This is a genomic window from Streptomyces sp. CS113 (assembly GCF_002188365.1).
GTDB lineage: Bacteria > Actinomycetota > Actinomycetes > Streptomycetales > Streptomycetaceae > Streptomyces > Streptomyces tendae.
This window is the reverse complement of sequence record NZ_KZ195574.1, coordinates 6050222-6105744: the sequence shown is the minus strand read 5'-3', so window position 1 is coordinate 6105744 and position 55523 is coordinate 6050222. Positions and strand designations below refer to the sequence as shown.

At 73.6% G+C, this 55523-nt stretch carries 54 protein-coding genes, 1 other RNA gene, 2 pseudogenes and 1 riboswitch (2 of these 58 running past the window's edge); of the genes and pseudogenes, 34 read left to right on the top strand and 23 right to left on the bottom strand.

The features are described 5' to 3' along the window. On the top strand, positions 1-24 hold the final stretch of the coding sequence (locus tag B9W62_RS40890) for a hypothetical protein (protein WP_256976603.1). Its footprint begins 456 nt before the window's first position; the window shows 24 of its 480 coding nt (coding positions 457-480); its start codon lies beyond the left edge, outside the window; it ends in the stop codon at positions 22-24. A 99-nt stretch (positions 25-123) separates the two neighbouring features. Here B9W62_RS40890 and B9W62_RS27340 read toward each other — a convergent pair. The 5 genes and pseudogenes from B9W62_RS27340 to B9W62_RS27315 form a co-directional block, all read right to left on the bottom strand. Continuing rightward, a pseudogene (locus B9W62_RS27340) lies at positions 124-630 on the bottom strand (transposase family protein); the annotation flags it as partial. Between the two features lie 306 nt (positions 631-936). Next, an RNA gene (rnpB, locus tag B9W62_RS27335) (RNase P RNA component class A) lies at positions 937-1338 on the bottom strand. 70 nt (positions 1339-1408) lie between these two features. After that, positions 1409-2173 (bottom strand): annotated as a pseudogene (locus tag B9W62_RS41245) (DMT family transporter); the annotation flags it as partial. A gap of 82 nt (positions 2174-2255) precedes the next feature. Beyond that, positions 2256-3092: an AraC family transcriptional regulator gene (locus tag B9W62_RS27320; RefSeq protein WP_087809643.1), complete on the bottom strand. Its 837-nt coding sequence runs from the start codon at positions 3090-3092 to the stop codon at positions 2256-2258. Positions 3093-3119: 27 nt separating this feature from the next. Continuing rightward, a complete protein-coding gene (locus B9W62_RS27315; protein WP_087809642.1) occupies positions 3120-3686 on the bottom strand; it encodes a Uma2 family endonuclease in 567 nt (188 codons plus the stop codon). Positions 3687-3874: 188 nt separating this feature from the next. Here B9W62_RS27315 and B9W62_RS27310 point away from each other — a divergent pair, with 188 nt between their 5' ends. The 4 genes from B9W62_RS27310 (at position 3875) to eda (ending at position 6818) form a co-directional block, all read left to right on the top strand. After that, entirely contained in the window at positions 3875-4636 is a 762-nt protein-coding gene (locus B9W62_RS27310; protein ID WP_087809641.1) for a MerR family transcriptional regulator, read from the top strand. Beyond that, entirely contained in the window at positions 4633-5265 is a 633-nt protein-coding gene (locus B9W62_RS27305; protein WP_087809640.1) for a hypothetical protein, read from the top strand. The genes B9W62_RS27310 and B9W62_RS27305 overlap by 4 nt, the downstream gene beginning before the upstream one ends. A gap of 35 nt (positions 5266-5300) precedes the next feature. Continuing rightward, positions 5301-6083: a peroxide stress protein YaaA gene (yaaA, locus tag B9W62_RS27300; RefSeq protein WP_087809639.1), complete on the top strand. Its 783-nt coding sequence runs from the start codon at positions 5301-5303 to the stop codon at positions 6081-6083. Positions 6084-6158: 75 nt separating this feature from the next. After that, positions 6159-6818 (top strand): bifunctional 4-hydroxy-2-oxoglutarate aldolase/2-dehydro-3-deoxy-phosphogluconate aldolase, encoded by a 660-nt coding sequence (gene eda, locus B9W62_RS27295; protein ID WP_087809638.1) that lies wholly within the window; start codon positions 6159-6161, stop codon positions 6816-6818. On the opposite strand, the gene B9W62_RS27290 is transcribed toward eda, so the two are convergent. Genes B9W62_RS27290 through B9W62_RS27280 form a run of 3 tightly spaced genes read right to left on the bottom strand, consistent with a single transcriptional unit; the run spans position 6793 to position 9829 of the window. Then, positions 6793-8190: a bifunctional RNase H/acid phosphatase gene (locus tag B9W62_RS27290; RefSeq protein WP_179235698.1), complete on the bottom strand. Its 1398-nt coding sequence runs from the start codon at positions 8188-8190 to the stop codon at positions 6793-6795. The two genes, eda and B9W62_RS27290, sit on opposite strands and share 26 nt — an antisense overlap. A gap of 32 nt (positions 8191-8222) precedes the next feature. Beyond that, on the bottom strand, positions 8223-8966 hold the full coding sequence (locus B9W62_RS27285) for a zinc ribbon domain-containing protein (RefSeq protein ID WP_179236126.1): 744 nt from the start codon (positions 8964-8966) through the stop codon (positions 8223-8225). Next, positions 8963-9829, bottom strand: coding sequence for a Nif3-like dinuclear metal center hexameric protein (locus B9W62_RS27280; protein ID WP_087809635.1), 867 nt, complete (start codon positions 9827-9829; stop codon positions 8963-8965). The genes B9W62_RS27285 and B9W62_RS27280 overlap by 4 nt, the downstream gene beginning before the upstream one ends. A gap of 208 nt (positions 9830-10037) precedes the next feature. Here B9W62_RS27280 and B9W62_RS27275 point away from each other — a divergent pair, with 208 nt between their 5' ends. Together B9W62_RS27275 and B9W62_RS27270 are read left to right on the top strand one after the other, a co-directional pair. Next, a complete protein-coding gene (locus B9W62_RS27275; protein ID WP_087809634.1) occupies positions 10038-11330 on the top strand; it encodes a hypothetical protein in 1293 nt (430 codons plus the stop codon). Between the two features lie 97 nt (positions 11331-11427). Next, the gene (locus B9W62_RS27270) at positions 11428-11595 is read left to right on the top strand and encodes a hypothetical protein (RefSeq protein ID WP_087809633.1); all 168 of its coding nucleotides are present in this window, start codon (positions 11428-11430) and stop codon (positions 11593-11595) included. A 104-nt stretch (positions 11596-11699) separates the two neighbouring features. Here B9W62_RS27270 and B9W62_RS27265 read toward each other — a convergent pair whose 3' ends face one another. After that, entirely contained in the window at positions 11700-12614 is a 915-nt protein-coding gene (locus B9W62_RS27265) for a MaoC/PaaZ C-terminal domain-containing protein (RefSeq protein WP_087809632.1), read from the bottom strand. 144 nt (positions 12615-12758) lie between these two features. Here B9W62_RS27265 and B9W62_RS27260 point away from each other — a divergent pair, with 144 nt between their 5' ends. The 4 genes from B9W62_RS27260 (at position 12759) to B9W62_RS27245 (ending at position 16473) form a co-directional block, all read left to right on the top strand. Continuing rightward, the gene (locus B9W62_RS27260) at positions 12759-13685 is read left to right on the top strand and encodes an ABC transporter ATP-binding protein (RefSeq protein WP_087809631.1); all 927 of its coding nucleotides are present in this window, start codon (positions 12759-12761) and stop codon (positions 13683-13685) included. Continuing rightward, entirely contained in the window at positions 13682-14398 is a 717-nt protein-coding gene (locus B9W62_RS27255; protein ID WP_087809630.1) for an ABC transporter permease, read from the top strand. The genes B9W62_RS27260 and B9W62_RS27255 overlap by 4 nt, the downstream gene beginning before the upstream one ends. A 37-nt stretch (positions 14399-14435) precedes the next feature. Next, positions 14436-15665 carry a sensor histidine kinase gene (locus B9W62_RS27250; protein WP_087809629.1) on the top strand — a complete coding sequence of 410 codons (1230 nt, stop codon included), beginning with the start codon at positions 14436-14438 and terminating at the stop codon, positions 15663-15665. A gap of 175 nt (positions 15666-15840) precedes the next feature. Continuing rightward, on the top strand, positions 15841-16473 hold the full coding sequence (locus B9W62_RS27245) for a response regulator transcription factor (RefSeq protein WP_087809628.1): 633 nt from the start codon (positions 15841-15843) through the stop codon (positions 16471-16473). A gap of 378 nt (positions 16474-16851) precedes the next feature. On the opposite strand, the gene B9W62_RS27240 is transcribed toward B9W62_RS27245, so the two are convergent. Then, on the bottom strand, positions 16852-18306 hold the full coding sequence (locus B9W62_RS27240; RefSeq protein WP_179235697.1) for an MFS transporter: 1455 nt from the start codon (positions 18304-18306) through the stop codon (positions 16852-16854). 280 nt (positions 18307-18586) lie between these two features. Here B9W62_RS27240 and B9W62_RS27235 point away from each other — a divergent pair, with 280 nt between their 5' ends. The 5 genes from B9W62_RS27235 (at position 18587) to B9W62_RS27215 (ending at position 23556) form a co-directional block, all read left to right on the top strand. Next, positions 18587-20344: an MFS transporter gene (locus tag B9W62_RS27235; protein WP_087809626.1), complete on the top strand. Its 1758-nt coding sequence runs from the start codon at positions 18587-18589 to the stop codon at positions 20342-20344. Between the two features lie 99 nt (positions 20345-20443). Next, entirely contained in the window at positions 20444-21124 is a 681-nt protein-coding gene (locus B9W62_RS27230) for a class I SAM-dependent methyltransferase (RefSeq protein ID WP_179235696.1), read from the top strand. Positions 21125-21134: 10 nt separating this feature from the next. Continuing rightward, positions 21135-22118 (top strand): N-acetylmuramoyl-L-alanine amidase, encoded by a 984-nt coding sequence (locus B9W62_RS27225; RefSeq protein WP_087809624.1) that lies wholly within the window; start codon positions 21135-21137, stop codon positions 22116-22118. Positions 22119-22276: 158 nt separating this feature from the next. Further along, complete coding sequence (locus B9W62_RS27220; protein ID WP_087809623.1) at positions 22277-23149, top strand: DUF5336 domain-containing protein; 873 nt, start codon at positions 22277-22279, stop codon at positions 23147-23149. A gap of 113 nt (positions 23150-23262) precedes the next feature. Continuing rightward, positions 23263-23556 (top strand): hypothetical protein, encoded by a 294-nt coding sequence (locus B9W62_RS27215; protein WP_087809622.1) that lies wholly within the window; start codon positions 23263-23265, stop codon positions 23554-23556. A gap of 19 nt (positions 23557-23575) precedes the next feature. Here B9W62_RS27215 and B9W62_RS27210 read toward each other — a convergent pair whose 3' ends face one another. From B9W62_RS27210 to B9W62_RS27200, 3 genes are read right to left on the bottom strand one after another with little or no spacing between them, the layout of a single operon-like run. Then, positions 23576-24673, bottom strand: coding sequence for a prenyltransferase/squalene oxidase repeat-containing protein (locus tag B9W62_RS27210; protein ID WP_087809621.1), 1098 nt, complete (start codon positions 24671-24673; stop codon positions 23576-23578). Further along, positions 24670-25404, bottom strand: a complete 735-nt coding sequence (locus B9W62_RS27205) for a class I SAM-dependent methyltransferase (RefSeq protein WP_087809620.1) — start codon at positions 25402-25404, stop codon at positions 24670-24672. The genes B9W62_RS27210 and B9W62_RS27205 overlap by 4 nt, the downstream gene beginning before the upstream one ends. Further along, on the bottom strand, positions 25398-26852 hold the full coding sequence (locus tag B9W62_RS27200) for a glycosyltransferase family 4 protein (RefSeq protein WP_087809619.1): 1455 nt from the start codon (positions 26850-26852) through the stop codon (positions 25398-25400). The genes B9W62_RS27205 and B9W62_RS27200 overlap by 7 nt, the downstream gene beginning before the upstream one ends. A gap of 178 nt (positions 26853-27030) precedes the next feature. Between B9W62_RS27200 and B9W62_RS27195 the strand changes: the two genes are divergently transcribed. Beyond that, positions 27031-27696: a TetR family transcriptional regulator gene (locus B9W62_RS27195; RefSeq protein WP_373433745.1), complete on the top strand. Its 666-nt coding sequence runs from the start codon at positions 27031-27033 to the stop codon at positions 27694-27696. Between the two features lie 172 nt (positions 27697-27868). Here B9W62_RS27195 and B9W62_RS27190 read toward each other — a convergent pair whose 3' ends face one another. Then, complete coding sequence (locus B9W62_RS27190; protein WP_087809618.1) at positions 27869-28540, bottom strand: phosphotransferase; 672 nt, start codon at positions 28538-28540, stop codon at positions 27869-27871. A 148-nt stretch (positions 28541-28688) separates the two neighbouring features. Next, positions 28689-28777, top strand: a riboswitch (cobalamin riboswitch). A gap of 129 nt (positions 28778-28906) precedes the next feature. Here B9W62_RS27190 and B9W62_RS27185 point away from each other — a divergent pair. Genes B9W62_RS27185 through B9W62_RS27165 form a run of 5 tightly spaced genes read left to right on the top strand, consistent with a single transcriptional unit; the run spans position 28907 to position 34577 of the window. Beyond that, on the top strand, positions 28907-30163 hold the full coding sequence (locus B9W62_RS27185; RefSeq protein WP_087809617.1) for a prenyltransferase/squalene oxidase repeat-containing protein: 1257 nt from the start codon (positions 28907-28909) through the stop codon (positions 30161-30163). Next, positions 30160-30825 carry an SCO2322 family protein gene (locus tag B9W62_RS27180; protein WP_087809616.1) on the top strand — a complete coding sequence of 222 codons (666 nt, stop codon included), beginning with the start codon at positions 30160-30162 and terminating at the stop codon, positions 30823-30825. Before B9W62_RS27185 ends, B9W62_RS27180 begins: the two co-directional genes overlap by 4 nt. Beyond that, positions 30812-32059: an energy-coupling factor transporter transmembrane component T gene (locus tag B9W62_RS27175; protein WP_373433706.1), complete on the top strand. Its 1248-nt coding sequence runs from the start codon at positions 30812-30814 to the stop codon at positions 32057-32059. Before B9W62_RS27180 ends, B9W62_RS27175 begins: the two co-directional genes overlap by 14 nt. After that, positions 32056-33744 carry an ABC transporter ATP-binding protein gene (locus B9W62_RS27170; RefSeq protein WP_087809614.1) on the top strand — a complete coding sequence of 563 codons (1689 nt, stop codon included), beginning with the start codon at positions 32056-32058 and terminating at the stop codon, positions 33742-33744. Before B9W62_RS27175 ends, B9W62_RS27170 begins: the two co-directional genes overlap by 4 nt. Next, positions 33741-34577, top strand: a complete 837-nt coding sequence (locus B9W62_RS27165; RefSeq protein ID WP_087809613.1) for an ECF transporter S component — start codon at positions 33741-33743, stop codon at positions 34575-34577. Before B9W62_RS27170 ends, B9W62_RS27165 begins: the two co-directional genes overlap by 4 nt. A 66-nt stretch (positions 34578-34643) precedes the next feature. Here B9W62_RS27165 and B9W62_RS27160 read toward each other — a convergent pair whose 3' ends face one another. Beyond that, a complete protein-coding gene (locus B9W62_RS27160) occupies positions 34644-35423 on the bottom strand; it encodes a calcium-binding protein (RefSeq protein WP_087809612.1) in 780 nt (259 codons plus the stop codon). Between the two features lie 458 nt (positions 35424-35881). On the opposite strand from B9W62_RS27160, the gene B9W62_RS27155 reads away from it, so the two are divergent. Next, a complete protein-coding gene (locus B9W62_RS27155) occupies positions 35882-36487 on the top strand; it encodes a lytic polysaccharide monooxygenase auxiliary activity family 9 protein (RefSeq protein ID WP_087809611.1) in 606 nt (201 codons plus the stop codon). A 151-nt stretch (positions 36488-36638) separates the two neighbouring features. On the opposite strand, the gene B9W62_RS27150 is transcribed toward B9W62_RS27155, so the two are convergent. Then, positions 36639-37631 carry a GlxA family transcriptional regulator gene (locus B9W62_RS27150; RefSeq protein ID WP_179235695.1) on the bottom strand — a complete coding sequence of 331 codons (993 nt, stop codon included), beginning with the start codon at positions 37629-37631 and terminating at the stop codon, positions 36639-36641. Between the two features lie 134 nt (positions 37632-37765). Between B9W62_RS27150 and B9W62_RS27145 the strand changes: the two genes are divergently transcribed. Further along, positions 37766-38356, top strand: coding sequence for a cysteine hydrolase family protein (locus tag B9W62_RS27145; protein WP_087809610.1), 591 nt, complete (start codon positions 37766-37768; stop codon positions 38354-38356). Between the two features lie 12 nt (positions 38357-38368). On the opposite strand, the gene B9W62_RS27140 is transcribed toward B9W62_RS27145, so the two are convergent. After that, on the bottom strand, positions 38369-39847 hold the full coding sequence (locus tag B9W62_RS27140; protein WP_087809609.1) for an MFS transporter: 1479 nt from the start codon (positions 39845-39847) through the stop codon (positions 38369-38371). Between the two features lie 103 nt (positions 39848-39950). Between B9W62_RS27140 and B9W62_RS27135 the strand changes: the two genes are divergently transcribed. Further along, entirely contained in the window at positions 39951-40781 is an 831-nt protein-coding gene (locus B9W62_RS27135) for a helix-turn-helix transcriptional regulator (RefSeq protein WP_087809608.1), read from the top strand. On the opposite strand, the gene B9W62_RS27130 is transcribed toward B9W62_RS27135, so the two are convergent. Next, a complete protein-coding gene (locus B9W62_RS27130; protein ID WP_087809607.1) occupies positions 40778-41209 on the bottom strand; it encodes an ATP-binding protein in 432 nt (143 codons plus the stop codon). The genes B9W62_RS27135 and B9W62_RS27130 overlap by 4 nt on opposite strands. Positions 41210-41303: 94 nt before the next feature. On the opposite strand from B9W62_RS27130, the gene B9W62_RS27125 reads away from it, so the two are divergent. The 3 genes from B9W62_RS27125 (at position 41304) to B9W62_RS27115 (ending at position 44060) form a co-directional block, all read left to right on the top strand. After that, entirely contained in the window at positions 41304-42152 is an 849-nt protein-coding gene (locus tag B9W62_RS27125) for a helix-turn-helix domain-containing protein (protein ID WP_087809606.1), read from the top strand. Next, entirely contained in the window at positions 42124-42309 is a 186-nt protein-coding gene (locus B9W62_RS27120) for a DUF397 domain-containing protein (protein WP_306426459.1), read from the top strand. The genes B9W62_RS27125 and B9W62_RS27120 overlap by 29 nt, the downstream gene beginning before the upstream one ends. A gap of 95 nt (positions 42310-42404) precedes the next feature. Beyond that, positions 42405-44060: a hypothetical protein gene (locus B9W62_RS27115; RefSeq protein ID WP_087809604.1), complete on the top strand. Its 1656-nt coding sequence runs from the start codon at positions 42405-42407 to the stop codon at positions 44058-44060. Here the strand turns inward: B9W62_RS27115 and B9W62_RS27110 are convergent. Next, positions 44014-46233 (bottom strand): bifunctional glycosyltransferase 87/phosphatase PAP2 family protein, encoded by a 2220-nt coding sequence (locus tag B9W62_RS27110; protein ID WP_087809603.1) that lies wholly within the window; start codon positions 46231-46233, stop codon positions 44014-44016. The two genes, B9W62_RS27115 and B9W62_RS27110, sit on opposite strands and share 47 nt — an antisense overlap. Positions 46234-46654: 421 nt before the next feature. Here B9W62_RS27110 and proP point away from each other — a divergent pair, with 421 nt between their 5' ends. From proP to B9W62_RS27095, 3 genes are all read left to right on the top strand, one after another. Next, positions 46655-48040 (top strand): glycine betaine/L-proline transporter ProP, encoded by a 1386-nt coding sequence (gene proP / locus B9W62_RS27105; protein WP_087809602.1) that lies wholly within the window; start codon positions 46655-46657, stop codon positions 48038-48040. Positions 48041-48179: 139 nt separating this feature from the next. Next, positions 48180-48725, top strand: a complete 546-nt coding sequence (locus B9W62_RS27100) for a GNAT family N-acetyltransferase (protein ID WP_179235694.1) — start codon at positions 48180-48182, stop codon at positions 48723-48725. Further along, positions 48722-49393, top strand: a complete 672-nt coding sequence (locus tag B9W62_RS27095) for an O-methyltransferase (RefSeq protein ID WP_087809601.1) — start codon at positions 48722-48724, stop codon at positions 49391-49393. The genes B9W62_RS27100 and B9W62_RS27095 overlap by 4 nt, the downstream gene beginning before the upstream one ends. A 44-nt stretch (positions 49394-49437) precedes the next feature. Here B9W62_RS27095 and B9W62_RS27090 read toward each other — a convergent pair whose 3' ends face one another. Beyond that, complete coding sequence (locus tag B9W62_RS27090) at positions 49438-49836, bottom strand: FHA domain-containing protein (protein ID WP_179235693.1); 399 nt, start codon at positions 49834-49836, stop codon at positions 49438-49440. Between the two features lie 88 nt (positions 49837-49924). Between B9W62_RS27090 and B9W62_RS27085 the strand changes: the two genes are divergently transcribed. Next, a complete protein-coding gene (locus tag B9W62_RS27085) occupies positions 49925-50332 on the top strand; it encodes a DnaJ family domain-containing protein (protein WP_087809599.1) in 408 nt (135 codons plus the stop codon). A gap of 10 nt (positions 50333-50342) precedes the next feature. Here B9W62_RS27085 and B9W62_RS27080 read toward each other — a convergent pair whose 3' ends face one another. Further along, on the bottom strand, positions 50343-50570 hold the full coding sequence (locus tag B9W62_RS27080) for a hypothetical protein (protein ID WP_373433705.1): 228 nt from the start codon (positions 50568-50570) through the stop codon (positions 50343-50345). 375 nt (positions 50571-50945) lie between these two features. Then, positions 50946-51623, bottom strand: coding sequence for a hypothetical protein (locus B9W62_RS27075; protein WP_087809598.1), 678 nt, complete (start codon positions 51621-51623; stop codon positions 50946-50948). Positions 51624-51786: 163 nt separating this feature from the next. Between B9W62_RS27075 and B9W62_RS27070 the strand changes: the two genes are divergently transcribed. Then, positions 51787-52287, top strand: a complete 501-nt coding sequence (locus B9W62_RS27070; protein ID WP_087812127.1) for a GNAT family N-acetyltransferase — start codon at positions 51787-51789, stop codon at positions 52285-52287. A gap of 32 nt (positions 52288-52319) precedes the next feature. Here B9W62_RS27070 and B9W62_RS27065 read toward each other — a convergent pair whose 3' ends face one another. Continuing rightward, positions 52320-54389, bottom strand: coding sequence for an MDR family MFS transporter (locus B9W62_RS27065; RefSeq protein ID WP_087812126.1), 2070 nt, complete (start codon positions 54387-54389; stop codon positions 52320-52322). A gap of 166 nt (positions 54390-54555) precedes the next feature. On the opposite strand from B9W62_RS27065, the gene B9W62_RS27060 reads away from it, so the two are divergent. Next, positions 54556-55523, top strand: the 5' portion of a protein-coding gene (locus tag B9W62_RS27060) for a peptidoglycan-binding domain-containing protein (protein ID WP_087809597.1). Its footprint extends 268 nt past the window's final position; the window shows 968 of its 1236 coding nt (coding positions 1-968); its start codon is at positions 54556-54558; its stop codon lies off the right edge, out of view.

The window sequence follows — 55523 nt, the reverse complement described above, 5'->3', positions numbered from 1 at the left end:
ACGAACCGCGAAGTCGCCCGCTGACCGATGATCTAGACGGGAGTCATGCGCTCGTGACCAGCCCGAGTACCCCGAAGCCCGCCCACACCAGCCCCATGACCAGGGACTTCACGATGCACACCACTCAATCAGGACGGTTGCGTAGCGGTGGCGGCGCTTGAGCGCGAAGTCGTCGACGCCCAGGACGCGCGGCACCCGCACCACGGGCAAGGGCAGGTGGGCCAGGAGCCTGAGCGCGGTCGAGCGGGATATCGCCACAGCCAGGACACGGGAGAGGCGGGCACCCGCCCGGCCCGCTAACTCCTTCACCACCTGGCCGAGCTGGTCGGCGAGGCGGCATGTGCGCCGCTGATAGCGTTCGATCAGGCCGGGGACCTGTTCACGGAACGTCTGGCGGTGGCACCCCAGGACCGGGCAGACCAGACGCCGGACCTGCACCGATACCACGACTCGCCTGCCGTCCGCCGGCACGTCCGCGATCGTACGTTGATGGATGCCATGCACCCGCCCCGTCGGCTGCCCGCACACCGGGCACTGCACCAACTCGTCCCGCGTCCGGGCCCGCACCCGGATGAACTCGCCCTCGTCCGTCACTTCGTCGACGACGAGCGAGGCGAGTCCCGAAAACACTACGTCCACAAGGTCGTTGACATCTTCCATGCACCGTCAACGACGGTCGTCACCCCTCGTTACCACCGATTACGGGACAGAGCCGAACGATTTACAGTCCCTCTCCGGCGGACGGAAGCTCAAGAAGGGGAGCAAACGCTTCACGCTCGGCAACGGACCGGAAATCAGGCACCTAACCAAAGGAGTACTGGCCGTACATGTCCACGTTGTCCCCGGGACCTGGGCTGCAATTCGAACCGAAACGACCCGGCCAGAGACATCCAGAGGCAGCCAATGCCTCCATATGCTGCAAAAACATGAAAAAGGCAGACGAGTCGGGACATACGCCGGGTTCTGTTCCGACGGGGCCTCGCGGTCCCGTCGGCGACGGCCATCCATCTAGGGCCGGCGTTGCCACCGGCCTCCAGCGGTCTACCCGCGGACTCGGGCGGGCAGCCCTCGATCGTCCGCGCAGGGGCACCGGGGTGCCCCCTCTTGACCTTGCTCCGGGTGGGGTTTACCTAGCTGCCCAGGTCGCCCTGGGCACTGGTGGTCTCTTACACCACCGTTTCACCCTTACCGGGGGCCGAAGCCTCCGGCGGTCTGCTTTCTGTGGCACTGTCCCGCGGGTCACCCCGGGTGGCCGTTAGCCATCACCCTGCCCTGTGGAGCCCGGACGTTCCTCGGGAAGTCCCGTGAGGGACTCCACGCGGCCGCCCGCCCGGCTCGTCTGCCGTGTCGACCATGGTACCCGGCGGACCTCCCGCCCCGGACCGGCGGCGGCCGTCGCGAGGACCGAGCCGGCCAGGATCAGGGTGAAGGCGACACCGATGCCGAGGGTCAGCTCCTCGTCCAGGAAGAGGGCGCCCGCGGCGACGGCGACCGCCGGGTTGACGTACGTGATGACGCCGGCGCGGACCGGGCCGGCCTCCTTGATCAGCTCCAGGAACACCACGAACGCGATCGCCGTGCAGACGACCCCGAGTCCGGCCAGGGCTGCCAGGGCCTCGCCGGAGGGGAGGCCGGCGGGCCGGGTCAGGAAGGCCGCGGGGGCGTAGACGACGGCGGCCAGGGTCAGGCAGGGGGTGATGAGCTGGAGGGTGGGGACGTCCTTGAGGTGGCGGGCGGCGATCAGTGGGGCGGTGGCGTAGCCGACGACCGTCACCAGCACCTCGGCCAGCGAGCGCGCGTCGCCGCCGGTGAGGTGCGGCACGGTGAGGACGGCGACGCCCCCGAGGCCGAGGCCGAGTCCGGTGACGCGGCGGGCGCCGACCCGTTCCTCGGCGCCGAAGAAGCGGGCCAGGAGCACCCCGACGATGGGCACGCCCGCGATCAGCAGCCCGGCGGTGGAGCTGGACAGGTGCCGTTCGGCGTCCGTCAGGGTCCACCAGGGGCCGATGATCTCGATCACGGCGAAGGCCAGCATCGGCTTCCAGTGGCGCCGTACGGTGCCGAAGAGGTCTCCCGTGCGCAGGGCGAAGGGGAGCAGGAGTGCCGCGCCGAGCGCGCAGCGCGCGAACACCACTCCGGACGGGGACACCTCGTCCACCGCCACCTTGATCATCAGGTAGGGGACGCCCCAGACCACTCCCATCAGGGAGAACAGGAACCAGCCGCGTGCAGTCATGCGGGGAGTCTCGGCCGCCTCACCCCGCGCGGTCTTGAACGCTGTTGCGGTACGCCGCCGGGGTGACCCCGAGGACCCGGCGGAACCAGCGGGTCAGGTGCGCCTGGTCGGCGAAGCCCACGAGCGCCGCCACCTCGGCGGGGCGCAGGCCCGCGTCCAGGAGCCCCCGCGCCCTGGCCACCCGGTGCTGGGCGAGCCAGGCGTACGGCGGCATCCCCGTCGACGTACGGAAGGCCCGCAGGAGTTGGTAGCGGGACAGGCCGAGGTCGGTGGCGAGGGCCGCCAGGGACGGCGGCGCGAGGAGTTCGTCGGCGAGGCGGTCGCGTACGACGCGGGCGACGCCGTCGGCGCCGGGGACCGTGTCGTCGGCCGCGCGGGCCGTGGAGTGGCGGCGGGCGAGGGCCGCGAGCAGCCAGGGCAGGCGGGACTCCGCCTCCAGGGGGTCGGGGCAGCGGGCCAGGTCCGTGTGCGCGGCGCGCAGGGCGGCGGCGAGTTCGGGATCGTCGAGGACAGGCTCACGGAAGTGCGGGAGGATGGTGTCCGTCCGGGTGCCGTCGGTGAGGAGGTCCGGGGCGGCGTACAGGGCTCGGTAGGAGTAGCCCTCAGGGGCGGCGGGGCCGCCGGTGTGCACCTCGCCCGGTTCCAGGACGACGATGGAGCCCGGCCCCGAGTGGATGTGACCGCCCCGGTAGGCGATGACCTCCAGGCCGCCGACGGTGACGCCGACCGTGTACTCGTCGTGGGCGTGCGGGGCGTAGACGTGCCGGTCGAAACGGGCGGTGAGGAGGTCGAGGGTCGGGCCGGCCGTCCCCAGCCGTGCCCTCGTCCAGCGTGCCTGCTCGCCGCGCGCGTCCATCGCCGACCACCCCCTGCCCCAACGGGATCAGAGGAAGTCGGTGGTGTCCAGGTCGAAGGAGAAGGGGGCGGGGAGGGTGAGCGGCTTTCCGAAGGCGACGGTGCAGTGCTGTCGGTAGTCGTCGTGGCCCGGGTCGCTGAACAGTGTGATCGACGACTCCTGACGGTCGACGAGCAGGTAGAACGGGATATCGCCGCGCGCATAGGCGTGGCGTTTGGTCTCGCGGTCGGCCTTGGGCTTGCTGGAGGTCACCTCGAGCACCAGTGAGACACCGTCGCCGGGCATCCAGGGCTCGGCTCCGCGATAGAGCCTGGAAACCGCGGGCGCGAAGGTGCCGTCAGGGATCACATGGTCTGCCAAGAGACCATCGGCGTTCTTCAGTTTGAGGCCCTTGTTGCCGGAGAACTGCATGTCGGTGACGGACCGCCGGTGCACCTGACTCACAATCAGCCCGATGTAATCCTCGTGGTCCCCGTCCGGCGGCGGTGTCACGACGATCTCCCCTTCGACCAGCTCCGCCCGGAACCCCTCCGGGGTGTCCAGGGCGAGAAACCACTCCAGCAGGAGGTCCCGCGTGATCGGTTCGTGTGCCATGGCAGTCATGTCACGCCCCTCCTTCGGTCGCTCGCCAGACTGGGGCATCGTCTGATCACCTGTCCGAGAGATCGGAAACCGTTCCCTCGATCGTGGCACAGGAGCGACGTCGCTGTCCGGAAGCCCGGTCCGCCGGCCGGGCACACCACGCTTGACCCTGTCGCAACGTCAACGTTTCTACTGGGGTCATGCGGATCGGAGAACTCGCCGACGCCGTCGGCGTCACCACGCGGACCGTGCGGCACTACCACCACCAGGGCCTGCTGCCCGAACCGGAACGGCTGGCCAACGGGTACCGGACGTACACCCTGCGGCACGTCGTCGTGCTGGCCCGGATCCGGCGGCTGACCGAGCTGGGGCTCGGGCTCGCGGAGGTGCGGGACGTGCTCGCGGACGAGGCCGGGAAGGATCTGGCCGAGGTGCTGGCGGAGCTGGACGCGGATCTCGCGCGGCAGGAGGCGGCGATCCGGGAGCGCCGGACGCGGCTGCGGGCGCTGCTGGAGACGGAGGGCGGGCTGCCGGCCGAGGGACCGGTGTCGGTGGAGCTGGCCGAGTTGTTCGCGGGCATGGGGGACGTGTCCGGTTCGCCGATGGCCCTGCGGGACCGGGAGATGCTGGCGTTCATGGAGGGCGCGGTGGGACCGGAGGAGCGGGAGGGGATGCTGGCCACGCTGCGCGGGGCGTTCGAGTCCCCGGAGGCGGTGGCGCGCGCCCACCAGGCGTACGCCCTGCTGGACGAGCTGGCGGACGCCGGTGCCGACGATCCCCGGGTGGCCGGGGCGGCGCGGGCGCTCGCCGACTGCATCCCCGCGGAACTGCTGCCCGCGGAGGGCGTCGACCTCGATACCGGGCACGGCGTCCTGCGCGCCATGTACGCCGACTTCGCGCCGGGGCAGGCGGAGGCGGTGCGGCGGGCGCTCGCCCTCGTGTCGCGGGAGCGGCGGTCATGACGCGCCAGGGTCCGGGCCCGGGCCCGTCCCTCGTCGCGCTCCCGCGCCTCCTGATCCGGCACGAGCTGCGCTTGCTGGCCAGTCTGTGGCTGTGGGCGGTCCGGCGGACCCACGGGGCGGTGGCCGGCGGGTCGGTCTTCGGCTACGCGCGGGGGCAGGGCGCGATGATGTCCGGGTTCGCCTTCGTGTGTGTCGTCGAGTCCGTGATGATGTCGCTGCTGCTGCGGGACTGGCCCACCGTGCACCACGTGGTGCTGGTCCTGGACGTGTACACGGTCGTGATCGTGATCGGGCTGCACGCCGCGTCCGTGGTCCGGCCGCACGTCGTGGACCCGGCCGCCGGGACGCTGCGGATCCGGCGGGCCGTCCACGTCGACGTACGGATACCGCTGGAGCGGATCGCCACCGTCCGGCGCGAGCTGCGCGCGACGCACGAGCGGGCCGACGGCGAACTCGATCTCGCCGTGGGGTCCCAGACCTCCGTCACCGTCGAACTGGCCGAGACCGTCGCCCACGTCTCCTTCTTCGGGCGGCGCCGCGAGGTCCGCGTCGTGCGCTGTCACGCCGACGACCCCGGTGCGTTCGTACGGGCCGTCGACCTGGCGCGGGAGGGGCACGCCGTACCCTGATCGGGAGCCTGGGGCTCGCGAGTGAAGGAGTACGTGTGCTTGTCCTGCTGCCGCCGTCCGAGGGGAAGGCCGCGTCCGGCCGGGGCACCCCGTTGAAGACCGGGTCGCTGTCCCTGCCGGGCCTCACCGCGGCCCGGGAGGCCGTCCTCGGCGAGCTGGTGGAGCTGTGTGCCGGCGACGAGGAGAAGGCGCGCGAGGTGCTCGGGCTGAGCGAGGGCCTGCGCGGCGAGGTCGCCAAGAACGTGGAGCTGATGACGGCGGGTGCGCGTCCGGCCGGGGAGATCTACACCGGGGTGCTGTACGACGCGCTGGACCTGGCCTCGCTGGACGCCGCCGCCAAACGGCGGGCGGGCAGGTCGCTGCTGGTCTTCTCGGGGCTGTGGGGTGCCGTGCGGGTGACCGACCGGATTCCCTCCTACCGGTGCTCGATGGGCGTGAAGCTGCCCGGACTCGGGGCGCTGGGCGCGCACTGGCGGGCGCCGATGGCCGAGGTGCTGCCGGAGGCGGCCGGGAACGGACTGGTGCTCGACCTGCGGTCGGCGGCGTACGCGGCGGCGTGGAAACCGAAGGGCGAGGTCGCCTCGCGGACGGCGACCGTGCGGGTGCTGCACGCGCCGACGCGGAAGGTGGTCAGCCACTTCAACAAGGCGACCAAGGGTCGGATCGTACGGAGTCTGCTGGCGTCCGGGACCGCGCCCGAGGGGCCGGCGGAGCTGGTGGAGGCACTGCGGGAGCTGGGGTACGAGGTGGAGGCGGCGGCGCCCGCGAAGGCCGGGCGGCCGTGGTCGCTGGACGTGCTGGTGGACGAGGTGCACTGATCCGTCCATCCCGCATCTGTTGCGCAGAATGCAACGGCGATTGCAGAGAGTGCGTTTCGGCGGCACGATGAGGGCATGAGTTCTCCGCTGCCCTCCTCCCCCGCCGCCTCGGTGCTGGATCTCGCGCCCGTCGTGCCCGTCGTGGTCGTCGACGATCTCGCCGACGCCGTGCCGCTCGCCAGGGCGCTCGTCGCCGGCGGGCTGCCCGCGATCGAGGTGACCCTGCGGACGCCGGTCGCCCTCGACGCGATCCGGGCCATCGCCGGTGAGGTGCCGGGTGCGGTGGTGGGCGCGGGCACGGTCGTCACGGCGGCGCAGGTGCGGGAGGTCGTGTCCGCCGGGGCGCGGTTCCTGGTCAGCCCGGGGTGGACGGACACGCTGCTGGAAGCGATGCGGGCGTCCGGGGTGCCGTTCCTGCCGGGGGTGTCGACCACGTCGGAGGTGGTGGCGCTGCTGGAGCGCGGGGTGCGGGAGATGAAGTTCTTCCCGGCCGAGGCCGCGGGCGGCACGGCCTATCTCAAGGCGCTCGCCGCGCCGCTGCCGCAGGCGCGCTTCTGCCCGACCGGCGGCATCTCCCCGGCCTCCGCGCCGGAGTACCTGGCACTGCCCAACGTCGGCTGTGTCGGGGGAAGTTGGATGCTGCCCAAGGACGCGGTGGCCGGCCGGGACTGGGGCCGCGTGGAGGCGCTGGCCCGCGAGGCGGCGGCGCTCAGCGCAGGTGGGACGTCTCGTTGAACAGGCGGACGCTCGCCCCGCCGTCCGCGTAGTACGCCACCGCCGACAGCGACGCCGCCGACAGTTCCATCCGGAACAGCGACTCGGGCGGGGCGCCCAGGGCGAGGCGCAGGAACGTCTTGATCGGCGTGACGTGGGAGACCAGCAGCACCGTGCGGCCCGCGTAGGCCGCGACGAGCTTGTCGCGGGTGGCGGCGATCCGGGTGGCGGTGGCCGCGAAGCTCTCGCCGCCGCCGGTCGGTTCCGCGTCCGGCGAGGCCAGCCAGGCGTCCAGGTCGGCGGGGTGGCGGTCGCGCACCTCGCCGAAGGTGAGCCCCTCCCAGGCGCCGAAGTCGGTCTCGCGCAGCCCCTCCTCGACCGTCACCTCCAGACCCAGGCGGGCGGCGACGATGCCGGCGGTCTCGCGGGTGCGGGCCAGGGGCGAGGCGACGATCGCCTCGATCGTGCCGCGCCGGGCGAGGCTCTCGGCGACCTTCTCGGCCTGCTCGCGGCCTACGGGCGACAGGGACGGATCGCTGCCGCCGCTCCCGGAGAAGCGCTTCTGCGGGGTGAGGGGCGTCTCCCCGTGCCGCAGGAGGACGAAGGTGGCGGGGGCGCCCATGTCGGCGGGCCCCCAGCCGGGCGAGGCCACGGCCTTCGCGGCCCGCACGTCGGCCTCGCCCGAGGTCTCGGCGGTGACACGGGTGCCGGGAGCGCCGGCGGCGGCACGCGTCCCCGCACCGGGCGACGCGGTTTCGGCGCCGGACCGGCCCGCCCGCGCGAGACGCTCGCTCGCCACCGCTCCGCCTCCTTCCGCGGCGGCCTCCCCACCGTCACCGCCGTCGGCACCGGCGGGTGCGACGCCCGACGCGGTCCCGTTCCGGCGGGAGCCGGCCGTACGAGCGGCGGGTGCGGCACGGTCGGCGGCCGCGTCCAGTTCCGCCGTCGACGCGGACGGCGACCACTGTTCGCCGCGCGCGCCCGCGTCCATCGCCTCGTTGGCCAGGCGGTCGGCGTGCTTGTTGTCGGCGCGGGGGATCCACTCGTACGTCACGCGGCCGGGCGGGAAGACGCGGGCCGCCTCGGCCGCCAGCGGCTTCATGTCGGGGTGCTTGATCTTCCAGCGGCCCGACATCTGCTCGACGACGAGCTTGGAGTCCATGCGGACGTGAACGGTGGCGTCCGGGTCCAGCTGCCGGGCCGCGCGCAGGCCGGCCAGCAGGCCCCGGTACTCGGCGACGTTGTTCGTGACGACCCCGAGGTACTCGGCGGCCTCCACCAGGGTCTCCCCCGTCGCCGCGTCCAGCACGGCCGCGCCGTAGCCCGCGGGCCCCGGGTTGCCCCGCGACCCGCCGTCGGCCTCGACGACGAACTCCCGCGCCGGACCGGTCACCGCGCCTCCCACCGTTCAGTCACCGACCGCCCCTACAGCCCGGAGTCGGCGGTGCGCACCAGGATGCGGCGGCAGTTCTCGCAGCGTACGACCGTGTCGGGCGCCGAGGAACGGATCTCGCTCAGCTCCGTGATGGCCAGCTCCTGGCGGCATCCCTGGCAGCTGCGCTGGTACAGCTTGGCCGCGCCGACGCCGCCCTGCTGCTCGCGCAGCTTGTCGTAGAGCTTCAGCAGGTCGTCGGGGACGGAACCCGCGACGACCTCGCGCTCCTTGGTCACCGAGGCCACCTCGCCGTCCAGCTCCTCGACGGCCGCGTCCCGGCGCGCGGTGGCGTCGTCGATCTTGCCCTGGACCGCGCCGACCCGCTCGGTCAGCTCGGCGACCCGCTCCTGCGCGGACTCGCGGCGCTCCATCACCTCCAGGACGACGTCCTCGAGGTCGCCCTGGCGCTTGGCGAGGGAGGCGATCTCGCGCTGGAGGTTCTCCAGGTCCTTCGGGGAGGTGACGGCGCCGGAGTCCAGGCGCTGCTGGTCGCGGCCGGCGCGCTGGCGCACCTGGTCCACGTCCTGCTCGGCCTTGGTCTGCTCGCGGGCGCAGTCGCTCTCCTCGGTCTGCGCGGCCACGAGCAGGTCGCGCAGCTGGGTGTGGTCCTTGGTCAGCGACTCGATCTCGGCGTGCTCGGGCAGGGACCGGCGCTTGTGCGCGAGCTGCTGGAGCCGCGTGTCGAAGCCCTGGACGTCGAGGAGTCGGATCTGGTCGGCGGGCGCGGCTTTCAGTTGGGGGCTCCCAGTGAGTCGGAGGTCGGAGTGGACGCCGCGTGGGCGGTCCAGGGGTCGGTGACCGTCTTGGAGACGTGGACCCTGAGGTCCCAGCCGTTGCGGTCGGAGATCTCGTCGAGCTGGGCCGCGCCCAGCTCGCACCAGGGCCACTCGGTGGCCCAGTGCGCCGCGTCGAGCAGCGCGAGGGGACTGTGGGCGCGGTCCGCGATGAACTCGGCGGCCGGGTGGTGGCGCAGGTCCGCGGTGAGGAAGGCGTCGACGCCGGCCGCCCGCACGTGGTCGAAGAGGCTGTCGCCGGAGCCGCCGCTGACGGCGACGGTGCGCACGGTCGCCTCCGGGTCGCCGGCGACGCGGATGCCCTGCGCCGTGGCGGGCAGCCGCTCGGCGGCGCGGGCGGCGAACTCGCGGACGGTCAGCGGGTGCGGCAGCTCGCACACCCGGCCCAGGCCGCGGCGCCCCGCGGGGTCGCCCGGGTCCGGCACCAGGGGCCGTACGACGTTCAGGTCGAGGGCGCCGGCCAGCGCGTCGGAGACGCCCGGGTCGGCGGTGTCGGCGTTGGTGTGGGCGACGTGCAGGGCGATGTCGTTCTTGATGAGCGTGTGCACGACGCGGCCCTTGAAGGTGGACGCCGCGACCGTCGTCGTCCCGCGCAGATACAGCGGGTGATGGGTGACGAGCAGGTCGGCGCCCAGCTTCACCGCCTCGTCGACGATCTCCTGGACGGGGTCCACCGCGAACAGGACCCGCGTGACCTCCTGGTCGGGCTCGCCCACGACGGTGCCGACCGCGTCCCAGGACTCGGCCCGCTCGGCGGGCCACAGGTTGTCCAGCGCGGCGATGACTTCTGACAGACGGGGCACGCGTGCAAGGCTACCTGGAGGTTCTGCGCCGTTGTACCCGCGGACGTACCCGCCGTCCGCCGCCGCGACCGGGCGGTCCGGCACAGCACACGCCGTGCCCTCCCCTCAGGCGAATCGTTCCTGTGACACACGTATGTGTGATGGGGACGGCTGCCGGCCCCCGCCCGTGCGTACGAAAACTAGCTTCGTCGCCGGAGGTGACCGAACGATGACGGCCTGTGCGATCGAGCCTTCGGCGGACCCCGGGAACGGCGGGGGCCCGCGGGCGGGCTGCACCATCACCGCGGAGGGTGCCTACGGCGCGCGTCTCGCCCGGAGCGGGGAGGGCGGCGACTCCTGGTACCCGGAGCGCTGGACCCTGGACGGCCCCGAGCCGTACGCGGTGCCGCTGCCGGGCAACCAGCCCGAGGAGCCCGGGACCGAGGTGCAGCCGATGGGCGACGGACGGGTCCTGGTCCACCGGGTCGCGGCCGGCCGGCACGTCTTCGCGCTGCTGTACCCGACCGGGCCCGGCACCGGCGAGCTGCCGCTCGGCGCGGTCGAGTGCCCGGCGGACGCCACCGGACTGCGGCTGCTGCCGCCGGTCCCGGGCGGCGAGCGGGCTTACGCCCTCGCGGCCGGTCCGCGCTCGACGGTGCTGTGGCAGGTCGCGGGCGGCGCCTTCGGGCCCGAGCGGGTGGCGGAGGTCCCCGGCCGCTGCTCGGGCGGGGTCTGGCTGGACCGCACCGGCCGGATGCTGGCGGTGGACCGGGAGACCGGCGGGCGCACCAAGGCGGTCGTGGTGGACCTGGAGCGGGGCGGCGAGGTGTCGCCGTTGCTGCAAATCGCCCCGGACAGCGACGACCGGCTCCTGCTGGCCGACCCGGACAGCGGGCTGGTGCTGATCCGCTCGGACGCGCCCTCCCCCGGGCGGGAGCGGCTCGGCTGGGGCGTGCTGGGCAGCACCCTGCCGGTGCGCTTCCCGGAGTGCCTGCGGCTGCCGGACTGCGTGGTGACGCCGTTCGCCGTCCAGCCGGGGCAGGTGCTGACTCCGGAGCGCTGTGCGGTGGCCCTGCGGGTGGACGGCGCGTTCGGCAGCTGGGTCGGCGTGTGGCGGCCCGCCGACCGGCAGGTGCGGCATCTCCCCGCGCCCGAGGGCTGGTTGACGGGCGCCGGGCTGTGGACCCCGGACGGGGAGCTGCGACTGCCCTGCTCCACCCCGCGGTCGCCGTGCGGCGTGGCCCGGCTGGCCGCACCCGACGTCCCCGGCACGGGCGGCGAGCGGTCCGGGGAGCCGGGCAGGCCGGATGGGCGGGGCGGGCCGGGCGGACGGGGTGGACCGGGTGGACCGGCAGATTCCGATGGACCGGAGGATTCAGCTCCGGAGGATTCGACCTCGGGTGCGCCCGGCGAACCCGGCGAACCCGGCGCCACGGACACGTCGGCGGCCGCTCCCGCCCCCGCTCAACCCCGCCCCGTACCGCTGCAACAGGCCCCGCTGGCACGGCTTGTAACGAAGTAGTGCCGGTTGGCGCGGCCGCCTGGATTCCGCCCGAGGTGTGCCGGTTAGACTCGCCCGGCTGTAGGAAAGATCATGTTGACGGGGTGAATTCCTTCCGATGAACGACGCCAGCACGACCCAGCCGATCCAGGCCGCCGGTGCCGACGTTTCCGAGTCCGACACCGGCCACGGCAAGCACCGCGGACCGGTCTCCAGCCAGGAAGGCGTGGCGACTCCCAAGGGCCGCCACCGCAAGCCGGCCGAGGAGACCGGGACGGCCGCCTGACGGTACGGACAAGCACCGCACAGGCACCGGCACCGGCACCGGCACGCGAAAAGCAAGCGGCTCCGGCCCCGTTCGTCGTATCCGGCGGACGGGGCCGCTGTCGTTCATTCGTACCGGACGACGGTGTCGGCGAGGACGGGCGCGTCGTCGCGCTCGACGGCACTCACCGCCACCCGGACCTCCCCGGCCTCCCCAACCTCCCCGGCCCCGCGGCTCTCCGCCCAGTGCCGCTCCGCCCCGGCCGGCCGCCACATCCGCACCCGCAGTGTCTCGCCCGGGTACACCACCCCGGCGAATCGCGTGCGGTAGGCGCGCACCCGGGTCACGTCGCCGTCCAGGAGCGTGTCCACGACCGTCTTGAGCGTGGTGCCGTAGGTGCACAGGCCGTGCAGGACGGGCCGTTCGAAGCCGGCGCGTGCGGCGAACTCCGGGTCGGCGTGCAGGGGGTTCCCGTCGCCGGACAGCCGGTAGAGCAGCGCCTGGTCCTCCCGTACGGCCCGTTCCACGACCCGGTCCGGCCGCTCGGCGGGCGGTGGCGAGGGGCGCCCGGACGGGCCCCGGTCACCGCCCCAGCCGCCCTCCCCGCGTACGTAGACCTCGGCCTCGTCGGTCCACAGCGGCCCGTCCGCGTCGGTGACCTCGGTGCGCAGCACGAGGACGGCCGCCGTGCCCTTGTCGTACGCGGCGACGACGCGTGCGGCGGCGGTGGCCCGGCCCCGCACCGGAACGGGCCGGTGCAGGCGCAGCCGCTGACCGCCGTGCAGGACGTGGGCGAGGTCGACGTCGACGCCGGGCACGGACAGCGTGCGGATCACGCCCGGGGCGCCGCCCCCGGCCACCGTCGCGAAGCTCGGCAGGACGTGCAGCCGGGACTCCAGGGTGTAGCGCAGCTCGCGCGGATCGGTGGCGGGCCGGCCCGCGCCGATGCCGAGGTGGTAGAGCTGGACGTCCTTGTGGTCCCAGGCGATCTCCCGGACCCGGGGTGCGGCGCCGAGTGCCCCGGCTGCGTCGATGGGCATGGCCCTGCTGCTCCTCCCGGTCACGACGACGGTCATGGACAGCCCCGACCGTACGGGACGCGGGCCGCCCGTGACATTTGTCCTCCCGATCTCCGGACAACCGCATCTGCCGCCCCGGCCCGCCGGCTCCGTAGCGTCACCGGTATGACACCGACACAGGGCGCCACCCCCGCCGTGGCCTTCGCCGGAGTGGCCAAGGCGTACGGCGACGTCCGCGCCGTCGACGGCGTGGACCTGCGCATCGAGCGCGGCGAGACGGTCGCGCTGCTCGGCCGCAACGGCGCGGGCAAGTCGACGACGATCGCGCTGCTGCTCGGCCTGTGCCCGCCCGACGCGGGCACCGTGGAACTGTTCGGCGGGCCTGCGGAGCATGCCGTGCGCGCGGGCCGGGTGGGCGCCATGCTCCAGGAGGTGCGGGCGGTGCCCCGGGTCACCGTGGGCGAGCTGGTCGCCTTCGTGGCCGGCCGTTATCCGGCGCCGATGCCGGTCGGGCAGGCCCTGGAGCTGGCCGGGATCGCGCAGTTGGCCGGGCGGCGCGTGGACCGGCTGTCCGGCGGGCAGACCCAGCGCGTGCGGTTCGCGCTCGCCCTGGCCGGCCGCCCCGACCTGCTGGTCCTGGACGAGCCGACGGCCGCCCTGGACGTGGAGGCCCGGCACGCCTTCTGGCAGTCGATGCGGGCGTACGCCCGGCGCGGCAGCACGGTCCTGTTCTCCACCCACTACCTGGAGGAGGCCGAGGCGCACGCCGACCGGATCCTGGTCGTCGACCGGGGGTGGATCGTCGCCGACGGCACCGGTGACGAGCTGCGCCGGGCGGCGGGCGGCAGCCGTGTCTCCTTCGACCTGGCCGGGCGGGCCACCGAGGACCTGACGCTGCTGCCCGGGGTGCGCTCGCTGGAGGTGCGCGGGGACCGCGCGGTGCTGCGCACCGAGGACTCCGACGCGACCGTGATCGCCCTCGCGCGGCTCGGCGCGATACGCGGCCTCGAGGTCGCCCCCGCGTCCCTGGACGACGCGTTCCTGGCCCTGACGGCGGCGGCACCGGTGCCGGAGAAGGAGAGTGTGCGATGAGGGACTACCTGATCCTGGAGACGCGCCGCACCCTGCGCGACCCCGGCTTCGTCGTCGGCGGTGTCGCCGTGCCGGTGCTGATGTACCTGCTGTTCACCAACCTCGGGGGCGACGCGGGCGACTGGAAGACGGGCGCGATGGTCGGCATGGCCGCGTACGGCGCGGTCGGCTCCGCCCTCAACACCGGCGGCGGGGTCGCCGAGGACCGTGCCATCGGCTGGCTGCGGCAGTTGCGGGTGACTCCGATGCGCCCGCACCAGGTGGTCGTGGGCCGTGCTCTGACCGCCTCGGTCACCGTGCTGCCCGCGATCACCGCCGTGCTCGCCGCGGGCGGCCTGGTCAACGGCGTACGGCTGGACGCCTGGCAGTGGGCGGCGCTGGCGCTGCTGCTGTGGCTGGGGTCGGTGCCCTTCACGCTGCTCGGGCTGGGCAACGGCTACCGGCTGACCGGGCAGACCACGGGCGTGGCGAACATGGTGGCCAACCTGGGGCTCGCGGTGCTCGGCGGGCTGTGGTTCCCGCTGGCGCTGTTCCCTCAGTGGCTGCGCGCGGTGTCGGCGTACACCCCGACCAACCGCTTCGCGCAGCTGGGCACCTCGCTCGCCACGGGGCACGCGCCGCCCGCGGGTGCCATTCTCGTCCTGACGGGCTGGCTGCTGGCCTTCGGCGCGTACGCCGTCCTGTCCTACCGCCGCGGCGCGGCGACCGACTGAGCGCCGCGGGCGCCGAAGGGGAAGGGAGCCGACACCCATGACCGGGACCCGAGGGCGGCTGCGCAGGATGTCGTGCCGCCTGGACGCGTGGCAGCTGGCACGGCAGTCGGATCCGGCCGACGCGGCCGGGGCGGGCGAGCGGTCGGAGCGGATGGGGCCGCCGCCCACCGGTTTCACGCTGCTGCCGTGGCTGCTGATGGGTCTGGGCAGCCTCGCGAACATCTTCCAGGGGAACGACTCCAACCCCTGGATCGGCGGCGCGGGTCTGTTCGTCTTCAACTCGCTCTACATCTACGTCGCCTTCCGCTCCTTCGACAAGGAGTTGCGCGAGTCGCCGTCCACCCGGCTGGCGCTGGCCGCCATGGCACTGGTGACCTGCGGTCTGGCGCTGGCGTACGGGGGCAGCTGGCTGCTGTTCTTCCCGCTGCTCGGCCTGGCCGCCGGGGCGGCGCTGCGCGGCCGGTGGCTGGGCCGGTGGGGCTGGTCGCTGGCGGTGGTGGCGGGCGTGGTGGCGGGCGTCAAGGACGGCTGGAACGGTCTGAACATCGCCTACGGCACCTTCCTTTCGACGATGGTGACGGCCGCGATCCTGAGCCTGTCCGACGCCGTACGGCAGTTGCGCGCCGCCCGGGAGGAACTGGCCACGCGGGCGGTGGCGGAGGAACGGCTGCGGTTCTCGCGGGATCTGCACGACCTGCTGGGGCACACCCTGTCGGTGATCGTGGTCAAGTCGGAAGCCGCCCGGCGGCTGGCGACCCGCGACCTGGACGCGGCGCTGACCCAGATCACGGACATCGAGTCGGTCGGCCGCCAGGCGCTGACCGAGGTCCGCGAGGCGGTCACCGGCTACCGGGAGGGCAGCCTCGGCACCGAACTGGACCGGGCGCGCTCCGCGCTGAGCGCGGCGGACGTGGACCCGGTGGTGCGGCGCTCAGGACCGCCGCTGCCGCCGCAGGCGGAGGCGCTGCTGGGGTGGGTGGTGCGGGAGGCGGTGACCAACGTCGTACGGCACAGCGGGGCGAGCCGGTGCGAGATCGCGGTCGCGGGCAGCGCGGACCGGGTCCGGCTGACGGTCACGGACAACGGTACGGGCGACGCCCTCTCCGCCCAGGGGCCGGGCACCGGTCTGACCGGGCTCAGGGAGCGCCTCGCCACGGCGGGCGGTTCGCTGACGGCGGGGGCACAGCCGCGCGGCGGGTTCTCGGTGACGGCGGAGCTGCCGGTGCCGGCGGAGGGGAAGCCGGTGGGCGCGGGCGTACCGAGGTAGCGGCCGCGGCGCGGTACGACGGCCCCGGCCCGCTCGGCCCCGGTTCCCTCTGCCCCGGCCTGCTGTGCCCGGCCCGCTCGGCCCCGGCCTCCTCCGCCCCGGCCTGCTTTGCCCGGCCCGCTCGGCCCCGCTCCGGTGGGCCGGGCTCCGGTGCCCCGCCCTCTACCCTTGCCCCGTGACCGACGAGACGCCCCGCGCCGACCCCGTCCGCGTCCTCCTCGCCGAGGACCAGGGCATGATGCGGGGCGCGCTGGCGCTGCTGCTCGGGCTGGAGGCGGACATCGAGGTGGTCGCGCAGGTGGCGGCCGGTGACGAGATCGTTCCCGCCGCGCTCGCGCACCGTCCCGACGTCGCCCTCCTCGACATCGAACTGCCCGGCCTGAGCGGCCTGGACGCCGCCGCCGAGCTGCGCGAGCGGACGCCGGACTGCCGGGTGCTGATCCTGACCACGTTCGGCCGTCCCGGGTACCTGCGGCGGGCCATGGAGGCGGGCGCCGCCGGTTTCCTGGTCAAGGACGGCCCGGTGGAGGAGCTGGCCGGTGCGATCCGCCGGGTGCTGGCCGGGGAGACGGTCGTCGACCCCGCGCTCGCCGCCGCCGCGCTCAGCGCGGGTCCGAGTCCCCTCACGGCGCGGGAGTGCGACGTCCTGCGGGCCTCGGCGGACGGCGCGACGGTCGCCGACATCGCCGGTGCGCTGCACCTGTCCGAGTCCACGGTCCGCAACTACCTGTCCGCGGCGATCGGCAAGACCGGCACCCGCAACCGAACGGAGGCGCTCCGCGCGGCGCGGGGGCAGGGGTGGCTCTGACTGGGCCCCGGGTGCGGCTGGTCGGCCCCCGGGGCGGGGGGCGGGTCGTCGGCCGCGGCCGGGGCGGTGTGTCGGCCGCGGGCCGGTGGGGGTTGCTCGCGCAGTTCCCCGCGCCCCTGAGGGGCATCCACACACTCGGCGACACGAGGCGCCCCGAACCGCCCCGGGCCGGGCGGGCGGTTCATCGGGCGCGGGCCCGAGGTGGTTGCTCGCGCAGTTCCTCCTCGCGCCCCTTTGGGGCGCTCCGGCGAACCCGGGAGAACGGGGATGACGCAAGCTGCTCGCGCCCCCGCGGCGGAGCCGCGCGCAGACACCGCCCCGCGCCCCTTTGGGGCGCTCCGGCGGATCCGGGGGAACGGGGCACCCTGCGGTCGGTGGTCAGTCCGTGCTGGTGGCCTTCTGTTCGGGCTTGGGGCCCTTTGCCGGGAGCCAGAGCCACATCAGCAGGGCCGCGGCGACCAGGACCGCCGCCGCCGTGCGGAAGACCAGGGCGTAGCCGTCCGTCAGGGCCGCCGGGCCCGCGTCCTCGCCCCCGGACCGGCTCGCTGCGATGGTCGACATCGCCGCGAGTCCCAGCGAACCGCCCATCGTCCGGGAGGTGTTGATCAGCCCGGAGACCAGTCCGGCGTCCCCGGGCGCCGCACCGGAGATGGCCAGCGAGGCCAGCGGGGTCGCCGCGATGCCCGCGCCCAGCATCATCAGTACGCCGGGGATCATGATCGCGGTCAGATAGCCGCCGTCGGCGGTCATCGTCGACTGCCAGCCGAAGCCGACCGCCGCGACGAGCGTGCCGAGCACGGCCACGTTGCGGGCCCCGAGCACCGGCAGGAACCGTGGGGCCGCCTTCGAGCCGAGGACCACCGCCAGGGAGCTGGGCACGAGGGCCACGCCCGCCTCCAGCGGGGAGTAGCCCAGCACGTTCTGCGCGTACAGGGTCATGAAGAACCACATCGAGAACATCGACGAGCCGGAGACCAGCATCGCCACGTTCGCCGACGCGACCGACCGCAGCCGCAGCAGCCCGAGCGGCATCAGCGGCGCTGCCGTCCGCGCCTCGACGAGGAGGAAGAGCACCAGCAGCGCGAGCCCTGCGAGCAGCGGCACCAGCGTCGCCGTCGCCGCCCACCCCTCGGACTCGGTCTGCGAGATGCCGTAGGCCAGCGTGGCGAGCCCGGTGGTCACCAGCAGGGCGCCCGGCAGATCGAGGCGGCGGCGCAGGCCGCCCCGGCTCTCGGTCAGCCAGAGCACGGCACCGGCCAGCACGACCGCGCCCACCGGCACGTTGATCAGCAGCACCCAGCGCCAGGACAGCCCGTCCACCAGGGCACCGCCGACCAGTCCGCCCGCCGCGCCGCCGCCCGCGCCCACCGCGGTCCAGGTCGCGATCGCGCGGGCCCGCGCCGCGCCCTCCGGCACCGCCGCGGTCAGCAGCGTCAGGGTCGAGGGGGCCAGTACCGCCGCGCCGAGGCCCTGCACGGCCCGGGCGACCAGCAGCTGCCAGCCCTCCTGCGCGAGGCCCCCGCCCAGCGAGGCCAGCGTGAACAGACCGAGCCCGACCAGGAACATCCGCTTGCGCCCGTACAGGTCGCCGGCGCGCCCGCCGAGCAGCATGAACCCGGCGAAGGCGATGGCGTAGGCGTTGACCACCCACTGGAGCCCCTGCGCGCTCAGCGCGAGGTCGGCCCGCATCGACGGCAGGGCGACGTTGACGACGGACACGTCGAGGACGACCAGGAACTGACCGGCGCAGGCGATCGCCACGACCAGCCAGGTCGGCGGGGTGCGGCGCGGCGATATTCGGGAGGCGGTGGACGTACCGCTGGCTTCCAGCATGAGCGTCATGGTCTCAACCCGCATGCGCCCCTTGCATCGGTATTTCGACCCGCGACCGGCCTAGGTCCCGCGACCTACTCGACACCCGACTCCCCCGGCCCACTCGCCACCTGCGTCCCGCGACCGGGTCGCCGTCTGGCCGTCACCCCAAGAGACGGTCAAGAATTCGTTAGCGACTCGAAGCAACGGAATAGTTGCCCCGGCGCACGAGGTTCAGTGTGCACGCATACTTCCCGATCACGCACCGCATCCGCCCACCTTGGCCTGGAGGCCCCACCCCATGTCCCACACGACGACCGACGAGCCCGCGCGGCGAGCGAGCGGGGCCACCGTCCCGGTGCTCGCGTTCGCGGGCATCGTCGTCGCGGTGATGCAGACCCTGCTGGTCCCGGTCATCAAGGACCTGCCCCGACTTCTGGACACCTCACCCAGCAACGCCAGCTGGGTCCTGACCTCCACGCTCCTGTCCGGAGCCGTGGCCACGCCGATCATGGGCCGGCTCGGCGACCTGTTCGGCAAGCGCCGCATGCTGATCGCCAGCCTGTCGGTGATGGTCGTCGGCGCGCTGCTCAGCGCGCTCACCGACGCCCTGATCCCGATGATCGTCGGCCGTACGCTCCAGGGCGTCGCGATGGGCGCGATACCCCTCGGCATCGGCCTGATGCGCGACATGCTGCCCCGGGAGCGGCTCGGCTCGGCGATGGCCCTGATGAGTTCCTCGATCGGCGTCGGCGGCGGCCTCGCGCTGCCCGCCGCGGCCCTGGTCGCCCAGAACACCGACTGGCACGCCCTGTACTACGGCGCCGCCGGCCTCGGGGTCGTCTCCATCGCCCTGACGCTGCTGGTCGTACCCGAGTCCCCGCTGCGCGCGAAGGGCTCGTTCGACCTGCCGGGCGCGTTCGGTCTGACCGCCGGTCTGATCCTCTTCCTGCTGCCGATCAGCAAGGGCAGCGACTGGGGCTGGTCCTCGCCCACCACGCTCGGCCTGTTCGCCGCCGCCGTGGTGGTCCTGCTCCTGTGGGGCCTGATGGAGCTGCGCGTCGCCGCCCCGCTGGTCGACCTGCGCACCACGGCCCGCCGCGAGGTGCTGCTCACCAACCTCGCCTCGATCATGGTCGGCGTCTCCTTCTTCGTCATCTCCCTCGTCCTGCCGCAGCTCCTCCAGCTGCCCTCCGAGACCGGCTACGGCCTCGGCCAGTCGATGGTCGTCGCGGGCCTGTGCGTGGCCCCGCTGGGCCTGACGATGATGTTCACCGCGCCGGTCTACGCCCGTCTGTCCGCCCGCTACGGCCCCCGCACCACCCTCATCATCGGCCTGGTGATCATCGGGATCGGTTACGCCGGCGGCCTCGGCCTGATGAGCGCCGCCTGGCAGACCGTGGTCACCTCGGTGCTGATCGGCGCGGGCATCGGCCTCGCCTACTCCTCCCTGCCCGCGCTGATCATCGGCGCGGTCCCGGCCTCGGAGACGGGCGCCGCCAACGGCCTCAACACCCTGATGCGGTCCATCGGCACGTCGGTGTCGAGCGCCGTCATCGGCATGGTGCTCGCCAACACGGCGAACGACGTGGGCGGTGTCGCCGTCCCCACCCTGCACGGCTTCCGGATCTCCTTCATGATCGCGGCCGGCGCCGTCGCCGTCGGCCTGGTGCTGGCCTTCTTCCTCCCGCGTCGCAGCCAGTCGGCGGTCTCGCAACTGCGGGCGAGCAGCGAGGAGGACGCGAACCTGGCCCGCGCCGAGCAGGCGCTCGCCGGGCCCGGGCAGCCGCCGCACGGCTTCCGGGGCCGGGTGCTGGCCGCCGACGGCGTCCCCGTCGCCCGCGCCAAGGTCACCCTGATCGACCGGCACGGACGGCAGGCGGGCGCGACGCTCTCCGGCGCCGACGGCAGCTACGCCCTCGCGGTGCCCGCCCGGGGCCCGTACGTCCTGGCCGCCCTCGCCGCGGGCCACGCGCCGCTCGCGCACGCGGCCACCCACGGCGGCGACCGCCCGGTCGACCTGGACCTGTCCCTGCCGGGCGAGACCGTCCCGGCCTGACCCTGCGCCGCCCCGGCCCCTACCCCCTGTCGCACCGCGCGGCGGGGGTACGGCAGCATGGGGCGCCGGCACACCCCGTACGACCAGCGAAAGGCCCCCATGACCGCGGCGCCCGGCTCCCTCCCCGCCCCCTCCCCCGACGTCCTGGCCGCCTTCGAGGCCGCGAAGGGGTTCATGCCGGAGCACGAGGGCCTCGCGCTGTACGCCGCCGCCGTGGAGGCGGGCGGACTCGGGCTGCCGCTGCTGGAGGTCGGCACGTACTGCGGGCGTTCCACCGTCCTGCTCGCCGACGCGGCCCGCCGGGCGGGGGTCACCGCGCTCACCGTCGACCACCACCGGGGCAGCGAGGAGCAGCAGCCGGGCTGGGAGTACCACGACCCGGAGACGGTCGACCCCGAGCTGGGCGTGATGGACACCCTGCCCGCCTTCCGCCGCACCCTGCACCGGGCCGGCCTGGAGGAGCACGTGGTCGCCCTCGTCGGACGCTCCCCCCAGGTCGCTGCGGTCTGGAACTCCCCCCTCGGCCTCGTCTTCGTCGACGGCGGCCACACCGACGAGCACGCGAACGCCGACTACGAGGGCTGGGCCCCGCACGTGGCCGACGGCGGCCTGCTGGTCATCCACGACGTCTTCCCGGACCCGGCCGACGAGTTCACCGGCCAGGCCCCGTACCGCGTCTACCTCAGGGCTCTCGCGTCCGGCGCCTTCACCGAGGTCTCCGCGACCGACTCGCTGCGCGTCCTGCGGCGAACCGGCACGGGGATCCGGGGGCGCGGTTAGAGTCGCTGACGTGTCGTACACAGGCCCGGACTTCGAACCTCCCCAGCCCCGCCGCTCCCCGCTGCGCCGCCCGCTGACCGTGGCGGTCGCCGCGCTGGTGCCCGGGGCGCTGCTCGGGTGGGGCGTGTACGCGGCGGTCGGCGGCCCGGACGACGGGGACGGGGGCGGCGCCGGCCGCGCGGGCGCCGTACCGACGTCGGCGGCGCCGTCCTCGAGCGGTCCCGCGTCCGGGGACGGCGACGGTGACGCCAAGAAGCCCGCGGGTTCCTCGCCCGCCCCCGCCTCCGGGGCACCGTCCGCCTCCCGGCCCTCCGCCTCCGGCCCCCTCGAGGGCAAGGTCGTCGTCATCGACCCGGGACACAACCCCGCCAACTTCCGGCACGCCACCGAGATCAACCGCAAGGTGGACGTCGGCACGCACTGGAAGGAGTGCGACACGACCGGCACGGCCACCAACGCGGGCTGGCCGGAGGCGAAGTTCACCCTCGACGTGGCCCACCGGCTGCGCGACCTGCTGGAGAAGCAGGGCGCGACCGTGAAACTGACGCAGGACGGCGACCGTGCGTTCGGCCCCTGCGTGGACGAGCGGGCCCGGATCGGCAACGAGGCGAAGGCGGACGCGGCGATCTCGATCCACGCCGACGGGTCGGGGGCCGGCAACCGCGGCTTCCACGTGATCATGCCGGGCGCGGTGCACGACGGCGCCGCCGACACCCGCGCGATCGTGGCGCCCTCCGCCGAACTGGGCAAGCGCGTGGCGGGCAGCTTCGTGCGCGTCACGGGTACCGCGCCCGCCAACTACCTCGGCGACGGCACCGGTCTGGTCACGCGCACGGACCTGGGCGGTCTCAATCTGTCAACGGTTCCCAAGGTGTTCGTCGAGTGCGGCAACATGCGCGACGGCACGGACGCGGCCCTGCTGACCAGCGGCAGTTGGCGGCAGAAGGCGGCGGAGGGGATGTCTGAGGGGATTGTGAGTTTCCTGCGCGGGTGACGCCCGGCGTCCCGATCCCTGCGGACAGCCCCGAGGTCCGGACGATAGTGTCGTCCGTACGATGAGGGGCCACCCCCGCGCTTCACACCGGAACCTTTCGGCGCCGTCGTGACAGCGACGCCTCTACCGACGACGAGACGACCTACGAAGGACCTGAAGTGAATATCCGCTCGCTCACTCGAGGCGACGGCGTGGTGATCGGAGCAGCGGTGTTGCTGTTGATCGCGTCGTTCCTCGACATCTACTCGATCGACGGTGCGCCGGACAGCGCCGAGATCCCCAGCCTGTGGGGCAGTGGCTCGGTCGTGCTCGGTGTCGTCCTGGCGGGCGTCATCGGCGCCGCGCTCGTCGTCGTGAACCGCGCCATGCCGCAGCCCAGGAAGGTGGCCGGTCTCGACCTCGGCCAGTTCGGCATCGCGTTCACGGTCTTCGCCGCGTGGTGCGCGCTCGGCAACATCTTCGACCCGGCGGGCGCCTTCGACAACGACGGGGGTCTGGACAACGTCGGGGCCGGCATCGGCCTGATCCTCGCTCTCGTCGCCACGCTGGTCATGGCCGCCGCGGCCGTGGCCACGCCGCTGCTCCCCGCCCTCAAGGGCACCCTGATCCCGGCCTCCCGCCCGGCCGCGCCGCAGCCCTACGGCGGCCAGCCCCAGGGTGGTTACGGCTACCCGGGCGCCCAGCAGCAGCCGTACGGCGGTCAGCCGGGCCAGCCCGGTCACCCGGGTCAGCCGGGTCAGCCCGGTCCGTCCTTCGGCGGTCAGCCGCAGCCGGGGCAGCCCCAGCCCGGTCAGCCGCAGGCGCCGCAGCAGGCCCAGGCGCAGCCGGCCGGGGACTTCGCCCCGTTCTGGTTCGCCGTGCCGGTGCCGCGGCCGCTGTTCGCGGAGGACGGCTCCCCGACGCCGATCGCCGAGCTGGCGCCGGGTACCTGGTACCTGGCCGTCGAGCAGCGCGGCGCCAACCTGGTCGCGCAGACCCAGGACGGCCGCCGCGGCGTCCTCCAGGACACCTCGGGCATCCAGCGCGGCTGATCCGCCCCGCTCACCCGTTCACCTCAACGGCCCCTCGCCCACCGGTACTTCCGGGCGAGGGGCCGTAGGGTTTCGGCAGGTTTCAAACACACTTCCGGGGCCAGACGGAAGGCATGTCCCCTCGAACGCGCAGTGGGTCCAACTCCGCCGGAACGGCCGTCGCGGTGATCGCGGACATCATGGCCTTCATCCTCGGACTGTGGATCCTGATGTACCTGTTGGACGCCAACCGGGCCAACGACCTGGTGCGGTTCGTCCATGACGCGGCCGACTGGCTGGCCGGCTGGTCGCACGACCTGTTCACGTTCGACGAGGCGTGGGCCCGGGTCGTCGCCGGCTACGGACTGGCCGCGGTCGTCTACCTGTTCGTCGGCCACGCGATCGCCAACCGCCTGCACCGGCACTGACCGGCGCCGGCCGCGGGGCTCACACGCAGCAGTCCGGGTCCAGTCCCCTGGGCAGCCGGTCGCCCGCGAAGACCTGGCAGGTGGCCTCGTGGCCGCCGAGCGCGGCGACGGCGAGCAGCAGCGAACCGGCCGTCCAGGTGGTCAGTTCGCGGGGCCAGATCGCGTCGTCCTCGAAGACGTACCCCGTCCAGTACAGGCCGCTGTCCGGATCCCGCAGGTGCTGGATGGACTGGAGGATCTCCAGGGCGTGGTCGGACTCGCCGACCGCCCAGAGGGCGAGCGCGAGTTCGGCCGACTCGCCGCCGGTCACCCACGGGTTGGGGACGACGCAGCGCACGCCGAGGTCCGGGACCACGAAGCGGTCCCAGCTCTCCTTGAGGCGGGACCTGGCCTCCGTGCCGGTCAGCGCGCCCCCGAGGACCGGGTAGTACCAGTCCATCGAGTAGCGGCCCTTGTCCAGGAACCGCTCCGGGTGGCGGCGGATGGCGTGCCGCAGCGCGCCCGCCGCCAACTCCCAATCCGGCTGCGGCTCTTCGCGCTGCTCGGCGACGGCGAGCGCGCAGCGCAGCGCGTGGTGGACGGAGGAACTGCCGGTCAGCAGCGCGTCCGTGGTGCCGGTGCCGTCGTCGCCCCGGCGCCAGCCGATCTGCCCGCCGGGCTGCTGGAGGCGCAGCACGAACTCGACGGCCGCGTGGACGACGGGCCACATCCGGTCCAGGAAGGTGTCGTCGCCGGTGGCGAGGTAGTGGTGCCAGACGCCGACGGCGACGTAGGCGACGAAGTTGGTCTCCCGGCCGCGGTCGGTGACGTCGGCGAAGTCCCCGTCGGCGTAGGCGGCGTACCAGGAGCCGTCCGGGTTCTGGTGCCGGGCCAGCCACGCGTAGGCCCGCTCGGCGGCCTCGTGCTCGTCGGCCGCGTCCAGGGCCATGGCCGCCTCGACGTGGTCCCACGGGTCGAGGTGGTGCCCGCGGAACCAGGGGATCGCGCCGTCCTCGCGCTGGACGGCGAGGATGCCGCGGACGGTCGCGGCGGCCTCGTCGGCGGTGAGCACACCGGGCAGGACGAGGTGTTCGGGCTGCGGGGTGCGGGGTGTGCCGGGGGTGCGGGGCGAGGTCACGCGGCGTCCACCGGCGGCAGGTGCGGCTTGGTCGCGTAGGCCACGAAGCTCTTGCCGATCAGCGGGTTCAGCGCCTGCTCGGCGACCCGGGTCGCCAGCGGCTTCTTCATGATGTCCCACACCAGCAGCTTGTGGTACGCCCGCACCGGCAGCGCCTTGTCGTTGTCGACGCCGAACGCGCACTTCAGCCACCAGTACGGCGAGTGCAGCGCGTGCGCGTGGTGGGTGCCGTACGGCTTGAGCCCGGCCTCGCGGATGCGGGCGAGCAGCTGGTCGGCCCGGTAGATGCGGATGTGGCCGCCCTCGACCTCGTGGTAGGCGTCGGAGAGGGTCCAGCAGACCTTCTCGGGGCCGTAGCGCGGCACGGTGATCGCGATGCGGCCGCCGGGCTTGAGGACGCGGACCATCTCGGCGAGGACGCCCTTGTCGTCGGGGATGTGCTCCATCACCTCGGAGATGATGACGACGTCGAAGGACTCGTCCGGGAAGGGCAGGGCGAGCGCGTCGCCCTCCATGGCGGTGGCGGTGGCTCCGGCCGGGGCCTCGCCGGCCTCCTCCATCGCCGCGAACCACGTGGCGACCTCTCGGATCTCCTCGGCGTTCCGGTCCAGCGCGACGACCCGCGCCCCGCGCCGGTAGCACTCGAACGCGTGCCGTCCGGCGCCGCAGCCGAGGTCCAGGACGCGGTCGCCCGGGGCGAGCGGGAACCGGGAGAAGTCGACGGTCAGCACGTGGCCCTGCTTTCGGGGTAGACGCCGGTGTCACCGGTGGTCGGGGTCGCGGTGGAGTCCTGGGTCGCGGGCACGGCCTTCTGCGTGGTCGCGGCGGCGGGTGCGGTGGCGGCGGGCGCGGTGGCGGTGGCGGCCCGGGGACGGTCGGCGATGGCCTCGCGGTAGCGGGCGACGGTGCCCTCGGCGGCGCGCGCCCAGGTGAAGTGCCGCAGCACGCGTTCGCGTCCGGCGGCGCCGAGGCGGGCCCGCAGTGCACGGTCGCCGAGCAGCCGGTTCAGCCCGGCGGCCAGCGCGTCGGCGTCGCCCGGCGGCACCGCGAGGCAGGTCTCCCCGTCGGGTCCGGCGACCTCGGGGACCGCCCCTCCGGTGGTGGCGAGCAGCGCCGTGCCGGCCGCCATGGCCTCGGCGGCGGGCAGCGAGAAGCCCTCGTACAGCGACGGCACGCAGGCGACCTCCGCCGACCGCACCAGGTCGACCAGTTCGGCGTCGGAGATGCCCTTGACGAACTCGACGGCGCCTTCGAGGCCGTACCGCTCGATCGCCTGGGCGACGGGCCCCTCGGCGGGCCGCTTGCCGACGACGACGAGGTGGGCCCTGGGGTGCTCGGTGCGCGCCTTCGCGAGCGCCTCGACGAGGAAGACCAGGCCCTTGAGCGGCACGTCGGCGCTGGACGTCGTCACGATCCGGCCCGGCACCCGGGGCACCGACGGGTCGGGCGAGAACAGGTCGGTGTCGGCGCCGATGTGGACGACGTGGATGCGGTCGTCCCGTACGCCGAGGTGGTCGACGATCTCCTGGCGGGAGGTGCCGGAGACGGTGAGCACGGAGGGCAGCCGGCGCGCGACGCGCTTCTGCATCCGGGTGAAGGCGTACCAACGCCGTACGGAGTAGCGGCGCCTGCGGCTGTCGGCGGCGTCCAGCTCCAGCTGCCGGTCGACGGTGATGGGGTGGTGGATGGTGGTGACGAGCGGGGCTCCCACATCGCCCAACAGCCCGTATCCGAGCGTCTGGTTGTCGTGCACGACGTCGAAGTCGCCGCGGCGGGCGCGCAGATGACGGCGGGCGCGCAGCGAGAAGGTGAGCGGCTCCGGGAAGCCGCCGGTCCACATGGTGCCGACCTCGAGCGCGTCGACCCAGTCGCGGTACTCGTCGCGCTTCGGGGTGCGGAAGGGGTCGGGCTGGCGGTAGAGGTCGAGGCTGGGCAGCTCGGTGAGGGACAACCGGTCCTCCCGGCCGTCGAGGACGTCGAGCACGGGGTAGGGCTGGGCGCCGATGACCTCGACGCGGTGGCCGAGGCGGGCCAGTTCGCGGGAGAGGTGGCGGACGTAGACGCCCTGGCCGCCGCAGAACGGGTTCCCCTTGTAGGTGAGGAGCGCGATGCGCAGGGGCGGCAAGCCGTCGGCGGCTGGCTCCGGACGGGGACCCGTCTGACTGGCCTCGGCGGTCACTCTGGGCCCCCTTCTCACTGCGCTGTCCCGCGACACTACGTCGGGAGGTTAATCTAGAACAAGTTTCAGACTTGATCGTCAGCGGCTTCGAATCTACCGGCAGGTAGCCGGGCTGTGACGAGTGGATCAGGTGATTCACGCCACGGGGGAGAAGGTGATCGAGGTGGACCGTCCGGCGGTGGAGTCCTCCGGTCCGGCGCACCGCTCCTCCGCACCGCCCCTGACCGAGCGGCAGCGGGAGCGCCGCCGCCGCATCCTGCGCGCGACGGCACAACTGGCCTGCCGGGGCGGCTTCGAGGCGGTGCAGATGCGGGAGGTCGCGGAGTCCTCGCAGGTCGCCCTCGGCACGCTGTACCGGTACTTCCCGTCCAAGGTGCACCTGCTGGTCGCGACCATGCACGACCAGCTGGAGCGGCTGCACGGCACCCTGCGCAAGAGCCCGCCCACCGGAGAGACGGCCGGGGACCGGGTGGCGCAGACCCTGATGCGGGCCTTCGGCGCCTTGCAGCGCGAGCCCCGGCTGGCCGAGGCGATGGCCCGCGCCCTGACCTTCGCCGACCGGAGCGTCTCCCCGGAGGTCGACCAGGTGTCGCGGCAGACGACGGCCATCGTCCTGGACGCGATGGGCGGCCTGGAGAACCCGACGCCCGAGCAGCTGTCGGCGGTCCGGGTCGTCGAGCACACCTGGCTCTCGACCCTGATCACCTGGCTCGCGGGGCGCGCCTCCCTCGCCCAGGTGCGGGTGGACATCGAGACGGTGTGCCGGCTGATCGATCTGACGGAGCCCGGACCGGGCGCGGAAGCCGGCGAGGAAGCCGGCGAGGAAGCCGGTGCGCACCGCTGAGGGCCGCCGGGCGCCGCTGCGGGGCATCGCGCATCGCTGAGGGGCGCGCCGCCGCGCAGCAGTGAGGGGCACCACGCACCGCTGAAGACCGCGACGCGCCTCGAAGAGCGCCACACACCCCAGGGGCCACCGGTCACCCCGGTGGGGGCGGACCAGCCCAGGCGGGGCCGGATCAGCCCAGGTGGGGCCGGATCAGCTCCTCGGCCGCGGGCAGCGCCGCCACCTCGTCCGGGCTCATGGTCGGATTGGCCGCCCGTCGCCGCAGCGCCTCGGCGAGGCCGTCCGGCGTCAGGGCGGACGGATCGGCGAGCAGCGCGGCCAGCATGACCGCGGCAGGCCCGGCCATCGGGCCGCCGACGGCCGCCACCTGGGCGAGGATCACCGCGGACGTGCCCCAGTCCAGACCGGGGTCGCCCTCCTCGGCGTTGGACCAGTCGATCACCCGGGGCCCGTCGGCCGTGAGGATCACGTTGTCCGGGTGCAGGTCCAGGTGGAGGACGCGCACGCCCGAGCCGGTGGAGCGGTGGGCGGGTACCCCGTGCAGCAGCCGCAGCAGCCCGGCGAGCAGGCCGCCCGCGTCCTGGGGTGTCAACGCCCCGTCCAGGCAGGCCCGCAGCATCGTCGGCCCGGACAGCCGTTCCATGACCAGCTCCGTACGCGGTGACCGGGTCGTCCCGGGCCGCACCCGTGGCACCGGGTAGCCGTGCGCCCGGACGTGTTCCATCACCGCGCCCTCGGCCACCGCGTCCCCGGCGCCCTCCCGGTCGCGCCGCAGCACCCACTCCGCGCCGGCCTCGTACACGTCGGCCGTGCGCCCCGCCCCGATCAGTCTCCCCGTCCGCATGCCCGGAACGTATCCCCCGGCCGCCCCTCCCGTCCGCCGCCCCTTCCTTCCGGCCGCTCCTTCCTTCCGGCCGCCCCTCCCGTCCGGCCGCCCCTCGGCCCGGCCCCGGCGGGCGGGTAAAGTGGCGGCGTCGTCATCACCCGTACGGGGGGAAGCCGGTGCAATTCCGGCGCTGACCCGCAACCGTGAGCCGCCCGCCCAGCCCCTCGGGGTCCGGGACGGTGAGCCGGACTGCCCCGCACGGATGTGACCGGCTCACGTGCCCGGCGCCCGCCGGTGCACGGGCACCGTCGAGGCATACGGGGCCGAGCCGCCGGGGGTGCCCCGTGCTGCCGGGCTCCGCACAGGGAAAGGCACCCGCCGCTCATGAACGTCCGCCGTCGCAGCAGCGCCGCGGCTCTGGCCGCCATAGCCGTGATCGGCGCCGCCGCCGCGCCCGCGGTCGCCGCCGATCCGTCGCCGTCCTCCTCCCCCTCCACGACCGCGCCGTCCGGGCTGTACGGGACCACCGACCCCCAGTACGACGGTGTCTGGCGCCAGTCCCTCGCGCTGCTCGCGCAGGACACCGCGGGCGTGATCCCGTCCTCGACGGCCGTGAAGTGGCTCACGGACCAGCAGTGCGCGAACGGCGCCTTCGCCCCCTTCCGCGCCGACCCGGCGGCGGCCTGCGACGCCAAGACCCCGGTCGACACCAACAACACGGCCGCCGCCGTCCAGGCGCTGTGGGCCGTCGGCGGGCACGGCGACGTGATCGAGAAGGCGCTCGGCTGGCTGAAGTCCGTACAGAACAAGGACGGCGGCTGGGGCTACAGCCCCGGCACTCCCAGCGACGCCAACTCCACCTCCGTCGTCATCGGCGCCCTGACCGCCACGGAGACGAACCCCGAGGACGTCGAGAAGGGCGGCAAGTCCCCGTACGACGCCCTGCTGACGTTCGCCCTGCCCTGCGCGAAGGACAAGGGCGCGGGGGCCTTCGCCTTCCAGCCCGACAAGGACGGCAAGCTGCTCGCCAACGCGGACGCGACCGCCGCCGGTGCCCTCGGCGCACTCGGCAAGGGCCTGGTCACCGAGGCCGGCGATAGGTCCGAGGCAGCCTCGTGCACCGACGCGGGCAAGCCCACCCGCGAGCGCGCCGCCGCCAACGCCGCCGCGTACCTCACCGACACGCTCGCCAAGGACGGCCACCTCGTTTCCGCCCTCGGCGGCTCGGCCGACCAGCCCGACTACGGCAACACCGCCGACGCCGTCGTCGCCCTCGCGGCACAGGGCGGCGCGGACCAGGCGGCCGAGCCGCTGGCCTGGCTGGAGAAGAACGCCGCGAAGTGGGCCGCGGAGAGCGGCCCGGCCGCCTACGCCCAGCTGATCTTCGCCGCCCACGCCACGGGCACCGACCCGCGCGCCTTCGGGGGCACGGACCTGGTCGCGAAGCTGAACGCGACGGGGCCGGCTCCGCAGGGGGTGGCGGCGAAGGACACCGCGTCCGCGAACGCGGACGAGAAGCCGGACGAGAAGAAGGACGACGACTCCCCCTTCGGCGTCTGGTGGTTCGTCGGCGTCTGCCTGGTCTTCGGCATCGGCATCGGCTTCCTGCTCAGCAACCGCAACAAGAAGCAGCAGCCGTGACCCGCCGCGTCGTCCTCTTCCTCCTGTCCGCGTTCCTGCTGATCGGGACCGCGGGCCAGGCACAGGCCGCCGGGTACCGGTACTGGTCGTTCTGGGACCGCGACGGCGGGACGTGGGTCTACGCCACGCAGGGCCCGTCCCTGGCCCGCCCCTCCGACGGCGACGTGCAGGGCTTCCGCTTCGCGGTGAGCGAGGACTCGGGCGACGCGGCCCAGCCGCGCGGCACGGCGGACTTCGCGTCGATCTGCGCGAAGACCCCGGCCGAGGAGGGCCGCAAGCGGGTGGCGCTGGTCCTCGACTTCGGTACGGCGTCCGACGCCCCGTCCGGCGAGACCCCGCCCGCTCCGCGCACCGCCTGCGCCCGGGTCTCCCCCGACGCGACGACGGCCGACGCCCTGGCCGCCGTCGCCGACCCCCTCCGCTACAACACCAACGCCCTGCTGTGCGCGATCGCGGGCTACCCGAAGACGGGCTGCGGCGAGCAGGTGTCGCAGCAGGAGGAGCGGCAGGAGAAGCAGGACTCCACAGCCGCCCCCGAGGAGGGCAGCACCTCGGACGACGGAGGCCCCTCGGTCGGCCTCTACGCGGGCATAGCGGTGGTGGCAGCCCTGGCCGGCGCGGCAACCTGGCAGGCAAGGCGGCGCAGGAATGCAACCCGCTAACCCTGCGGGTACTCCTGCCGCACAACCTGCGGGCAGTCGTGCCGCTCCCCCTGCGGGCAGTCGTGCCGCTGGGGCGGCACGGGTGGGCGCTGGGGGCACCCCCTCCGGGGGAGGCACCCCTTCAGCGCGGGCGAGCGTCCCCACCCCCCACCGGCGCCGCGAAAACGTACACCCCGGCGCCTGGTGGCTCTGGGCCCTATCCCTCGGCACCGCCGCCACCCGCACCACCAACCCCCTCCTCCTCGCCCTCCTCGTCACCGTCTCCGCCTACGTCGTCATCACCCGCCGCCCCCACGCCCCTTGGGCCCGGTCCTACGGCGCCTTCGTCAAACTCGCCCTCGCCGTCCTCCTCGTCCGCCTCCTGTTCACCACCGTCCTCGGCTCCCCCATCCCCGGCACCCACACCCTCCTCACGCTCCCCGAAATCCCCCTCCCGGACTGGGCGCAGGGCATCCGCCTCGGCGGCCGGGTCACCGCGGAGGGCCTCACCTTCGCGCTGTACGACGCGATGAAGCTGGCCACCCTCCTCATCTGCGTCGGCGCCGCGAACGCCCTCGCCAACCCCGCCCGCCTCCTCAAGTCCCTCCCCGGCGCCCTGTACGAGATGGGCGTCGCCGTCGTCGTCGCCCTCACCTTCGCGCCGAACCTCATCGCGGACGTCCAGCGCCTGCGCGCCGCCCGCCGCCTGCGCGGCCGCCCGGACAGCGGCATGCGGGGCCTGCTCCAGGTGGGCCTCCCCGTCCTGGAGGGCGCCCTGGAACGCTCCGTCGCCCTCGCCGCCGCCATGGACGCCCGCGGCTACGGCCGTACCGCCCGGGTTCCGCCCGCCGTGCGCCGTACCACCGCCGCCCTCACGCTGGGCGGACTGCTCGGCGTCTGCGCGGGGACGTACGGACTGCTGACCGCCGCGGGCGGCACGTACGGCGTCCCCGTGCTGCTGGCCGGTGGCGCCGCCGCGCTCGGAGGCCTGTGGCTCGGCGGCCGGCGCACGGTCCGCACCCGCTACCGCCCGGACCGCTGGGACGCCCGCGCCTGGCTGGTCACCGGCTCCGGCGTCGCGGTCGCCGCGCTCCTGTTCCTGGCCGCCGCCCGCGACCCGGCGGCGCTGCACCCGGGCGTGGTCCCGCTGGAGGCCCCGACCCTCCCCCTGTGGCCGGCGGCGGCCGTACTGGTCGGCCTGCTCCCCGCGTTCGTCACCCCCGCACCCGAGACCGCCGTGAAGGAGCCGTCGTGATCCGCTTCGAGGACGTGTCGGTCACGTACGACGGCGCGGCCGAACCCACCGTCCGGCACGTGGACTTCGAGGTCCCGGAGGGTGAACTGGTCCTGCTCGCCGGTCCCTCCGGCGTCGGCAAGTCCACCGTCCTCGGCGCGGTCGGCGGCCTCGTCCCGCACTTCACCGGCGGCACGCTGAGCGGCCGGGTCACGGTGGCCGGCCGCGACACCCGCACCCACAAGCCGCGCGAACTCGCCGACGTGGTGGGCACGGTCGGCCAGGACCCGCTGTCCCACTTCGTGACGGACACCGTCGAGGACGAACTGGCCTACGGCATGGAGTCCCTGGGTCTCGCCCCGGACGTGATGCGCCGCCGCGTCGAGGAGACCCTCGACCTGCTGGGCCTGTCCGACCTGCGCTCCCGCCCCATCGCCACGCTCTCCGGCGGCCAGCAGCAGCGGGTCGCCATCGGCTCGGTCCTCACCCCGCACCCGGACGTCCTGGTCCTGGACGAGCCGACCTCCGCCCTGGACCCGGCCGCGGCCGAGGAGGTCCTGGCGGTCCTCCAGCGTCTGGTCCACGACCTCGGTACGACGGTCCTGATGGCCGAGCACCGCCTGGAGCGGGTCATCCAGTACGCCGACCGGGTCGTCCTGCTCCCGGCCCCCGGCGAGGCACCGATCCTCGGCGCCCCGGCGGACGTGATGGCGGTGTCCCCGGTGTACCCGCCGGTGGTGGACCTGGGCAGGCTGGCAGGCTGGTCCCCGCTGCCGCTGACGATCCGGGACGCCCGCCGCCGGGCGGCTCCGCTGCGGGACCGCCTGGCCGACCGGGAGATCCCGGACCGCACGCCACCGGCCGCCACCTTGCCGGCACTCCCCGCGCTCCGGCCCGCCGTCTCCCGCTGGTGGCGGCGCGGCAAGCGGGCGGAGACGGCCGCCGCCTCCGTCCCGTACGCCGCCGAGGTCCGTTCGCTCGCCGTCCGCCGGGACCGCGTCCAGGCCCTGCGCCACGTCGACCTGACGGTGTCCGCCGGTGAGACGGTCGCCCTGATGGGCCGCAACGGCGCCGGGAAGTCGACCTTGCTCTCGGCACTCGTCGGCCTGGTCGAACCGTCGGCGGGCTCGGTCCGCGCCGGGGACGCCGTGCCGCACCGCACGGCGCCGCGCGACCTCGTACGGCGCGTCGGCCTGGTCCCGCAGGAGCCGCGCGACCTGCTGTACGCCGACACGGTCGCCGCCGAGTGCGCGGCCGCCGACCGGGACGCGGAGGCGGCCCCCGGCACCTGCCGGGCCCTGCTCACCGAGCTGCTCCCCGGCGTCACCGACGACACCCACCCCCGGGACCTCTCCGAGGGCCAGCGCCTCACCCTCGCCCTGTCCGTCGTCCTCACCGCCCGCCCTCCCCTGCTCCTCCTGGACGAGCCGACGCGGGGCCTGGACTACGCGGCGAAGGCCCGCCTGGCCCGCATCCTGCGCGACCTGGCCGCCGAGGGCCACGCGATCGTGCTGGCCACGCACGACGTGGAACTGGCCGCCGAGCTGGCCCACCGGGTCGTGCTGCTCGCCGAGGGCGAGGTGATCGCCGACGGCCCGGCGGCGGACGTGGTGGTGGCCTCCCCGTCCTACGCGCCGCAGGTCGCCAAGGTGCTGGCGCCGCGCAAGTGGCTGACCGTGGCCCAGGTTCGGGAGGCCCTGACATGACCGGCGGCTCCCCTCCCCAGCGCCAGGCCCGCGCCGTACGCCTCGGTCCCCGCTCGGTCGCCGCCCTCGTGCTGGTCAGCGCGGTGGGCGTGGCGGGCTTCGGGTGGCCCTTCCTGGCCCCGCCGGACGCCTCGCTGAACGCGCACGCGCAGGACGCCCCGTGGCTGTTCGCGGGTGTGCTGGTGCTGCTGGTGGCGGTGGTGGCGGCGACGATCTCGGAGTCGGGTCTCGGTCCGAAGGCGGTGGCGATGCTCGGCGTGCTGGCGGCGGCGGGCGCGGCGCTGCGCCCCATCGGCGCGGGGACGGCCGGCCTGGAGCCGATGTTCTTCCTCATGGTGCTCAGCGGCCGGGTCCTCGGCCCCGGCTTCGGCTTCGTCCTGGGCTCGGTCACCATGTTCGCGTCCGCGCTGCTCACGGGCGGGGTGGGGCCGTGGATGCCGTTCCAGATGCTGTCGATGGGCTGGTTCACGATGGGCGCGGGCCTGCTTCCGGGCCCCGACCGCCTGCGCGGCCGCGCGGAACTGCTGATGCTGGCCGGGTACGGCTTCCTGGCGGCCTTCGCGTACGGCACGGTGATGAACATGCAGGGCTGGCCCTTCCTGGACCCGGAAGGCTCGACCATCGGCCCCGACCCGGACGCCGGAGTCGCCGCCAACCTGGCCCGCTTCCTCGCCTACTGCCTGGCCACGTCCCTGGGCTGGGACGGCGGCCGCGCCGCCATGACGGTCGTCCTCACCCTGGCGCTCGGCACCCCGGTCCTGAAGGCACTGCGCCGGGCCACCCGCCGGGCGGCCTTCGAGACCCCGGTCACGTTCGAGCGGCCGACCGGCTGAGCCGCGCCACGTGACCGGGGCGTCACCACGCCAACCGCGCACGGCTGGACGGTGCGCCGGGTGCGCCTACGGGAGGACGATGTCGCGGCCCGGTCCGCCGTCGACGGTGTCCTTCCCGAGGCCGCCACCGACGAGGTCGTCGCCGCCCTCGCCGTGCACCATGTCGTCGCCGGGGCCGCCGAGGACGACGTCGCGGCCGTCCCCGCCCATGGCGTGGTCGTCGCCGGTGCCGCCGTACACGGCGTCGTCGCCGCCGTAGCCCTCGATCATGTCGTCGCCCGCGCCACCCCACATCCGCTGGTTCTCGCCGTCACCCATGAGGTGGTCCATGCCGTCGCCGCCGTGCAGCACGGCGGGCCCCATGACCATGTCGTTCCCGTCGCCGCCCCACACCGTGCGGGCCGTGTGGGCGTGCAGTTCGTCGTCGCCCGAGCCGCCGGTGACGGTGCCGACCCCGGGGGTGAAGGCGGCGACCGTGTCGTCGCCGTCACCGAGGTGGATGTCGATCCGGTCGGGACGGGGGGCGTCGGCGGGCAGTTCGCAGACGACGGCGGTGGTGTCCTCGGCCGAGGAGTACGCGCAGTGGTCGCCCGGTTGGAGCGGGACCACGTCGCGGAAGCCGATCCGCTGAATGCCGTCGCTGGTGTACATGAAGAAGACGTTGAGGTCGTTGGTGTGGCCCGCGGCGGCCGTGAAGACGATCGACTGGCTCTCCCAGTCGGCTCCGACGCGGGACTTCGCCTCGCCGGCGCTCGCGGCGCTCGCGGCGCTCGCCGGGCCGAGGGCGAGGCCGGCGGTGCACAGGGCCACGACGAACGCGCCGACAGCGGTTCGGTTTCGGTTCATGGAACCTCATCTCGATGGAGTGACGGTTGACCGAACGGCGTGCGTGGTGCTGGCGGGGACTCGGCCGTGACGGCGGTCTCCTCTGCCGGCCCGGATGCGCGGGACCGTGAACTGACGCGGCGTCATGGTAAGCCGCCGCCCCTCCGGATGCGATGGGTGGGACTCGACGGCACGGAGTGCTTCCGGAGTCGCCGGGAGGGGCCGGTGCCCGAGTCCGGGAGGGGCCGGTGCCCGAGTCCGGGAGGGCTCCGGCTCCCGCACCAGGACGGATTCCCCGACCGCCCCCACCCCCGTGATCAAGTTTGTCTGTTTCATTGACATTTCACTGAGGAGTCGTCACTTTGGGAGCGCTCCCATTACAGCCTTGCCTCTGGAAGGAGTCCCCCCACATGCGCACAACGAGTCCGTTAACCGGGCGTTCGCGGTCGGCCCTCCGCCGGCCTCTCCAGGCGCTCGTCATGCTGTTCGCCGTGGTCGTCGGCGCACTGGCCTGGTCCACCCCCGCCCAGGCCCACGGCACCATCGTCTCTCCCGCCACCCGCGCGTACCAGTGCTGGCAGACGTGGGGAAGCAACCACACGAACCCGGCCATGCAGACCCAGGACCCCATGTGCTGGCAGGCCTTCCAGGCCAACGCCGACACCATGTGGAACTGGATGAGCGCCCTCCGCGACGGCCTCGGCGGCCAGTTCCAGGCGAAGACCCCCGACGGGACGCTGTGCAGCAACAACCTGTCGAGGAACGCCAGTCTGAACAAGCCCGGCCAGTGGAAGACGACCAACGTCGGCAGCAACTTCTCGGTGCAGCTGTACGACCAGGCGTCCCATGGCGCCGACTACTTCAAGGTGTACGTGAGCAAGCAGGGCTTCGACCCCAAGACCCAGACCCTGGGCTGGGGCAACCTCGACTTCATCACGCAGACCGGCAGCTACGCCCCGGCACAGAACATCACCTTCCCCGTCCAGACCTCCGGGTACAGCGGACACCACGTGCTGTTCGTGATCTGGCAGGCCTCGCACCTGGACCAGGCGTACATGTGGTGCAGCGACGTGAACTTCGGCTGAGCCGAGGAGCGCAGCGCACGGCACCGGCCTTCGCCGGGCGCCGGTGAGCCGCCCGTCCGGCAGACCGAGCCCCGTCGGGGCAGGGGCCCCTCGGCCACCTGCCCCGAGGGGGCTCCGCGCTCGGCGTTCGTTCCGCGCCCGGGAACCCGCCTCAGGCGGGGAGGGTCCTGAACCGGCGCCGGTACTCGGTCGGTGTCGTGCCCAGCCTGCGGCGGAAGGCCCTGACCAGGGTGTCGACGGTGCCGAAACCGCAGGCGGAGGCGATGCGTTCCAGGGTCGCGTCGGTGGATTCGAGCTGCTGGCGCGCCACTTCCACGCGCGCCGACTCGACGTAGGCGTACGGGGTCGTGCCGAGTTCGGTCTTGAAGATGCGGGTGAGCTGCCGGTCGCTGACGTGGGCGTGGGCCGCGAGGTCGGCGACGGTGAGCGGTGCGGCGATGTGGCGCATGATGTGGTGGCGGAGGTCCTCGACGCGCCGGGTCGTGGAGACCTGCTCCAGCGGCACGCTGAACTGGCTCTGTCCGCTGGGCCGTTTCAGATACATCACCAGCTGCCGGGCCACCCGCAGTGCCACCGCCTCGCCGAGGTCGTCGGCGACGAGGGCGAGGGAGAGGTCGAGGCAGGAGCTGATGCCCGCGCCGGTCCACACGTCGCCCTCGCGGATGAAGATCGGGTCGGCGTCGACCTCGACCTCCGGGTGCTCGTCGGCGAGCTGCCGCGCGGTCGACCAGTGCGTGGTGGCCCGCTTGCCGTCGAGGAGCCCGGCGGCGGCGAGGACGTGCGCTCCGACGCAGACGGACGTGACCCGCCGGGTCCGCTCGGCGAGCCGCCGCACCCACTCCACCACGGCCGGATCGGTGAGCGCCCGGACCCGGCGCCGGCCGTCGACCTCGACCGCGCCGGGCACGATCAGGGTGTCGATGCCCCGCCCGGACAGGTCGTCGAAGGTGACGTCGGGGAGGACGCGGACACCGGCGGCGGTGGTGACCGGGGCCATGGCCCCGGCGGCGAGGACCACCTCGTAGCCCGCCGCGTCCTCCGTCTCGCGCCGCGCGAGGGAGAACACCTCCGGCGGCCCGGTGACGTCGAGCAGGTCGACGCCGTCGAAGAGCACGACGACGATCAGTCGTCCGACGGAGTTCACGGTCCCTCCCGCGGGTCATCCGGCCATGTCGGTATGTGCAGGTTAGACGACATTGCCGACATCGCCGCACGGGCCCTAGCGTCGTAGGAGCAGGCCGACGGCTGCCATCCGCACCCGAAAACTAGGGAGTCCCCATGCCCAGAACCACGTTGCGCCGCCTCAGCGGACTCGACGACACCCCCGCGAAGCTCGCCGACTCCACGCTGGTCCTCGTCGACTACCAGAACACCTACACGACCGGCGTGATGGAACTCGACGGCTGGCAGGACGCGCTCGACGCGGCGGCTCGGCTGCTGGCCCGCGCCCGCCGCGAGGGCGCCAAGGTCGTCCACGTCGTCCACGACGGCGGGGACGGCAGCCCGTACGACCTCGGGGCCGAGATCGGGCAGATCCACCCGAGCGTCGCCCCCATCGACGGCGAACCCGTCGTCACCAAGAAGGCACCCGACTCCTTCTTCGGCACGGACCTGGGCGCGCACGTCGACGCGGCGGGCAACAACGACCTCGTCGTCATCGGCTTCATGACGCACATGTGCGTGGCGTTCACCGCCCAGGGCGCCTTCCTGCGCGGCAACCGCCCCACGGTCGTCGCCGACGCCTGCGCCACCCGCGCCCTCCCGGTCGCGGACACCGAACTCGACGCCCGCCAGGTGCACTACGGCGCCCTCGCGACCGTCGCCGACATGTACGGGGTCGTCGTACCGTCGCAGGAGTCCCTGACCTAGCCAGGGCCTGTTTCAGCGCCGGGGCAGGACCAGCGCGCACAGGGCGAAGACGAGGGCGAAAGCCGCCTGGACGAGCATGCAGACCGCCAGCGCGGTCGTGTATGCCTCACCCGCCGGGACGGTGGAGCCGGACAGGGCCGCGCCCAGCAGGCCGCCGGCGACGGCGACGCCGAGGCCCATCGCGGCCTGCTGGGTGGTCTGCAACGTGCCGGACGCCGCTCCCGCCATGGTCGACGGGACCTCCGCGATCATCGCTCCGACGAGCGGCCCGAACATGAAGGCCTGTCCGACCCCGACCCCGACGAGCAGAGCGCCGAACGTCCACGAGTCCAGGCCGGCCCCCTGGACGAACACGGACCCGGCCGTGCCGCTCAGGAGCGCGGCCTGAATGATTCCGCCGACGACCAGGAGCCTGCGGAACCCGAAGCGGGGCGCGAGCTTCCCCGACCAGATCGACACGGTGAGGAAGCACAGGGAGAACGGCAGCAGCACGAGGGCCGCGTGCATGGGCGACCAGCCGAGCCCCGTCTGCGTGGAGATCGCGTAGAGGAACGTGAACGCGCCGAACGCCGACTGGAGCAGCAGCGCCATCACCAGTCCGATCCGGTACGACCCGAGCCGGAACAGCGGCGGCGGAACGAGCGGCACGCCGTCGCCGCGGTGCAGCCGCAGCTGCCACCGCCAGAACACCGCGAAGAACACCGGCGTCGCCCCCAGCAACGCCCAGCACCAGACCGGCCAGCCCAGGGCGCTCCCCTGGGAGACCGGCAGCATGAGCGCCAGCAGGGCGAGCCCGAGCAGGGCGGTCCCCGCCAGGTCGAGCGACCGGTGGCCGGGCGCACGGGTGTCGGGCAGCCGGCGCAGCGCGGCGCCGAACGCCGTCACGCCCATGACCACGCTCATCGCGAAGACCGCACGCCAGGGGGCCCCGGGCAGCGGGGCGGACAGCAGCACGCCGCCGAGGACCTGGCCGATCGCGGTGGCCCCGCCCGCGGTCGCGCCGAACAGCGCCACGGCACGAGCCCGTTCGACCCCCTGGGTCGACGCCGTGATCGTCGCCAGCACCTGAGGGACCATGGCCGCCGCGGAGATCCCGGTGAGGGCTCGCGCGACGATCAGCACGGTGATGTTCGGGGCCAGCATCGCGCCCAGCGAGAACAGGGTGAAGCCGGCCATGCCGACCAGGAAGAGCGGGCGTCGCCCGTACAGGTCCCCGAGTCTGCCGCCCAGCACCATCGGCACGGCGAATCCCAGCGCGTACACCGACACCACCAGGGACTGCTCGGCGGCAGTGGCCCCCAGGGACGCGCCGATGTCGGGTACGGCGATGCCCGCGGCCGAGAAGCTGACCACCGACAGCAGCAGCGCCGACAGTGTCGTCAGGAGCCGCCCCGTCCCCAGTCCGGGAGCCGGCGGTTGCGCGGGAGCCTGCGCGGGCGGTGGCGCGGCACGGTCGTTCCTCGGTGCGGAGGATGCGGAAGATGTCGTCATGACCTCGACCCTGAAGGGCTGCTTATCCTGGCACCAGGAGCCTGTTCATGGGGGTACTGACCAGCACCTGGATGCCAGGCTCTCCGTACGGGAGGCTGAAGACATGACAGCGTCCAGGTCCGCCGCGATCCGGCGTGAACTCGGCGATTTCCTCCGGAGCCGCCGCGAGCGCGTGACCCCGCAGCAGGCGGGCCTGCCGTCCACCGGGCGAAGGCGGACGCCCGGTCTGCGGCGCGAGGAGGTCGCCGTCCTCGCCGGGGTCGGCGTCACCTGGTACACCTGGCTCGAACAGGGCCGGCCGATCAACGTCAGCACCCAGGTTCTCCGGGCGGTCGCCCGCGTCCTGCAACTCGACGAGGTCGAGCAACGGCACCTGCACCAGCTCGCCGGATCGAGTACGCCGAAGGACGGGCCCGCCGAAGACGATCCGGGGCTCCCCGCCGCGTTCCAACCCGTCCTGGACCAGCTCGACCCGTTCCCCGCGTGCCTACAGACGCCGCTGTTCGACGTGGTGGCCTACAACCGTGCCTACCGGTTCCTCTTCACCGACATGGACCTCATCCCGCCCGGAGAGCGCAACTGCGCGGTGCAGTTCTTCACCGACCCCGACTGGCGCAGCCGCTACGTCGACGGCGACCTGGTCGCCGCCCGGATGGTCGCGAGGATGCGCACCGAGATCGGCACCGAGCTGGAGGCCGCTGCCGCCGTCGGCATCGTCGACGACCTCCGGGAGCGGTCGGAGGAGTTCGCCCGACTGTGGGCCCGGCACGACGTGCTGCCCCGGCAGTACGAGACGAAGCGCCTCGACAGCCCCCTCGTCGGGCGGCTCCAGCTGAACTTCGTCTCCACCCATGTCCCGGACACCGGACACCGGATGACGGTGATGACGCCGGCCGACGAGTCCACCGCCCAACGCCTGGCCCGGATGCTCTAGGCAGGCGCGCACTCGAACCACACGGTCTTGCCGCCCCTCGGCCCGGCCTCGACACCCCACTTGTCGACCACCGCGTCCACCAGCGTCAGCCCCCGGCCGCACTCCGAGTCCTCGCTCACCGGCCCGGCCGGTACCGGCTGCCGGGGGCTCCCGTCCGACACCTCCACCCGGACCCCGCCCTCGCCCCCGCCCGTCCGCCGTAGCAACAGCAGCGTGCAGCGGCGGTCCGGGACGTGGCGTACGACGTTCGCCAGCAGCTCGGTCACGCCGAGCTCCACCGCGTCGGCCAGTTCGGCGAGGTCCCACTCGTGCAGATACGAGCGGACGATGCGCCGGACGTGCCGGGCCGAGTGGGCACCGGCCGTGAAGCTCATCCGGTACTGGTTCGCGCAGTGGCCCAGGAGGACCGAGGGAAAGTATTCGTTCACGGCACGAGCCTGACGTCGGACGACTACGGTGGGCTACCGAACGGATACAACCGGTCCCGCCGTGGACCGAGTTGTGCGAGAGGGGGCTCTTCGCATGACCCACATCAACGTCCTCGACCCCGGCGCCTCGCCGCTCGACTACTACGGCTTCGAGCTGCGCCGCCATCGGGAGGCCGCCGGGCTCACGCAGCGGCAGCTCGGCGACATCGTCAATTACACCGGCTCCCTGGTGGGCCAGATCGAGACGGCGAGGAAGGTCCCGACGCCGGAGTTCAGCGAGCGCGTCGACGCGGCACTGGGCACGGGAGGGTTACTGTCCCGACTCGTCGACCTGGTGATGCGCAGCCAGGTACCGGCCTGGTTTCAACAAGTGGCCGAGTTGCAGGCACGGGCCACGGAGATCTACTCGTTCGACACGCACATGGTCCACGGTCTCCTCCAGACCGAGGCCTACGCGCGTGCCGTCCTCGGAGTGCTGGACCAGAGCAACCTAGACGATCGGACATCGGTGCGGATCGCACGACAGAAGATCTTCGAGAAGGACGAACCCCCGGTCTTCTGGGTCGTGCTGAGCGAGTGCGCGCTGCGCCAGGAGATGGGCGGCCGGGAGACCATGCGGGAGCAACTGGCCTACCTGTTGACCTTCGAAACCAACCCGCGGGTCAACGTCCAGATCCTGCCCTACTCTGCGGGCGCGCACGCGGGGCTCCAAGGCTCATTCGACGTCTACCGCTTCGCGGGCGACCCGCCCATCATCTACACCGAGGGGTACGGCAGCGGGCATCCGACCGCCAACCCGAACACCGTCAAGGACTGCTCACTCCGATACGATCATCTCCAGGCATCCGCACTCTCCCTCAGAGACTCGGCGGAGCTGATCCGGCGCTTGATGGAGGAACGCTATGGAGAGCAACGTGACTCTGACGGGGATCCAGTGGCGTAAGTCCAGCTACAGCGGCGACCAGGGCGGCAACTGCGTCGAATTCGCCGAACTGCCCGCCACCGTCGCCGTCCGCGACTCCAAGACCCCGGCGGGCCCGACCCTCACGCTCGCCCCCGCCACGTTCAGCGCCTTCGTCGGCTGGGCCGCCGCCGAGTAATCAGCCCCGGTCCAGGTCAACGTTTCTGTTCGATTTATCGTCTTCGCACGTGTCCCTGCCGTGCACCCCGATGACGCCGAACGGAAACCTCGACCGTGGTCCCTGCCGAACTGACCGTCCCCCGGCCCGAACGGCGTCGGGACAGACGCGCGAGCGACGCCCTGCGCGCCTTCGGACGTCGGCATCGCGTGCCGTTGCTCGCGACCCTGCCCACCATCCCGCTGTACGCGGTGTGGTGGGCTTTTCTCGCCACCGGCGCCGGTGACCTCGCCGCGCAGGAGGCCTGGGCGGACTTCGCGACGCGGCACGGGAGTTCGGCGTACGGGCTGTTCTGGTACGGCGGGATGCACACCGCCAACTACAGCGTCATCTCCCCGTACCTGATGGCGGCGTTGGGCGTGCGCACGGTCACCGTCGTGTCCGGACTCGCCGCCTCCTGGCTCGCGGCCGTGCTGATGGTGCGGTGCGGGGTACGCAGGCCCGTGTGGCCCGCGCTGCTGGCCTCGCTCGCACTGTGGTGCGACGTTGCGTCGGGCCGGACCACCTTCGCGCTCGGCGTCGCCCTCGCGCTGGCCGCCTGCGTGCCGCTGGTGCGGGAGCGGCGGCCGTGGCTCGCCGCCGGGTACGCGGCGCTGGCGACGATGGCCTCGCCCGTGGCCGGGCTGTTCCTGGCCGTGGTCGGGGCCGCGTTCCTGCTCGTCCGGGACTGGCGGCGCGCCCTCGTGCTGCTCATACCCCCGGCGGCCGTGGTCGGGCTGACGACGCTGTTCTTCCCCTTCACGGGGGAGCAGCCGATGCCGTTCGCCCGAATATGGCCGCCGGTCGTGCTCGGCCTCGCCGTCACCGTGCTGGCCCCGCGTACCTGGCGGGTCGCCCGGTGGAGCGGGGCCGTTTACGCGCTCGGGACCGTGCTGACGTATCTGATCGCCTCGCCGGTCGGCACGAACGTCGAGCGGTTCGCGGAGCTGTTCGCGCCCGCCGTGCTGCTGGCCGCGCTGCTCTCCGCGCCTCCCGCGCTCACCGCGGCCCGGTCGCGGCGGCTGGTGTCGGGGCTGCTGGCCGTCGCGGTCGTCTACTCCGCGGGCTGGGTGGGGAAGAAGACCGTCGACGACCTGAAGGTGTCCACCGTCGTGCCGGCCTGGGCCGACGAGACGGACGGTGTCGTGGGCGCCCTGGAGGGGCTCGGCGCCGACCGCACCCGGGTGGAGGTGGTGCCCGCCCGCAACCACCGCGAGGCCACCCTGCTCGCCCCGCACGTCAACCTGGCCCGCGGCTGGAACCGGCAGCTCGACGTGGAACGCGGACGCCTCTTCTACGACGGTTCCTTCTCCGCGGCCGCCTACCGGCAGTGGCTGGACCACTGGGCGGTGGGCTTCGTCGTCCTCCCGGCCGCCAAGCCGGACGGTCCCGCCGAGGCCGAGGCGGCGCTCGTGCGGGACCCGGAGCTGCGGCCGGAGTGGCTGGAGCCGGTCTGGCGGGACGCGCACTGGCAGGTCTTCCGGGTGCGGGACGCCGTACCGCTCGTCTCCGCGCCCGGCTCCGTCGTGAGTACCGCCCCCGCCGACCTGGTGCTGCGCGTGGAGGAGCCGGGCGCGGTGACCGTGCGGGTCGCCTGGTCGCCGTGGCTGCGCAGCGACGGCGGGTGCCTCACGCGGGACGGCGACTTCACCCGGCTGACCGTCGAGGCGCCGGGCGAGTACCGGATCAGCTCCCGGTACGGTCCGTCGCCGGGGGCGGAGGATCGCTGCTGACGCCCGCGCCCGCCGCGGGCTCCCCGGCCGCCTTTGCTGCCGCCGCAGGCTCCCCGGCCGTCTTCGCCACCGCTGCGGATTCCCCGGCCGCTTTGTCCACCACCGCAGGCTCCCCGGCCGCCTTCGTCGCGGGTGCGGGCTCCCCGGCCGTCCCGGCCGCCACCGCCGCCGCGGTGACCGTCCTGGCCCGCGGCCCCTGGAACCAGTACGTCAGCCCGAAGCCCGCCGCGACCACGGCCGCGCCGCCCACCGCGTCCAGGACCCAGTGGTTGCCGGTCGCGACGATCGCCGAGACGGTGAAGAGCGGGTGGAGCAGGCCCAGGGCCTTCATCCACACCCTCGGCGCGATGATCGCGATCACCATCCCGCACCACAGCGACCAGCCGAAGTGCAGCGACGGCATCGCCGCGTACTGGTTGGTGAGGTGCGTCAGCGTGCCGTAGTCCGGCTTCGTGAAGTCCTGCACGCCGTGCACGGTGTCGATGATCCCGAGCCCCGGCATCAGCCGCGGCGGGGCGAGCGGGTAGAGCCAGAAGCCGACCAGGGCCAGCAGCGTGGCGAAGCCCAGGGAGGCGCGGGCCCAGCGGTAGTCGACCGGGCGGCGCCAGTACAGGACGCCGAGGACGGTCAGCGGGACGATGAAGTGGAACGACGTGTAGTAGAAGTCGAAGAAGTCCCGCAGCCAGCCGACCTTGACCACCGCGTGGTTGATCGCGTGCTCGATGTCGAGGTGCAGGAAGCGCTCGATGTCGAGGATCTGCGTCCCGTGCTCCTCGGCCCGCGCCCGGCCCGCCGAGTTGCTGCCGCCGGTCGCCGCGAGGCGCACCTGCGAGTAGGCGGCGTAGGTGACCCGGATGAGGAGCAGTTCCAGCAGGAGGTTGGGCCGGGTGAGGACCCGGCGCAGGAACGGCAGCAGCGGGACGTGCTTGAAGCGGGTCGGGACGGGCGGCGCGTAGGCCGTGGGGACCGGCGTCTCGAAGTACGGCGACGTGCGCGCCAGGAAGGGCACGGCGACGGCGGCGGCCAGCGCGGCGAGCAGCACCACGTTGTCCCGCAGCGGGTACAGGGCCGCCATGTTCGGCAGCATCATCTTCGCGGGCAGCGTCATCACCAGGACGACGGCGACCGGCCACACCAGCCGGTCGGAGGCCCGCTTGCCGACCCGGCCGACCACCGCGGGCAGCACCCACAGCAGCTGGTGCTGCCAGGTGGCCGGGGAGACGACGACGGCCGCGCAGCCGGTGACGGCGACGGCGAGCAGCAGCTGCCCGTCGCGGGCGTAGCGCACGGCGCGGCGCAGGGCGAGGACGGCGACGGCCGCGCCGAGCAGCAGGAAAAGGGCGATCTCCAGCGGGCCGTTCAGGCCGAGGCGGAGCAGGGCGCCGTGCAGCGACTGGTTGGCGAGGTCGTCGGCCTCGCCGCCCAGGCCGACGCCGGCCATGTGGTGCACCCAGTACGTGTACGAGTCCTGCGCCATGGCCGCCCAGGCGACGGCCGTGCAGGCGACGAACGTGATCCCGGTCGACACGGCGGCGCGTCTGCGGTCGGTGAACCACAGCAGCGGGACGAAGAGCAGGACGGTCGGCTGGAAGGCGGCGGCGACGCCGATCAGCACGCCGCCCACCCGGTCGCCCTGGGCCCCGCGTACGGCGAAGCAGCCCAGCAGGACGAGGAGGACCGGGATGATGCTGGTCTGGCCGAGCCAGAACGCGTTGCGCACCGGGAGCGACAGCATCAGCAGGCTGATGGCGACCGGCGCCGCCAGCAGCGCCGTACGGCGTCCGACCGGCCGGGGCAGGGCGCGGGCGGCGACCAGGCCGAGGGCGACGACCAGCAGCAGCGAGCCGAAGGTCCAGCCCCAGCCGAGGGCCTGCTCGGCGGCGCGGGTGAAGGGTTTGAGGACGAGGCCGACGAACGGCGTGCCGGTGAACTGCGTGGAGTCGTAGAGCGACCCCTCCACGTGCAGGACGCCGTGCTCGCCGACCCAGGTCTCCAGGTCCGTCAGGCGCTCCCCCCGCGGGGTGCCGAGGACCGCGGCCACCTGCCGTACGGCCAGGACGGCGGCGATCAGCCACAGGCCGAGGCGTGCGACACGCAGCCGTGCTCTGGTCGCGTCGGCGGCCGAGGCTCCGAAGGACTCCGCCGGTCGCCCGCTGTGCTCCGCATTCGCCACGCCTCGTCGGCCTCCGCCCCGTTCGTACCGTCCGTACGTACCGTACGTACCGCGTTCGTGTACGCGGTGTGTCGTCCCTGCGAACCCTATGAGGCTCGCACCACCCCCGGAGGAAGACGCGAGCGCCCCCCACTCAACCTGACAGCGGACCGCTTTGGGATTCGAGGAGCGAGAAGGATCACAGCCCGCGGGTGGCCGGACGGCGCACGGCGCGCGCATGTCCCCTGCGTGTACGCCGTTTTGGTGCACAGTGCAACGAAAAGCATACCGGGCGTAAGCGGCGCATCAGCGCCTATGGTCGCTTTTCTGCCCGTGGCCGAGTGCCGCGGGCTCTTTCCGGCCCGGCGACAGCGCCGCCGTGCGGGTCGTGGCGTACTCCGCCCCCCGTCCCTGTCCCCGTCGAAAGTAGGCGAGCGTAGTTTTGTCGGCCGCCCCCGTCGCCGCTGCTCCTCCGTCCCGCAGGCCCCCCGCACCCGTCCCCCGAGCCGCCGGCTCCCCCACCGCCACCGATCCCGCGCTCGTCCGGCGCGCCGTCAAGGCGGCGGCACTGGGCAACGCGATGGAGTGGTTCGACTTCGGCGTCTACAGCTACATCGCCGTGACGCTGGGCAAGGTCTTCTTCCCGTCCGGCAACCCGACCGCGCAGCTGCTCTCCACCTTCGGCGCCTTCGCGGCGGCGTTCCTGGTCCGGCCGCTGGGCGGCATGGTCTTCGGTCCGCTCGGCGACCGGGTCGGACGGCAGAAGGTGCTCGCCGTGACGATGATCATGATGGCGGCGGGCACCTTCGCCATCGGGCTGATCCCGTCGTACGCGACGATCGGCGTCTGGGCGCCGGTGCTGCTGCTGGCCGCGCGACTGGTGCAGGGCTTCTCCACCGGCGGTGAGTACGCGGGCGCGTCCACCTTCATCGCCGAGTACGCGCCGGACAAGCGGCGCGGCTTCCTCGGCAGCTGGCTGGAGTTCGGCACGCTCGCCGGGTACATCGGCGGCGCCGGTCTGGTGACACTGATGACCGCGCTGCTGTCGGACGGCGACCTGATGTCGTGGGGCTGGCGCATCCCGTTCCTGATCGCGGGCCCGATGGGCATCGTCGGCCTGTACCTGCGGATGCGGCTCGAGGAGACCCCGGCGTTCGCGGCCGAGGTGGCGAAGGCGGAGACGGCGCGGCCGAAGGTGCCGCTGCGCGAGATGGTCACCGGTCAGTGGCGGGCGCTGCTGCTCTGCGTCGGCCTGGTGCTGGTCTTCAACGTCACCGACTACATGCTGCTGTCGTACATGCCGAGCTACCTGACCAGCGAGCTGGAGTACGACGAGACGCACGGGCTGCTCGTGGTGCTGGGCGTGATGGCGCTGATGATGGTCGTCCAGCCGTTCGCGGGCGCCCTGACCGACCGGGTCGGGCGGCGGCCGGTGATCGCGGCGGGCTGCGCGGGCTTCCTGCTGCTGTCCGTCCCGGCGCTGCTGCTGATCCGCGAGGGCAGCCTGCTCGCGGTGGCCCTGGGCATGGGCGCGCTGGGCATGCTGCTGGTCTGCTTCACGGCCTCCATGCCGTCGGCGCTGCCGGCGCTGTTCCCGACGCGGGTGCGGTACGGCTCGCTGTCGATCGGCTTCAACGTCTCGGTGTCCCTGTTCGGCGGGACGACGCCGCTGGTGGTGACGGCGCTGATCGGGGCGACCGGCGACATGATGATGCCCGCGTACTACATGATGGCCGCGGCCGTGGTCGGCGGCGTGGCGGTGTGGTTCATGACGGAGTCGGCGGGCCGCCCGCTGCCGGGCTCGGCACCGGCGGTGGAGGGGCGCTAGGGGAAGGGCGCTGGTGGCCGCGCGGTAGTGGCAGCGCGGTAATGACAGCGCGGTAGTGGAGGGGCGCTGGAGGAGCACTGGAGGAGCGCACCGCGTTCGGCGGCCTGCGGCCTCCGGGCCGCTCTGCGAGACTGCCGGGATGATGGTCAGACTTGCGGAAGAGCGAGACTTCCCCGGTTTCCTCGGCCTGGCGGCCCAGGTGGAGCACTGGTTCGGCCCGATGGTCGAGGACTCCGGGTTCCACCACGCGGTGCGCGACCACATCCGCCGGAACGCGGCACTCGTCGCCGTCCCCTCGGAGCAGGGCACGGGCACGGACCCGGGCACGGGCACGGGCACGGGGGCTGACTCGGCCCCGGGCACGGGCACGGACCTGCTCGGTGGGCTGCTGTTCGGGCCGGACGCGCCGGTCCACCACGTCCACTGGCTGGTGGTGTCGGAGCGGGCCCGTACGGGCGGCGTCGGCCGTGAGCTGATGCGGGACGCGATGCGCCGGTGGGTGCGCGGACCGGCCGACGTCGAGGTGGTCACGTTCGGAGCCGACCATCCCGGTGCACGCGCGAGCGGCGCCCGCGCCTTCTACGAGCGCCTCGGCTTCACCCCCGCCGAAGCAGCCGCACCCGGCCCCGAGGGCGGCTCCCGCCAGCTCTTCCGCCGCGCCGTGCCCGCGGGAGGCCCCGCATGAGCGAGTCACGGCTCTGGGACGAGGTCGACGGCTACTTCGTCAGCCACCTCGCACCCGACGACGAGGCCCTGGCGGCCGCCCGCAGGGAGAGTGACGCCGCCGGGCTGCCGCCGGTGAACGTCACCGCCAACCAGGGCAAACTCCTCCAGCTCCTCGCCCGGATCCAGGGTGCCCGCACCATCCTGGAGATCGGCACCCTCGGCGGCTACAGCACCATCTGGCTGGCCCGCGCACTGCCCGCCGACGGCCGCCTGGTCACGCTGGAGTACAACGCCCGGCACGCGGAGGTCGCCACCCGCAACATCGCCCGCGCCGGCCTCGACGCCCTCGTCGAGGTACGCGTGGGCGCCGCCCTGGAGTCCCTGCCGAAGCTCGCCGACGAGAACCCGGCCCCCTTCGACCTGGTCTTCATCGACGCCGACAAGGGCAACAACCCGCACTACCTCGAGTGGGCCCTGAGACTCACCAGCACCGGCAGCCTGATCGTCATCGACAACGTGGTCCGCGGCGGCCGCGTGGCCGACGCCGACGATCCGGCCGACGACGTGCGCGGCACCCGCGCCGCCATCGAGCTGATCGGCCGCCATCCCCGGCTCAGCGGCACCGCGGTCCAGACGGTCGGCTCCAAGGGGTACGACGGGTTCGCGCTGGCGCGCGTGCTGCCCTGACCACACCTGGTGGGCTACTCCTCATGGTGTTACACCTCGTGGTGCTACACCTCGTGGTAGAAGCCGACGTTGACGCTGCGCGGCTCGGCGAGGTCCTGGACCACCACCTCGCCGCTGCCGCCCCTGGGCAGCGGCACGGTGCCGCCGTACGTCATGGGCTGCGCCTGCGCGTGTCCGCCCACGGTCAGCCGGACCTCGCAGGAGGGGTCCGGCTGCGAGCCGCGGAGCCAGGTCAGCCGCCAGGTGCCGTCCGGGCCGCAGCGGAACTCCAGGTGCACGCGGGAGACGAACAGCCAGTCGTCCGGGGTCGACAGCCGGCACACGGACCTGTCCCTGCCCACCCGCAGCACCGCGTCGGGGTCGCTGGGCGCGTCGGCCATCTGCATGCCGGCCGTGGCGCCCGCGTCCGCCGCGGTGACGGCGGCCATGGTGAGTTCGAGCACGTGCGCTCCTTCGAGGTCCGTCCGCTGGTCGCCGCCGCATGATAGATCGCCCCGGGGAAGGCTGTCCGGCGTCCGGCACAATGGGGTCATGACCGAGCGAAAGCCACCCGGCGTCGACTTCGAGTCCTGGGTCGACAAACAGATTCGAGACGCGGACGCCCGCGGCGAGTTCGCCGAGCTGCCCGGCGCGGGCAAGCCGCTGCCCAGCGAGATGGACAGCACCTACGACGAACTGTGGTGGGTCAAGCGGAAGATGGCCCGCGAGGGCTTCTCCGTACTGCCGCCCACGCTGGCCCTGCGCAAGGAGGCGGAGGACGCCCTGGAGGCGGCGGCGAAGGCCCCGTCGGAACGGGTGGTCCGCCGTATCGTCGAGGAGATCAACGTCAAGATCCGCGACGTCATGTTCAAGCCGCCGCCCGGCCCCCCGCTGGGTCTGAAGCCCTACGACGTCGAAGAGGTCGTACGGCGGTGGCGGGAGGGCCGGGCGGAGCGGTGACGCCCGTGGCTCACAGGCGCATCAGGCGGTCCGCCAGCTCGCGGTAGTCCCGCAGGGCCAGGCGGAGTTGTTCGGTGTCCGTGCTCGGCGCGCCGCCGTCCGGCCCGGCCTCCTGCCAGGAGGCGCGCAGGGTGCGGCGGCGGTGGGACACGGCGTCGGTGAGGCGGGCGGTGATCTCCTCCAGGACGCGGTCGGCCTCCTCGACGGAAGCACGCGGCGCGTCGACGAACCCGGCCACAGCGTGGTGCAGCAGCCGGCCGAGCCGGTCGGAGTCACCTGGCGTCAGGAGCGGGCCGGTGACCCCGGAGGTCGTGGCGGTCCCGGAGGCCCCGGCGGCCGAGGCGGCCCCGGTGGTCGTAGCTGCCGAGGGTGCTTCGGCTGCGACCGCGGATTCGGCGGCGGCCCCGGGGGCGATTGTTGTTCCGGGGTCAGCCGTTGTTCCGGGGGCAGCCGTTGTCCCGGGCTCGGCCGTCGTCCTGGGCTCGGCCGTTGTCCTGGGCTCGGCCGTTTTCCCGGCTCGGGCGGGGGTGCTCGCACCGGCAGTGGTGCCGGGCTCGCGCATGCTGTCGGGTCCGGTGACGGGACCGCGTTCGCCTGTCGTGTCGGACATGCCTCAGCTCTCCTTCGGCCGGCGCTTGCCGAGCGACCACGTGTGGGGGGTGCGGGGCGCATGGGCGGCGGGCTCCGGTTCACCGGCCTCCGTGCCGGTCCGCTGCCGCCCCGCGTCGTGGCGGGCCGGGCGCACCAGCGCCTCGAACAGCGCGCGGGCCTCGACCATGGCCGCGCGCATCTCCTCCGTGCCCGCGCCGCCGCCCTGTGCGTCGTCCGCGCGCGTGTGCGTCACGCGGTGCACCCGGCGGTACCCCTCGACATGGTGGGCGTGGTGCACGGACAGCGCCGTGAGCTGCTCCTCGTACTGTCCGCCGTCCGGGAACCCCCGCGCGCCGGCGAGTTCCGCGAGCAGTCGGTCCGCCTCGCCGACCGCCTCGCGCGGGGAGTCGACGAAGCGCTCCTGGGCCGCGGCCCAACGCGCCTCGAAACGCTCGCGCTCGGCGGGCTCCAGGGGCCGGGTGTGCAACGACCCGTGCCGTTGCACCCGTTCGGCCAGTTCCCGTTCCGCGGCCTTGGTGTCGCCGTCGTGCCGGGCCACGGCCAGGTCGTACTCGGGCCCGAAGCGCCGCTTCAGGCTCCCGCCGTGCTGGGGGCCCCGTGCGCGCAGGGCAAGGACGGCCGCGACGACGAGCACGACCGCCACGATCACGATCAGAGCGATGATCACGCCTGTGGACATGAGTGCCTTCCGGGTTTTCGGCCTGCCGGCTCTCCGAGCGGGCCGGTTCGCCGTTCGGGTTGCCCCGGAGTCGGCGCTCAAACGGCGCTCGGCGTGCACCGAGGGCGCATCGGTGGGAAAATACGCTTGCCCGGCGCGCCGGTCCCTGCCGACCATGCCCGTCATGACCTGGACCGTCGCCCCGGAACCGTACGACTCCCCCGTCGCCGCAGCCCTCTGGCGCGCGTACTACACGGAGGTCAGCGACCGCTGGTACCAGCTGCACGAGGGGCGCTCCACGGACCCGGCCGAGCTGGAGCGGGAGATCGCCGCGTACCCCGGAGCCGACCTCGTGCCGCCCCGGGGCCGGCTGCTGGTCGCGCGCTACGGCGGTGCACCGGCGGGCACCTCGGGCGTACGGCTGCTGGACGGCACCACCGCCGAGCTGACCCGGGTGTTCCTGTACGGCCCGATGCGCGGCCGGGGCGGCGCCGCGCTGCTCGTGCGGGCTGCCGAGGACGCGGCACGGGCACTCGGGGCCCGGCGCATGGTCCTCGACACGCGGGGCGACCTGGTCGAGGCCCGCGCCCTGTACGCGCGCCTCGGCTACACCGAGACCGAGGCGTACAACGACAGCCCGTACGCCGAGCACTGGTTCCGCAAGCCGCTGGTCCAGGAGCCCTGACAGGCTTCGCGGAAGGGGGCCCTGAGCGGGCCTCAGCGCGCCCGTGCGGGCGTACGCGTCTCGTGCGGGCGCTCCCGCTCCGAGCCGCACAGTTCGCCGGTCAGCTCCCGCACGAGCCGCACCAGATCGGTCGGGCGGTCCGGGCCCCACCAGTCGCCGAGCAGTTCGGCGAGGGATTCCTCACGGGCCAGCGCCAGCCGTTCGGCGACCTCGCGGCCGCGCGTGGTGAGGACCAGATCGGGGCCCTCGCGGACGGCGAGATGCCGCTCCTCCACCTGCCGGGCCGCCGCCATCACGGTGGCCAGCGGGACCGGGCTGCGCTCCGCCAGCACGGCCGGCTCGACCCGGCCGTGCTTCCTGACCCGCAGCAGCATCCAGCTCGACGCGGGCAGCAGGTCGTAGCCCGCCCGCGCGGTGATCCGGCGGTAGATCTCCCGCCGGCCCTCCCGGGTGCCGAGGACCGACAGGGCGCGGCACACCTCGTCGTGCGAGGAGCGTTCCACCGGGTTGCTGGCGAGGGTCTGGGTGGCGTCCGGCGCCGTGACCGAGCCGCGCAGCCGGTCCTCCTTCAGGAACCAGGCCAGGAGGAAGGCGACGAGGGCGACGGGCGCGGCGTACAGGAAGACGTCGGTGATGGAGGAGGCGTAGGCGTGGATCGCCTCGGGGCGCAGCGCGGGCGGCAGGGCGCCGATGCCGCGCGGGTCGGCCTTGAGCGTGTCCACGGAGACGCCGGGCGGCAGGGCGGCGCCCCGGAAGGCGTCGGTGAGCTGGTCGCCGAGGCGGCTCGCGAAGATCGTGCCGAAGATGGCCACGCCGAACGACGCGCCGATGGACCGGAAGAAGGTCGCGCCGGAGGTGGCGACGCCCAGGTCCTCGTAGGCGACGGCGTTCTGCACGATGAGGACGAGGACCTGCATCACCAGACCGAGGCCCAGGCCGAAGACGAAGAAGTAGGCGCTCATCTCGGCGGTGGAGCTGTTCTCGTCGAGCTGGTGCAGCAGGAGCAGTCCCAGGGTGGTCACGGCGGTGCCCGCGACGGGGAACACCTTCCAGCGGCCGGTACGGCTGACGATCTGCCCGGAGACGGTCGACGACAGCAGCAGGCCGAACACCATCGGCAGCATGTGCACACCCGACATGGTGGGCGTGACACCCCGCACGACCTGCAAGAACGTCGGCAGGTACGTCATCGCGCCGAACATCGCGAAGCCGATGACGAAGCTGATGACCGCGGAGAGCGTGAAGGTGCGGACGCGGAAGAGCCTCAGCGGCAGGACGGGCTCGGCCGCCCTGCGTTCCACGGCCACGAAGAGAACGGCCAGGACGACCGCGAGCACCGCGAGGCCGATGATCTGCGGGGAGCCCCAGGCCCAGGTCGTGCCGCCGAGCGAGGCCACCAGGACCAGGCAGGTGGCTACGGAGGCGATGAGGAGGGTGCCGAGGTAGTCGATGACGTGCCGGGCGGCCCGGCGCGGGATGTGCAGGACCGCCGCGATCACGACGAGCGCGACGACGCCGATGGGCAGATTGATGTAGAAGACCCAGCGCCAGCTGAGGTGCTCGGTGAAGACCCCGCCGAGCAGCGGCCCGAGCACACTGGTCGCGCCGAAGACCGCGCCGAACAGCCCTTGGTAGCGGCCTCGTTCACGGGGTGGCACCAGGTCGCCGACGATCGCCATCGACAGCACCATCAGACCGCCGCCGCCGAGGCCCTGGAGGGCGCGGAAGGCGATCAGCTGGCCCATGCCCTGCGCGATGCCGCACAGCGCGGACCCGACCAGGAAGATCCCGATCGCCAGTTGGAACAGCCTCTTGCGTCCGTACTGGTCGCCGAGCTTGCCCCACAGCGGAGTCGCGGCGGTGGCCGCCAGCAGATAGGCGGTGACCACCCAGGACAGGTGCTCCAGGCCGCCCAGGTCGCTGACGATGGTGGGCAGCGCCGTCGACACGATGGTCTGGTCGAGTGCGGCGAGCAGCATGCCGAGGAGCAGGGCTCCGATGGAGACGAGTACGCCGCTGGAGACCTGTTCCCGCTCCCCCGGTGCCGCGGACCGCGCCGGGTCCGGCTCCGACTCCGCCGCCTCGCGCACGTCTCCGGCCATCCCGACCTCCACAGGTGTCACGGTCCATCCTGGTCGGTGTGACCAGGTATGGCCGTTTCAGTCCTCCAGGAAGCCGGTATTCCGGGGGCGTGTGCGCCGAAGTGTGGAGAAGATCTGCATAATCTCTGGAGTTCGCGAGGGGAGTCGCGAGGGGAGGGACGAACGCGTGGATCAGCAGAAGGAACCGTCGCAGGACCGGCCGACGGGGGCCGCCTGCCCGGAGTGCGGCACACCCAGGGCGGCGGACAACACGCCGTCCTGCGCCTGCGGAACCAGGGCGTCCGACGCCCTGCGCGACGCCCGCACGGCCCAGGCGGCAGCGGCGGAGGACTTCGACCCGCTGCGCATACGGCCGTACGTCGAGCTGGACGGGACCGGCAAGCCTTCGGACGCACCCGCGGCATCCGGCACGTCCGACACGTCCGACACGTCCGACACGCCGGGTGAGCGCAGCGCCGCGCCCGGGTCCGGGTCCGACCCGGACGCCACCATGACGCTGCGCGCCGTCGACGCCGGGGCCGGAGCGGGTACGGGAGCGAACACGGGTGCGCGAGCGGGAGCGGGTACGGCAGCCGGTGCCGGTGCCGGCTCGCCCGACGGGGACGCGGCAGCGGCCTCGGAGGCGACCTCCGCGCTGCCGACGCCCCTCGCCCCCTCGACCGGCTCGCCCAGCGCGCACGACCTGCGCCTGTTCGACGCGTCCGGCACCGCGCCCCTCCCGCAGGTGGGGCCGGGGGCGGAGCGTACGGGCAGCGGGGGACGACCGCCGCGCAGGCGCCGCAAGGGCGTCCTGCTGAGTGCGGCCGGGGCCGTCGTGGTCGTGGTCGGCGCGGCGGGATTCGCGAGCGGGCTGTTCTCGTACGACACCCCGTCGCGGGACGGGGCGCTGCCGGACGAGGTCCGGGCGAGCGTGCCGGACCCGTCGACCAGCGAGGCCCCGCCGAGCGCCGGGCCGAGCACGACCGCCGCCTCGCCGACGCCCTCCGCGTCCTCCTCCCCGTCCGAGTCCGCGTCCGCGTCGGCGTCGGCCGAACCGAGCGCTTCGGCGTCGCCGTCCCCGTCGGCGTCGAGCGCCTCGCCCACTCCGTCCCGGTCGGCCGAGCCGACGCAGAGCACGAGCGCGCCGGCCGACGA

Bases quoted from the DNA above. Each gene is read 5' to 3' on its own strand.
- B9W62_RS27320 (WP_087809643.1), bottom strand. From the start codon at position 3,092: ATGGACGCGCGCGGCGAGCAGGCACGCTGGACGAGGGCACGGCTGGGG.
- B9W62_RS27315 (WP_087809642.1), bottom strand. From the start codon at position 3,686: ATGGCACACGAACCGATCACGCGGGACCTCCTGCTGGAGTGGTTTCTC.
- B9W62_RS27310 (WP_087809641.1), top strand. From the start codon at position 3,875: ATGCGGATCGGAGAACTCGCCGACGCCGTCGGCGTCACCACGCGGACC.
- B9W62_RS27305 (WP_087809640.1), top strand. From the start codon at position 4,633: ATGACGCGCCAGGGTCCGGGCCCGGGCCCGTCCCTCGTCGCGCTCCCG.
- eda (WP_087809638.1), top strand. From the start codon at position 6,159: ATGAGTTCTCCGCTGCCCTCCTCCCCCGCCGCCTCGGTGCTGGATCTC.
- B9W62_RS27275 (WP_087809634.1), top strand. From the start codon at position 10,038: ATGACGGCCTGTGCGATCGAGCCTTCGGCGGACCCCGGGAACGGCGGG.
- B9W62_RS27270 (WP_087809633.1), top strand. From the start codon at position 11,428: ATGAACGACGCCAGCACGACCCAGCCGATCCAGGCCGCCGGTGCCGAC.
- B9W62_RS27265 (WP_087809632.1), bottom strand. From the start codon at position 12,614: ATGCCCATCGACGCAGCCGGGGCACTCGGCGCCGCACCCCGGGTCCGG.
- B9W62_RS27260 (WP_087809631.1), top strand. From the start codon at position 12,759: ATGACACCGACACAGGGCGCCACCCCCGCCGTGGCCTTCGCCGGAGTG.
- B9W62_RS27255 (WP_087809630.1), top strand. From the start codon at position 13,682: ATGAGGGACTACCTGATCCTGGAGACGCGCCGCACCCTGCGCGACCCC.
- B9W62_RS27250 (WP_087809629.1), top strand. From the start codon at position 14,436: ATGACCGGGACCCGAGGGCGGCTGCGCAGGATGTCGTGCCGCCTGGAC.
- B9W62_RS27240 (WP_179235697.1), bottom strand. From the start codon at position 18,306: ATGCTGGAAGCCAGCGGTACGTCCACCGCCTCCCGAATATCGCCGCGC.
- B9W62_RS27235 (WP_087809626.1), top strand. From the start codon at position 18,587: ATGTCCCACACGACGACCGACGAGCCCGCGCGGCGAGCGAGCGGGGCC.
- B9W62_RS27230 (WP_179235696.1), top strand. From the start codon at position 20,444: ATGACCGCGGCGCCCGGCTCCCTCCCCGCCCCCTCCCCCGACGTCCTG.
- B9W62_RS27215 (WP_087809622.1), top strand. From the start codon at position 23,263: ATGTCCCCTCGAACGCGCAGTGGGTCCAACTCCGCCGGAACGGCCGTC.
- B9W62_RS27190 (WP_087809618.1), bottom strand. From the start codon at position 28,540: ATGCGGACGGGGAGACTGATCGGGGCGGGGCGCACGGCCGACGTGTAC.
- B9W62_RS27185 (WP_087809617.1), top strand. From the start codon at position 28,907: ATGAACGTCCGCCGTCGCAGCAGCGCCGCGGCTCTGGCCGCCATAGCC.
- B9W62_RS27175 (WP_373433706.1), top strand. From the start codon at position 30,812: ATGCAACCCGCTAACCCTGCGGGTACTCCTGCCGCACAACCTGCGGGC.
- B9W62_RS27165 (WP_087809613.1), top strand. From the start codon at position 33,741: ATGACCGGCGGCTCCCCTCCCCAGCGCCAGGCCCGCGCCGTACGCCTC.
- B9W62_RS27160 (WP_087809612.1), bottom strand. From the start codon at position 35,423: ATGAACCGAAACCGAACCGCTGTCGGCGCGTTCGTCGTGGCCCTGTGC.
- B9W62_RS27155 (WP_087809611.1), top strand. From the start codon at position 35,882: ATGCTGTTCGCCGTGGTCGTCGGCGCACTGGCCTGGTCCACCCCCGCC.
- B9W62_RS27145 (WP_087809610.1), top strand. From the start codon at position 37,766: ATGCCCAGAACCACGTTGCGCCGCCTCAGCGGACTCGACGACACCCCC.
- B9W62_RS27140 (WP_087809609.1), bottom strand. From the start codon at position 39,847: ATGACGACATCTTCCGCATCCTCCGCACCGAGGAACGACCGTGCCGCG.
- B9W62_RS27135 (WP_087809608.1), top strand. From the start codon at position 39,951: ATGACAGCGTCCAGGTCCGCCGCGATCCGGCGTGAACTCGGCGATTTC.
- B9W62_RS27125 (WP_087809606.1), top strand. From the start codon at position 41,304: ATGACCCACATCAACGTCCTCGACCCCGGCGCCTCGCCGCTCGACTAC.
- B9W62_RS27100 (WP_179235694.1), top strand. From the start codon at position 48,180: ATGATGGTCAGACTTGCGGAAGAGCGAGACTTCCCCGGTTTCCTCGGC.
- B9W62_RS27095 (WP_087809601.1), top strand. From the start codon at position 48,722: ATGAGCGAGTCACGGCTCTGGGACGAGGTCGACGGCTACTTCGTCAGC.
- B9W62_RS27085 (WP_087809599.1), top strand. From the start codon at position 49,925: ATGACCGAGCGAAAGCCACCCGGCGTCGACTTCGAGTCCTGGGTCGAC.
- B9W62_RS27075 (WP_087809598.1), bottom strand. From the start codon at position 51,623: ATGTCCACAGGCGTGATCATCGCTCTGATCGTGATCGTGGCGGTCGTG.
- B9W62_RS27070 (WP_087812127.1), top strand. From the start codon at position 51,787: ATGACCTGGACCGTCGCCCCGGAACCGTACGACTCCCCCGTCGCCGCA.
- B9W62_RS27065 (WP_087812126.1), bottom strand. From the start codon at position 54,389: ATGGCCGGAGACGTGCGCGAGGCGGCGGAGTCGGAGCCGGACCCGGCG.